Annotated in this window: 63 protein-coding genes and 1 tRNA gene (2 of these 64 only partly in view); 51 read left to right on the top strand and 13 right to left on the bottom strand. The window is 61.4% G+C overall.

Translation table 11 applies throughout. The annotated features are described in order from the left end of the window. From rplP to bfr, 22 genes are all read left to right on the top strand, one after another. Nucleotides 1–409: the 3' portion of a 50S ribosomal protein L16 gene (gene rplP / locus IF103_RS21950; RefSeq protein WP_003255479.1), read on the top strand. Its footprint begins 5 nt before the window's first position; 409 of the gene's 414 nt are visible here — the last part of the coding sequence; its start codon lies off the left edge, out of view; it ends in the stop codon at nt 407–409. Then, nucleotides 409–600 carry a 50S ribosomal protein L29 gene (gene rpmC, locus IF103_RS21945; protein WP_002555481.1) on the top strand — a complete coding sequence of 64 codons (192 nt, stop codon included), beginning with the start codon at nt 409–411 and terminating at the stop codon, nt 598–600. The genes rplP and rpmC overlap by 1 nt, the downstream gene beginning before the upstream one ends. A gap of 2 nt (nt 601–602) precedes the next feature. Next, nucleotides 603–869 (top strand): 30S ribosomal protein S17, encoded by a 267-nt coding sequence (rpsQ, locus tag IF103_RS21940; RefSeq protein WP_003255478.1) that lies wholly within the window; start codon nt 603–605, stop codon nt 867–869. 23 nt (nt 870–892) lie between these two features. After that, nucleotides 893–1,261: a 50S ribosomal protein L14 gene (gene rplN, locus IF103_RS21935; RefSeq protein ID WP_002555479.1), complete on the top strand. Its 369-nt coding sequence runs from the start codon at nt 893–895 to the stop codon at nt 1,259–1,261. A gap of 11 nt (nt 1,262–1,272) precedes the next feature. Further along, complete coding sequence (gene rplX, locus IF103_RS21930; protein WP_023382629.1) at nt 1,273–1,587, top strand: 50S ribosomal protein L24; 315 nt, start codon at nt 1,273–1,275, stop codon at nt 1,585–1,587. A gap of 20 nt (nt 1,588–1,607) precedes the next feature. Then, on the top strand, nt 1,608–2,147 hold the full coding sequence (gene rplE, locus IF103_RS21925; RefSeq protein WP_023382628.1) for a 50S ribosomal protein L5: 540 nt from the start codon (nt 1,608–1,610) through the stop codon (nt 2,145–2,147). Between the two features lie 13 nt (nt 2,148–2,160). Next, nucleotides 2,161–2,466 (top strand): 30S ribosomal protein S14, encoded by a 306-nt coding sequence (rpsN, locus tag IF103_RS21920; RefSeq protein ID WP_013970638.1) that lies wholly within the window; start codon nt 2,161–2,163, stop codon nt 2,464–2,466. 209 nt (nt 2,467–2,675) lie between these two features. Then, nucleotides 2,676–3,068, top strand: coding sequence for a 30S ribosomal protein S8 (gene rpsH / locus IF103_RS21915; RefSeq protein ID WP_023382627.1), 393 nt, complete (start codon nt 2,676–2,678; stop codon nt 3,066–3,068). Between the two features lie 12 nt (nt 3,069–3,080). Continuing rightward, a complete protein-coding gene (gene rplF, locus IF103_RS21910) occupies nt 3,081–3,614 on the top strand; it encodes a 50S ribosomal protein L6 (protein WP_009681972.1) in 534 nt (177 codons plus the stop codon). Between the two features lie 10 nt (nt 3,615–3,624). After that, on the top strand, nt 3,625–3,975 hold the full coding sequence (gene rplR, locus IF103_RS21905; protein ID WP_009397496.1) for a 50S ribosomal protein L18: 351 nt from the start codon (nt 3,625–3,627) through the stop codon (nt 3,973–3,975). Nucleotides 3,976–3,978: 3 nt separating this feature from the next. After that, nucleotides 3,979–4,479, top strand: a complete 501-nt coding sequence (gene rpsE / locus IF103_RS21900; RefSeq protein WP_023382626.1) for a 30S ribosomal protein S5 — start codon at nt 3,979–3,981, stop codon at nt 4,477–4,479. A 2-nt stretch (nt 4,480–4,481) separates the two neighbouring features. Continuing rightward, nucleotides 4,482–4,658 carry a 50S ribosomal protein L30 gene (gene rpmD, locus IF103_RS21895; RefSeq protein WP_009397493.1) on the top strand — a complete coding sequence of 59 codons (177 nt, stop codon included), beginning with the start codon at nt 4,482–4,484 and terminating at the stop codon, nt 4,656–4,658. A gap of 3 nt (nt 4,659–4,661) precedes the next feature. Then, nucleotides 4,662–5,096 carry a 50S ribosomal protein L15 gene (gene rplO / locus IF103_RS21890; RefSeq protein WP_023382625.1) on the top strand — a complete coding sequence of 145 codons (435 nt, stop codon included), beginning with the start codon at nt 4,662–4,664 and terminating at the stop codon, nt 5,094–5,096. Continuing rightward, nucleotides 5,097–6,428 carry a preprotein translocase subunit SecY gene (gene secY, locus IF103_RS21885; RefSeq protein WP_003257108.1) on the top strand — a complete coding sequence of 444 codons (1,332 nt, stop codon included), beginning with the start codon at nt 5,097–5,099 and terminating at the stop codon, nt 6,426–6,428. It begins immediately after the preceding gene. Nucleotides 6,429–6,456: 28 nt separating this feature from the next. Beyond that, nucleotides 6,457–6,573 carry a 50S ribosomal protein L36 gene (gene rpmJ / locus IF103_RS21880; RefSeq protein ID WP_002555468.1) on the top strand — a complete coding sequence of 39 codons (117 nt, stop codon included), beginning with the start codon at nt 6,457–6,459 and terminating at the stop codon, nt 6,571–6,573. Between the two features lie 131 nt (nt 6,574–6,704). Beyond that, the gene (rpsM, locus tag IF103_RS21875) at nt 6,705–7,061 is read left to right on the top strand and encodes a 30S ribosomal protein S13 (protein WP_023382624.1); all 357 of its coding nucleotides are present in this window, start codon (nt 6,705–6,707) and stop codon (nt 7,059–7,061) included. Nucleotides 7,062–7,079: 18 nt separating this feature from the next. Next, complete coding sequence (gene rpsK / locus IF103_RS21870) at nt 7,080–7,469, top strand: 30S ribosomal protein S11 (protein WP_003255454.1); 390 nt, start codon at nt 7,080–7,082, stop codon at nt 7,467–7,469. A gap of 15 nt (nt 7,470–7,484) precedes the next feature. Continuing rightward, nucleotides 7,485–8,105, top strand: a complete 621-nt coding sequence (gene rpsD, locus IF103_RS21865) for a 30S ribosomal protein S4 (RefSeq protein ID WP_023382623.1) — start codon at nt 7,485–7,487, stop codon at nt 8,103–8,105. 22 nt (nt 8,106–8,127) lie between these two features. Then, nucleotides 8,128–9,129 carry a DNA-directed RNA polymerase subunit alpha gene (locus IF103_RS21860; protein WP_003255452.1) on the top strand — a complete coding sequence of 334 codons (1,002 nt, stop codon included), beginning with the start codon at nt 8,128–8,130 and terminating at the stop codon, nt 9,127–9,129. 42 nt (nt 9,130–9,171) lie between these two features. Next, nucleotides 9,172–9,558, top strand: coding sequence for a 50S ribosomal protein L17 (rplQ, locus tag IF103_RS21855; protein WP_003255451.1), 387 nt, complete (start codon nt 9,172–9,174; stop codon nt 9,556–9,558). A gap of 172 nt (nt 9,559–9,730) precedes the next feature. Then, a complete protein-coding gene (locus tag IF103_RS21850) occupies nt 9,731–11,170 on the top strand; it encodes a catalase (RefSeq protein WP_023382622.1) in 1,440 nt (479 codons plus the stop codon). Between the two features lie 163 nt (nt 11,171–11,333). Continuing rightward, entirely contained in the window at nt 11,334–11,798 is a 465-nt protein-coding gene (bfr, locus tag IF103_RS21845) for a bacterioferritin (protein WP_023382621.1), read from the top strand. 56 nt (nt 11,799–11,854) lie between these two features. Here bfr and uvrA read toward each other — a convergent pair whose 3' ends face one another. After that, nucleotides 11,855–14,689 carry an excinuclease ABC subunit UvrA gene (gene uvrA / locus IF103_RS21840; RefSeq protein WP_023382620.1) on the bottom strand — a complete coding sequence of 945 codons (2,835 nt, stop codon included), beginning with the start codon at nt 14,687–14,689 and terminating at the stop codon, nt 11,855–11,857. A 129-nt stretch (nt 14,690–14,818) separates the two neighbouring features. On the opposite strand from uvrA, the gene IF103_RS21835 reads away from it, so the two are divergent. Further along, nucleotides 14,819–16,213 (top strand): MFS transporter, encoded by a 1,395-nt coding sequence (locus IF103_RS21835; protein ID WP_023382619.1) that lies wholly within the window; start codon nt 14,819–14,821, stop codon nt 16,211–16,213. Between the two features lie 9 nt (nt 16,214–16,222). Further along, on the top strand, nt 16,223–16,759 hold the full coding sequence (locus IF103_RS21830; RefSeq protein WP_023382618.1) for a single-stranded DNA-binding protein: 537 nt from the start codon (nt 16,223–16,225) through the stop codon (nt 16,757–16,759). Nucleotides 16,760–16,878: 119 nt separating this feature from the next. Here the strand turns inward: IF103_RS21830 and IF103_RS21825 are convergent, their stop codons facing one another. Beyond that, nucleotides 16,879–18,270, bottom strand: coding sequence for an aminotransferase-like domain-containing protein (locus IF103_RS21825; RefSeq protein ID WP_027907534.1), 1,392 nt, complete (start codon nt 18,268–18,270; stop codon nt 16,879–16,881). Between the two features lie 442 nt (nt 18,271–18,712). Between IF103_RS21825 and IF103_RS21820 the strand changes: the two genes are divergently transcribed. The 10 genes from IF103_RS21820 to IF103_RS21775 all read left to right on the top strand — a co-directional run bounded on the left by IF103_RS21820 (nt 18,713) and on the right by IF103_RS21775 (nt 30,939). Then, entirely contained in the window at nt 18,713–19,738 is a 1,026-nt protein-coding gene (locus IF103_RS21820; protein WP_023382616.1) for a TauD/TfdA family dioxygenase, read from the top strand. 30 nt (nt 19,739–19,768) lie between these two features. Continuing rightward, nucleotides 19,769–20,554 carry a sulfite exporter TauE/SafE family protein gene (locus IF103_RS21815; RefSeq protein WP_023382615.1) on the top strand — a complete coding sequence of 262 codons (786 nt, stop codon included), beginning with the start codon at nt 19,769–19,771 and terminating at the stop codon, nt 20,552–20,554. Between the two features lie 24 nt (nt 20,555–20,578). Continuing rightward, complete coding sequence (locus IF103_RS21810) at nt 20,579–21,340, top strand: SDR family NAD(P)-dependent oxidoreductase (RefSeq protein WP_104881184.1); 762 nt, start codon at nt 20,579–20,581, stop codon at nt 21,338–21,340. A 420-nt stretch (nt 21,341–21,760) separates the two neighbouring features. After that, nucleotides 21,761–24,829, top strand: coding sequence for a formate dehydrogenase-N subunit alpha (gene fdnG / locus IF103_RS21805; RefSeq protein WP_148299938.1), 3,069 nt, complete (start codon nt 21,761–21,763; stop codon nt 24,827–24,829). Then, nucleotides 24,829–25,779 carry a formate dehydrogenase subunit beta gene (fdxH, locus tag IF103_RS21800; RefSeq protein ID WP_023382611.1) on the top strand — a complete coding sequence of 317 codons (951 nt, stop codon included), beginning with the start codon at nt 24,829–24,831 and terminating at the stop codon, nt 25,777–25,779. Before fdnG ends, fdxH begins: the two co-directional genes overlap by 1 nt. Next, nucleotides 25,776–26,432, top strand: coding sequence for a formate dehydrogenase subunit gamma (locus tag IF103_RS21795; RefSeq protein WP_202675668.1), 657 nt, complete (start codon nt 25,776–25,778; stop codon nt 26,430–26,432). The genes fdxH and IF103_RS21795 overlap by 4 nt, the downstream gene beginning before the upstream one ends. A gap of 4 nt (nt 26,433–26,436) precedes the next feature. Further along, complete coding sequence (gene fdhE, locus IF103_RS21790) at nt 26,437–27,357, top strand: formate dehydrogenase accessory protein FdhE (RefSeq protein ID WP_104883238.1); 921 nt, start codon at nt 26,437–26,439, stop codon at nt 27,355–27,357. 133 nt (nt 27,358–27,490) lie between these two features. Then, nucleotides 27,491–28,918 carry an L-seryl-tRNA(Sec) selenium transferase gene (gene selA / locus IF103_RS21785; RefSeq protein WP_023382608.1) on the top strand — a complete coding sequence of 476 codons (1,428 nt, stop codon included), beginning with the start codon at nt 27,491–27,493 and terminating at the stop codon, nt 28,916–28,918. Next, entirely contained in the window at nt 28,915–30,837 is a 1,923-nt protein-coding gene (gene selB, locus IF103_RS21780; RefSeq protein WP_023382607.1) for a selenocysteine-specific translation elongation factor, read from the top strand. The genes selA and selB overlap by 4 nt, the downstream gene beginning before the upstream one ends. A 6-nt stretch (nt 30,838–30,843) precedes the next feature. Beyond that, nucleotides 30,844–30,939, top strand: a tRNA-Sec gene (locus IF103_RS21775). A gap of 87 nt (nt 30,940–31,026) precedes the next feature. On the opposite strand, the gene IF103_RS21770 is transcribed toward IF103_RS21775, so the two are convergent. Together IF103_RS21770 and IF103_RS21765 are read right to left on the bottom strand one after the other, a co-directional pair. Beyond that, entirely contained in the window at nt 31,027–32,016 is a 990-nt protein-coding gene (locus tag IF103_RS21770) for an asparaginase (protein WP_023382606.1), read from the bottom strand. Nucleotides 32,017–32,088: 72 nt separating this feature from the next. Beyond that, on the bottom strand, nt 32,089–33,531 hold the full coding sequence (locus IF103_RS21765) for an alanine/glycine:cation symporter family protein (protein ID WP_023382605.1): 1,443 nt from the start codon (nt 33,529–33,531) through the stop codon (nt 32,089–32,091). 179 nt (nt 33,532–33,710) lie between these two features. Here IF103_RS21765 and IF103_RS21760 point away from each other — a divergent pair, with 179 nt between their 5' ends. From IF103_RS21760 to IF103_RS21750, 3 genes are all read left to right on the top strand, one after another. Further along, nucleotides 33,711–34,520 carry a helix-turn-helix domain-containing protein gene (locus IF103_RS21760; protein ID WP_023382604.1) on the top strand — a complete coding sequence of 270 codons (810 nt, stop codon included), beginning with the start codon at nt 33,711–33,713 and terminating at the stop codon, nt 34,518–34,520. 309 nt (nt 34,521–34,829) lie between these two features. Next, entirely contained in the window at nt 34,830–35,714 is an 885-nt protein-coding gene (locus IF103_RS21755) for a sugar nucleotide-binding protein (protein ID WP_023382603.1), read from the top strand. Next, nucleotides 35,707–36,639: an NAD-dependent epimerase/dehydratase family protein gene (locus IF103_RS21750; RefSeq protein ID WP_202675667.1), complete on the top strand. Its 933-nt coding sequence runs from the start codon at nt 35,707–35,709 to the stop codon at nt 36,637–36,639. Before IF103_RS21755 ends, IF103_RS21750 begins: the two co-directional genes overlap by 8 nt. A gap of 105 nt (nt 36,640–36,744) precedes the next feature. Here IF103_RS21750 and IF103_RS21745 read toward each other — a convergent pair whose 3' ends face one another. The 5 genes from IF103_RS21745 to IF103_RS21725 form a co-directional block, all read right to left on the bottom strand. After that, complete coding sequence (locus tag IF103_RS21745; RefSeq protein ID WP_023382601.1) at nt 36,745–37,428, bottom strand: OmpW/AlkL family protein; 684 nt, start codon at nt 37,426–37,428, stop codon at nt 36,745–36,747. A gap of 110 nt (nt 37,429–37,538) precedes the next feature. Then, nucleotides 37,539–38,111: a DUF3299 domain-containing protein gene (locus tag IF103_RS21740; protein ID WP_049818789.1), complete on the bottom strand. Its 573-nt coding sequence runs from the start codon at nt 38,109–38,111 to the stop codon at nt 37,539–37,541. 9 nt (nt 38,112–38,120) lie between these two features. Beyond that, on the bottom strand, nt 38,121–39,386 hold the full coding sequence (locus IF103_RS21735; protein ID WP_023382599.1) for an ABC transporter permease: 1,266 nt from the start codon (nt 39,384–39,386) through the stop codon (nt 38,121–38,123). After that, nucleotides 39,386–40,096, bottom strand: coding sequence for an ABC transporter ATP-binding protein (locus IF103_RS21730; protein WP_023382598.1), 711 nt, complete (start codon nt 40,094–40,096; stop codon nt 39,386–39,388). The genes IF103_RS21735 and IF103_RS21730 overlap by 1 nt, the downstream gene beginning before the upstream one ends. Next, the gene (locus IF103_RS21725; RefSeq protein ID WP_023382597.1) at nt 40,097–40,678 is read right to left on the bottom strand and encodes a DUF2796 domain-containing protein; all 582 of its coding nucleotides are present in this window, start codon (nt 40,676–40,678) and stop codon (nt 40,097–40,099) included. A 129-nt stretch (nt 40,679–40,807) separates the two neighbouring features. Between IF103_RS21725 and IF103_RS21720 the strand changes: the two genes are divergently transcribed. Both IF103_RS21720 and IF103_RS21715 read left to right on the top strand, forming a co-directional pair. Next, nucleotides 40,808–41,170 (top strand): hypothetical protein, encoded by a 363-nt coding sequence (locus IF103_RS21720; RefSeq protein ID WP_023382596.1) that lies wholly within the window; start codon nt 40,808–40,810, stop codon nt 41,168–41,170. A gap of 96 nt (nt 41,171–41,266) precedes the next feature. Further along, nucleotides 41,267–42,811, top strand: coding sequence for a hypothetical protein (locus tag IF103_RS21715; protein ID WP_023382595.1), 1,545 nt, complete (start codon nt 41,267–41,269; stop codon nt 42,809–42,811). A 66-nt stretch (nt 42,812–42,877) separates the two neighbouring features. Here IF103_RS21715 and trxA read toward each other — a convergent pair whose 3' ends face one another. Genes trxA through IF103_RS21700 form a run of 3 tightly spaced genes read right to left on the bottom strand, consistent with a single transcriptional unit; the run spans nt 42,878 to nt 44,894 of the window. Then, on the bottom strand, nt 42,878–43,750 hold the full coding sequence (trxA, locus tag IF103_RS21710; protein WP_023382594.1) for a thioredoxin: 873 nt from the start codon (nt 43,748–43,750) through the stop codon (nt 42,878–42,880). A 31-nt stretch (nt 43,751–43,781) separates the two neighbouring features. Then, on the bottom strand, nt 43,782–44,441 hold the full coding sequence (locus IF103_RS21705; protein ID WP_027907541.1) for a class I SAM-dependent methyltransferase: 660 nt from the start codon (nt 44,439–44,441) through the stop codon (nt 43,782–43,784). Further along, nucleotides 44,442–44,894 (bottom strand): YbaY family lipoprotein, encoded by a 453-nt coding sequence (locus IF103_RS21700; protein WP_023382592.1) that lies wholly within the window; start codon nt 44,892–44,894, stop codon nt 44,442–44,444. Nucleotides 44,895–44,999: 105 nt separating this feature from the next. Between IF103_RS21700 and nrdR the strand changes: the two genes are divergently transcribed. From nrdR to IF103_RS21640, 12 genes are all read left to right on the top strand, one after another. Next, nucleotides 45,000–45,464, top strand: coding sequence for a transcriptional regulator NrdR (gene nrdR, locus IF103_RS21695; RefSeq protein ID WP_008092351.1), 465 nt, complete (start codon nt 45,000–45,002; stop codon nt 45,462–45,464). Nucleotides 45,465–45,466: 2 nt separating this feature from the next. After that, on the top strand, nt 45,467–46,597 hold the full coding sequence (gene ribD, locus IF103_RS21690; RefSeq protein WP_202675666.1) for a bifunctional diaminohydroxyphosphoribosylaminopyrimidine deaminase/5-amino-6-(5-phosphoribosylamino)uracil reductase RibD: 1,131 nt from the start codon (nt 45,467–45,469) through the stop codon (nt 46,595–46,597). Nucleotides 46,598–46,639: 42 nt separating this feature from the next. After that, on the top strand, nt 46,640–47,305 hold the full coding sequence (locus tag IF103_RS21685; protein WP_003255399.1) for a riboflavin synthase: 666 nt from the start codon (nt 46,640–46,642) through the stop codon (nt 47,303–47,305). A gap of 18 nt (nt 47,306–47,323) precedes the next feature. Then, entirely contained in the window at nt 47,324–48,415 is a 1,092-nt protein-coding gene (gene ribBA, locus IF103_RS21680; RefSeq protein ID WP_023382590.1) for a bifunctional 3,4-dihydroxy-2-butanone-4-phosphate synthase/GTP cyclohydrolase II, read from the top strand. Between the two features lie 91 nt (nt 48,416–48,506). After that, nucleotides 48,507–48,983, top strand: a complete 477-nt coding sequence (gene ribH / locus IF103_RS21675; RefSeq protein WP_008092356.1) for a 6,7-dimethyl-8-ribityllumazine synthase — start codon at nt 48,507–48,509, stop codon at nt 48,981–48,983. After that, on the top strand, nt 48,980–49,480 hold the full coding sequence (gene nusB, locus IF103_RS21670; protein ID WP_023382589.1) for a transcription antitermination factor NusB: 501 nt from the start codon (nt 48,980–48,982) through the stop codon (nt 49,478–49,480). The genes ribH and nusB overlap by 4 nt, the downstream gene beginning before the upstream one ends. An 18-nt stretch (nt 49,481–49,498) precedes the next feature. After that, complete coding sequence (thiL, locus tag IF103_RS21665) at nt 49,499–50,461, top strand: thiamine-phosphate kinase (RefSeq protein WP_023382588.1); 963 nt, start codon at nt 49,499–49,501, stop codon at nt 50,459–50,461. Next, nucleotides 50,458–50,961, top strand: coding sequence for a phosphatidylglycerophosphatase A family protein (locus IF103_RS21660; RefSeq protein ID WP_023382587.1), 504 nt, complete (start codon nt 50,458–50,460; stop codon nt 50,959–50,961). Before thiL ends, IF103_RS21660 begins: the two co-directional genes overlap by 4 nt. Nucleotides 50,962–50,975: 14 nt before the next feature. Then, on the top strand, nt 50,976–51,725 hold the full coding sequence (locus IF103_RS21655; RefSeq protein WP_023382586.1) for a substrate-binding periplasmic protein: 750 nt from the start codon (nt 50,976–50,978) through the stop codon (nt 51,723–51,725). Nucleotides 51,726–51,877: 152 nt separating this feature from the next. Continuing rightward, on the top strand, nt 51,878–52,495 hold the full coding sequence (gene ribA / locus IF103_RS21650; RefSeq protein WP_023382585.1) for a GTP cyclohydrolase II: 618 nt from the start codon (nt 51,878–51,880) through the stop codon (nt 52,493–52,495). After that, a complete protein-coding gene (locus tag IF103_RS21645; RefSeq protein WP_027907544.1) occupies nt 52,492–52,911 on the top strand; it encodes a hypothetical protein in 420 nt (139 codons plus the stop codon). The genes ribA and IF103_RS21645 overlap by 4 nt, the downstream gene beginning before the upstream one ends. Then, the gene (locus IF103_RS21640; protein WP_202675665.1) at nt 52,911–53,717 is read left to right on the top strand and encodes a cobalamin-binding protein; all 807 of its coding nucleotides are present in this window, start codon (nt 52,911–52,913) and stop codon (nt 53,715–53,717) included. The genes IF103_RS21645 and IF103_RS21640 overlap by 1 nt, the downstream gene beginning before the upstream one ends. A gap of 25 nt (nt 53,718–53,742) precedes the next feature. Here the strand turns inward: IF103_RS21640 and dxs are convergent, their stop codons facing one another. Beyond that, nucleotides 53,743–55,253 carry the 3' portion of a 1-deoxy-D-xylulose-5-phosphate synthase gene (gene dxs, locus IF103_RS21635; RefSeq protein ID WP_023382582.1) on the bottom strand. It continues 385 nt past the right edge of the window, so 1,511 of the gene's 1,896 nt are visible here — the last part of the coding sequence; the start codon falls outside the window, past its right edge — the gene reads right to left on this strand; it ends in the stop codon at nt 53,743–53,745.

Raw genomic sequence — 55,253 nt, 5'->3', positions numbered from 1 at the left:
GCAACCAAAGCGTACAAAATTCCGCAAGCAGATGACCGGCCACAACCGTGGTCTGGCACTGCGCGGTAGCAAAGTCAGCTTCGGCGAATTCGCCCTGAAGGCTGTTGCTCGCGGTCGCCTCACCGCTCGCCAGATCGAGTCCGCACGTCGTGCGCTGACCCGTCACGTAAAACGTGGCGGTAAGATCTGGATCCGTGTGTTCCCGGACAAGCCGATCTCCAAGAAACCTCTCGAGGTTCGTATGGGTAAAGGTAAGGGTTCCGTGGAATACTGGGTTGCCCAGATTCAGCCAGGCAAAGTCCTGTACGAAATCGAGGGTGTTTCTGAAGAGCTGGCGCGCGAAGCTTTCGCTCTGGCCGCTGCAAAGCTGCCTCTCGCCACCTCCTTTGTTAAGCGGACGGTGATGTGATGAAAGCGAATGAACTTCGTGAAAAATCGGCACAGCAACTGAATGAGCAACTGCTCGGCTTGCTGCGCGACCAGTTCAATCTGCGTATGCAGAAAGCAACTGGCCAGTTGGGGCAGTCGCACCTGCTCTCGCAAGTTAAGCGTGACATCGCTCGCGTGAAAACTGTGCTCAACCAGCAGGCAGGTAAGTGATCATGGCTGAAGCTGAAAAAACCGTCCGTACGCTGACTGGCCGTGTCGTCAGCGACAAAATGGACAAGACCATCACCGTTCTGATCGAGCGTCGCGTTAAGCACCCGATCTACGGTAAATACGTTAAGCGTTCGACTAAGCTGCACGCGCACGACGAAGCCAACCAGTGCAAGATCGGCGACAAGGTTTCCATCCGTGAAACCCGTCCGCTGGCCAAGACCAAGTCCTGGGCACTGGTTGAAGTCCTCGAACGCGCTGTTGAAGTCTAAGGGCTAAGGGTCGGAGAAATTTTATGATTCAGACTCAATCCATGCTCGATGTGGCCGATAACAGCGGCGCTCGTCGCGTCATGTGCATCAAGGTGCTCGGCGGTTCGCACCGTCGTTACGCCGGTATCGGTGACATCATCAAGGTAACCGTCAAGGAAGCAATTCCGCGCGGTAAGGTCAAAAAAGGCCAGGTGATGACTGCTGTTGTCGTCCGTACCCGTCACGGTGTACGTCGCGCTGACGGTTCCATCATTCGTTTCGACGGCAACGCTGCTGTTCTGCTGAACAACAAGCAAGAGCCGATCGGCACTCGCATCTTCGGGCCAGTGACCCGTGAACTTCGTACTGAGAAGTTCATGAAGATCGTCTCGCTCGCCCCTGAAGTGCTGTAAGGAGATCCGACATGCAAAAGATTCGTCGTGATGACGAGATCATCGTGATCGCCGGCAAAGACAAAGGTAAGCGCGGTAAGGTGCTGAAGGTTCTCGCTGACGACCGTCTGGTCGTTGGCGGTGTCAACCTGGTCAAGCGTCATACCAAGCCTAACCCGATGGCGGGCGTACAGGGCGGTATCGTCGAAAAAGAAGCGCCTCTGCACGCTTCCAACGTTGCCATTTTCAACAGCGAAACCAACAAGGCAGACCGCGTTGGCTTCAAAGTTGAAGACGGCAAGAAAATTCGTGTCTTCAAGTCGACCCAGAAAGCGGTTGATGCTTGAACACTGCTAGGTAGAAGACAATGGCACGACTGAAAGAGATTTACCGGAACGAAATCGCTCCCAAGCTTAAGGAAGAACTTAAGCTTTCGAACGTGATGGAAGTTCCGCGCGTAACCAAGATCACCCTGAACATGGGCCTGGGCGAAGCGATCGGTGACAAGAAAGTCATCGAGCACGCTGTTGCCGACCTGGAAAAGATCACTGGTCAAAAGCCAGTTGTGACTTTCGCTCGTAAATCCATCGCGGGCTTCAAAGTCCGTGAAGGTTGGCCGATCGGTGTCAAGGTGACCCTGCGTCGCGACAAGATGTACGAGTTCCTGGACCGCCTGCTGGCGATCTCCCTGCCTCGGGTTCGCGACTTCCGCGGCCTGAACGCCAAGTCCTTCGACGGTCGTGGCAACTACAGCATGGGCGTGAAAGAGCAGATCATCTTCCCGGAAATCGATTACGACAAGATCGATGCTCTGCGCGGTCTGGACATTACCCTGACCACCACTGCTCGTACGGATGATGAAGGCCGCGCACTGCTGCGTGCTTTCAAATTCCCGTTCCGCAACTGATTGGAGTAGGAAAATGGCCAAGAAGAGCATGAAGAACCGCGAGCTGAAGCGTCAGCTCACGGTAGCCAAGTACGCTAAGAAGCGTGCCGAGCTGAAAGCGACCATCGTCAACCTGAACGCCTCTCCAGAAGAGCGTTTCGCTGCCGTAGTCGCTCTGCAGAAACAGCCACGTGACGCCAGCGCTTCGCGCCTGCGCAACCGTTGCCGCCTGACCGGTCGTCCTCACGGTGTATACCGTAAGTTCGGCCTGGGCCGTAACATGCTGCGTCAAGCTGCAATGCGCGGCGACGTACCAGGCCTGGTCAAAGCCTCCTGGTAATCGCTGCAGGTGTGATCCCGGCGGAAGGGGAGCAATCTTCCGACCGTCGGTGACCTCGCCAACAAACAAGCCCCTATACGGGGCTTGTTTCGTTTCTGTCTTGTGTCTAGAATGACCGGCTCACCTGAGCCTGGGTTTTTTGCCCTGCCTGCTCGGGTGGTTGTGATAGCCGCAAGGCTAATAATTCTTGTATCAGGAGCATCTAGCCCATGAGTATGCAGGACCCGTTAGCGGACATGCTAACTCGCATCCGTAATGCCCAGATGGCTGAAAAGTCCGTCGTAAGCATGCCTTCCTCCACCCTGAAGGTCGCGGTTGCCAAAGTTCTGAAGGACGAAGGTTACATCGCTGGCTACCAGGTCAGTGGCGAAGCCAAGCCTTCCCTGTCGATCGAACTGAAGTACTTCGAAGGCCGTCCGGTCATCGAGGAGCTGAAGCGCTCCAGCCGTCCAGGCCTGCGCCAGTACAAGTCCGTCTCTGACCTGCCGAAAGTACGTGGCGGTCTGGGCGTGTCTATCGTCTCCACCAACAAAGGTGTGATGACTGATCGCGCTGCGCGCGCTGCCGGTGTCGGCGGCGAAGTTCTGTGCACAGTGTTCTAAGGGGAGATAGGCATGTCTCGCGTCGCTAAGAACCCCGTTAAGCTGCCAGCTGGTGTCGAAGTCAAATTCGCCGGCCAACAGCTTTCGGTTAAGGGTGCCAAAGGCACTCTCGAACTGAATGTTCACTCGTCTGTTGAAGTTACCGAAGAGTCTGGCGAGCTGCGTTTCGTCGCTCGCAATGGTGACCAGCAAGCTCGCGCCATGGCCGGTACTACCCGTGCTCTGGTCAACAACATGGTCCAAGGCGTAAGCCAAGGCTTCGAGCGTAAGCTCCAGCTGGTCGGTGTTGGTTACAAGGCACAGGCTAAAGGCACCGTTCTGAACCTGGCTCTGGGCTTCTCGCACCCAGTGGACTACGAACTGCCAGCCGGTATCACCGCTGAAACCCCAAGCCAGACCGACATCCTGATCAAGGGTATCGATAAGCAGCTGGTGGGTCAGGTGGCCGCTGAAATCCGCGACTTCCGTCCGCCAGAGCCTTACAAAGGCAAGGGTGTGCGTTACGCGGACGAAGTAGTCCGTCGTAAAGAAGCCAAGAAGAAGTAGGGCCTAGCAAATGACCGACAAAAAAGTTACTCGACTGCGTCGCGCTCGCAAAGCACGCCTGAAAATGCACGAACTCGAAGTCGTGCGTCTCTGCGTGTTCCGCTCCTCGCAGCACATCTATGCCCAGGTCATTTCGGCCGACGGCAGCAAGGTTCTGGCAAGCGCCTCGACCTTGGACAAAGAACTGCGTGATGGCGCCACCGGCAACATCGACGCGGCCACTAAGGTTGGCAAGCTGGTAGCTGAGCGTGCGAAAGCCGCCGGTGTATCTCAAGTTGCCTTTGACCGTTCCGGCTTCAAGTACCACGGCCGCGTCAAAGCGCTGGCTGATGCTGCTCGTGAAGGCGGGCTGGAGTTCTAAGTTATGGCAAATAACGATCAAAAGCGCGACGAAGGCTACATCGAGAAGCTGGTTCAAGTTAACCGCGTAGCTAAAACCGTTAAAGGCGGCCGTATCTTCACCTTCACCGCGCTGACCGTGGTTGGTGATGGCAAGGGTCGTGTTGGTTTCGGCCGTGGCAAATCGCGCGAAGTACCTGCCGCGATCCAGAAAGCCATGGAAGCTGCTCGTCGCAACATGATTCAGGTTGACCTGAAAGGCACCACCCTGCAGTACGCCACCAAGGCCGCCCACGGCGCCTCGAAGGTTTACATGCAGCCTGCCTCGGAAGGTACCGGTATCATCGCCGGCGGCGCCATGCGTGCCGTCCTGGAAGTTGCTGGCGTTCAGAACGTCCTGGCCAAGTGCTACGGTTCGACCAACCCAGTGAACGTGGTTTACGCCACCTTCAAGGGTCTGAAAGCCATGCAATCTCCTGAGTCCATTGCTGCCAAGCGCGGCAAGAGCGTTGAGGAGATCATCTGATCATGGCAACCGTAAAAGTAACGCTGATCAAAAGCACCGCCGGCCGTCTGCCTAACCACAAACTGTGCGTTAAAGGCCTGGGTCTGCGTCGCATCGGTCACACTGTAGAAGTCCAGGATACTCCCGAGAACCGCGGGATGATCAACAAGGCTTACTACATGCTGCGCGTCGAGGGTTAATCGATGAAACTCAATGATCTGAGTCCAGCGCCGGGTTCCCGTCGCGAAAAGCATCGTCCGGGTCGTGGTATCGGTAGCGGTCTGGGTAAGACTGGCGGCCGTGGCCACAAAGGTCAGACTTCCCGTTCGGGTGGTTCGATCGCTCCGGGCTTCGAAGGCGGTCAACAGCCGCTGCACCGTCGCCTGCCGAAGTTCGGCTTCGTTTCCCTGAAAGCCATGGACCGCGCAGAAGTGCGTCTGTCCGAGCTGGCCAAGGTGGAAGGCGACGTGGTCTCCGTGCAATCCCTGAAGGATGCCAACGTGATCGGCCAGAACGTCCAGCGTGTGAAAATCATGCTGTCTGGCGAAGTCACTCGCGCAGTCACCATCAAGGGTATCGCAGCCACCAAGGGTGCGCGTGCGGCTATCGAAGCAGCTGGCGGCAAGTTCGAGGAATAAATGGCTAAGCAAGGTGCTCTCTCTTCGCTCGGTAAGGGCGGGATGTCGGAACTCTGGGCTCGTCTGCGCTTTCTGTTCATGGCGATCATCGTCTATCGGATAGGTGCGCATATCCCGGTTCCTGGCATCAATCCAGACCGTCTGGCGGATCTGTTTCGGCAGAATGAGGGGACCATTCTTAGCTTGTTCAACATGTTTTCCGGTGGCGCGCTCGAGCGCATGAGCATCTTTGCACTGGGGATCATGCCGTATATCTCGGCATCGATCATCATGCAGCTGATGACTGCGGTCAGCCCGCAACTGGAGCAGTTGAAGAAGGAAGGTGAAGCTGGCCGTCGCAAGATCAGCCAGTACACCCGCTACGGCACCGTTATCCTGGCACTGGTTCAAGCCATTGGCATGTCCATTGGCCTGGCCAACCAGGGCGTGGCGTTTTCTGTAGGCCTGGGCTTCCATGTCGTTGCCGTCTCCACGTTCGTGGCTGGCGCGATGTTCATGATGTGGCTGGGCGAGCAGATCACCGAGCGCGGTGTGGGCAACGGTATCTCGATGTTGATCTTCGCAGGTATCGTTGCCGGTCTTCCGAGAGCAATCGGGCAGTCTTTCGAGTCTGCACGCACAGGCGATATCAACATCTTCGCCCTGGTCGCTATCGGTTTGCTGGCAGTAGCGATTATCGGTTTCGTGGTGTTCATCGAGCGTGGTCAGCGTCGTATCGCCGTTCACTACGCCAAGCGTCAGCAGGGCCGTAAGGTCTTCGCTGCGCAGACCAGCCACTTGCCGTTGAAAGTGAACATGGCAGGGGTTATCCCGGCCATCTTCGCGAGCAGCATTCTGCTGTTCCCGGCTTCGCTGGGTGCCTGGTTCGGTCAGTCCGAAGGTATGGGCTGGCTGCAGGACATCTCGCAGTCGATCGCTCCTGGTCAGCCGTTGAACATTCTGCTGTTTAGTGCAGGGATCATTTTCTTCTGCTTCTTCTACACAGCGCTGATGTTCAACCCGAAAGACGTAGCGGAAAACCTGAAGAAGTCCGGTGCCTTTATTCCGGGTATCCGTCCTGGTGAGCAGTCGGCACGCTACATTGATGGCGTTCTGACTCGTCTGACCATGTTCGGTGCTCTTTACATGATGGCCGTCTGCCTTCTGCCCCAGTTCCTGGTGGTGGCAGCAAATGTGCCGTTCTACCTTGGCGGGACCTCGTTGCTGATTGTGGTAGTGGTTGTGATGGACTTCATGTCCCAAGTACAATCGCACCTCGTTTCGCACCAGTACGAATCCCTGATGAAGAAAGCCAACCTGAAAGGCTACGGTGGCAGCGGTCTGCTGCGCTGATACGCCCCTAAGGTTCGAGGAGTCGGTAATGAAAGTTCGTGCATCGGTGAAAAAGCTGTGCCGCAACTGCAAAATCATTCGTCGCGAAGGCGTCGTACGAGTGATCTGCAGCGCGGAACCGCGTCACAAACAGCGCCAAGGCTGAGTGTGATCTGCGCTTCAAACCCAGCAGCTAGTGTGCTGCTGGGTTGATTATTCGTTTCTACAGCGATATTATCTCGCGCCCTATTTCTTGGCTTCCGGGGCGTAGGTAGCTGTCAATTGGAGTCCCACTGAATGGCCCGTATTGCAGGCGTCAACATTCCAGATAACAAGCATACTGTTATCTCGCTGACCTACATCTATGGTGTCGGTCGCACTACTGCACAGAAGATCTGTGCAGACGCTGGTGTCAACCCAGCCGCTAAGATCAAGGATCTGAGCGACGAGCAAATCGAAATCCTGCGTGGCGAAGTCGCGAAGTTCACCACTGAAGGTGACCTGCGTCGTGACATCAACATGAAGATCAAACGCTTGATGGACCTGGGTTGCTACCGCGGCCTGCGTCATCGTAAAGGTCTGCCGGTTCGCGGTCAGCGCACCAAGACCAACGCACGCACCCGTAAGGGCCCGCGTAAGCCGATCCGCAAGTAATCGCCCAGGAATATAGACATGGCAAAACCTGCTGCTCGTCCTCGTAAGAAAGTCAAAAAGACAGTGGTTGATGGCATCGCCCACATCCATGCGTCTTTCAACAACACCATCGTGACCATCACCGACCGTCAGGGCAACGCGTTGTCCTGGGCTACCTCCGGTGGTTCGGGTTTCCGTGGTTCGCGCAAATCCACCCCGTTCGCAGCTCAGATCGCTGCTGAACGTGCTGGTCAAGCTGCGCTGGAATATGGTCTGAAGAACCTCGACGTTAACGTCAAGGGTCCAGGTCCAGGTCGTGAGTCCGCCGTTCGTGCACTGAACAGCTGCGGCTACAAGATCGCCAGCATCACCGACGTGACGCCTATCCCGCACAACGGGTGCCGTCCGCCGAAGAAGCGTCGCGTGTAATCAGGAGACAGATAAATGGCACGTTACATTGGTCCAAAATGCAAACTGTCTCGCCGTGAAGGCACTGACCTGTTCCTGAAGAGCGGCGTTCGCGCTCTGGAATCGAAGTGCAACATCGAAGCAGCCCCAGGTATCCACGGCCAGCGCCGTGGCCGTCAGTCCGACTACGGTACCCAGCTGCGCGAGAAACAAAAAGTCCGTCGTATCTACGGTGTTCTGGAGCGTCAGTTCCGCGGTTACTACCAAGCTGCTGCCTCGAAAAAAGGCGCAACTGGTGAGAACCTGCTGCAACTGCTCGAGTGCCGTCTGGATAACGTCGTCTACCGTATGGGCTTCGGCTCGACTCGTTCCGAGTCCCGTCAGCTGGTTTCGCACAAAGCGATCAGCGTCAACGGTAAGACTGTAAACATTCCATCCTACCAAGTTCGTCCGGGTGACGTGGTCGCGGTTCGCGAGAAGTCGTCGAACCAGCTGCGCATTGTTCAAGCCCTTGAACTGTGCGCCCAGCGTGGCCGCGTTGAGTGGGTAGACGTAGATGCTGCTAAAAAGTCGGGCGTTTTCAAGAACGTTCCTGCTCGCAGCGACCTGTCTGCCGACATCAACGAAAACCTGATTGTCGAGCTCTACTCCAAGTAAGGGCTAGAAAATAGGTGCATCCATGCAGATTTCGGTAAATGAGTTCCTGACTCCCCGTCACATTGACGTGCAGGTAGTCAGTCCAACCCGCGCCAAGATTACGCTCGAGCCTCTCGAGCGTGGTTTCGGCCATACCCTGGGCAACGCGCTGCGCCGCATCCTGTTGTCCTCCATGCCTGGCTGTGCAGTAGTCGAGGCCGAGATCGATGGCGTACTCCACGAGTACTCCGCGATCGAAGGTGTACAGGAAGACGTAATTGAAATCCTGTTGAACCTGAAAGGTCTGGCTATCAAGCTGCACGGTCGTGACGAAGTTACGCTGACCTTGTCGAAAAAGGGTTCGGGGGTGGTTACCGCTGCCGATATTCAGCTGGATCACGATGTCGAGATCGTCAACCCCGATCACGTAATCGCGAACCTGGCGTCCAACGGCGCCCTGAACATGAAGCTCACTGTAGCTCGTGGTCGCGGTTACGAGCCGGCCGACTCTCGTCAAACTGACGAAGACGAAAGCCGCAGCATTGGCCGTCTCCAGCTGGACGCTTCGTTCAGCCCGGTGCGTCGTATCGCCTACGTGGTCGAGAACGCCCGTGTTGAACAGCGTACCAACCTGGACAAGCTGGTCATTGATCTGGAAACCAACGGCACCCTGGATCCTGAAGAGGCTATCCGCCGCGCTGCGACCATCCTGCAACAGCAGCTGGCCGCGTTCGTCGACCTCAAAGGTGACAGCGAGCCTGTCGTAGTCGAGCAGGAAGACGAGATCGATCCCATCCTGCTGCGTCCGGTTGACGACCTGGAACTGACTGTACGTTCGGCCAACTGCCTCAAGGCGGAGAACATCTACTACATCGGCGACCTGATTCAGCGTACCGAAGTAGAGCTGTTGAAGACTCCTAACCTGGGCAAGAAGTCCCTGACTGAAATCAAGGACGTACTGGCCTCTCGTGGTCTGTCTCTCGGCATGCGCCTCGACAACTGGCCGCCTGCAAGTCTTAAGAAAGACGACAAGGCGACCGCCTGATCGTCGTAATCACCGAACGTAGTGTTTGGTAAGGAATGAATCATGCGTCATCGTAAAAGTGGACGTCACCTGAGCCGTACCAGCTCTCACCGCAAAGCTATGTTCCAGAACATGGCTGTGTCGCTGATCGAGCACGAGCTGATCAAAACCACCCTGCCGAAAGCCAAGGAACTGCGCCGCGTTGCCGAGCCGCTGATCACCCTGGCCAAGGAAGACAGCGTTGCTAACCGTCGTCTGGCCTTCGACCGTACCCGTTCGAAGTCCGCTGTTGGCAAACTGTTCAACGACCTGGGCAAGCGTTACGCCACCCGTCAGGGCGGCTACCTGCGCATCCTGAAGTGCGGTTTCCGCGCTGGCGACAACGCCCCTATGGCGTACGTCGAGCTGGTTGATCGTCCGGTCGGCGGTGCTGTAGAAGCTGCTGAGTAAGACGTTCTGTCTGCTACAAAGAACCGGGCCTAGTGCCCGGTTTTTTGTCTTTACATGTATTGTAATTATCTATTGATGTTAGTCATTCAATGAATTTGTTCTTGTGACCTCGTTCGCCAATACTCTCCTCAAGCCGTTTGGTCGGCACATCAAGACCCCATAAGGAGAGCCCATGAGCAAGATTCTCACCACCGCCAGCGGTGCACCCGTAGCCGATAACCAGAATTCCCGTTCTGCAGGCCCGCGCGGCCCGCTGCTGCTCGATGATTTCCACCTGGTGGAGAAACTCGCCCATTTCAACCGTGAGAACATCCCCGAGCGTCGTGTACACGCCAAGGGCTCGGGTGCTTACGGTACCTTCACGGTCACCCGCGACATCACCCATTACACCCATGCAAAACTGTTCTCGGAGGTCGGCAAGCAAACGGAGACCTTCCTGCGCTTCTCTACTGTTGGGGGTGAGCGTGGCTCGGCCGACACCGAGCGCGACCCGCGCGGTTTTGCCGTCAAGTTCTATACCGAAGAAGGCAACTGGGACATCGTTGGCAACAACACGCCGGTATTCTTCATCCGCGATCCGTTGAAGTTCCCTGACTTTATCCACACCCAGAAGCGCCATCCGCAGACCAACCTGAAAAATGCCCAGATGATGTGGGATTTCTGGTCGCACTCGCCCGAAGCGCTGCACCAGGTCACCATTCTGTTCTCTGACCGCGGAATTCCGGATGGCTATCGCCACATGCACGGGTTCGGCAGCCACACCTACAGCCTGGTCAATGCCCAAGGTGAGCGCACCTGGGTCAAATGGCACTTCAAGACCCAGCAGGGCATCAAGAATCTGGAACCTTCCGAAGCCGCGCGTTTGGCAGGTACTGATCCGGATTACGCGCAGCGTGACCTGTTCGAGGCCATTGCACGCGGCGATTACCCGCGCTGGACTGTCTGCATCCAGGTGATGAGCGAAGCCGAGGCAGCCGGACGTGGCGAGAATCCGTTCGATGTCACGAAAACCTGGTCGCAGAAAGATTTTCCGCTGATCGAGGTGGGCGTTCTGGAGCTCAACCGTAACCCGTTGAACTACTTTGCCGAAGTCGAGCAAGCCACGTTCGGCCCGAGCAACATGGTGCCTGGCGTTGGCCTCTCGCCCGACCGCATGCTGCAAGGCCGCGTGTTCGCCTATGCAGACGCCCACCGCTACCGCGTCGGGACCAACCATCAGCAGTTGCCGGTTAACGCGCCGCGCTGTCCGATGCACAGCTACCAGCGCGATGGCTCGATGGCTAACGGTAGCTATGGCAGTGCGCCGAACTATGAGCCGAACAGCTACGCGGACGCGCCCAAGCAGTCGGCACGTCACGCCGAGCCCGCGTTGCCCTTGAGTGGTGCCGCGGATCGTTACGATCACCGTGAGGACAATGACTACTACAGTCATGCCGGTGCGTTGTTCCGCTTGATGAGTGAGCAGCAAAAGGCACTTCTTTTCCGCAACATCGCCGGCGCCATGGCCGGTGTCAGCGAAGAGGTGGTTCAGCGGCAGCTGCAGCACTTCTTCAAGGCTGACCCGGCCTACGCAGAAGGGATAGCCAACGCGTTGGGCGTAAACCTCGCCTAAGTCGAAGTGATAAGGAGAACCGCCCTCAATTGGGCGGTTTTTCAATGAATATCACTACTGTTTAGCCGATTTTTTACTTCTAATTGCGCGTTTTTCAGTGACCGCGCGCGAAAGCTGGTTCACACTATGTGGCATAGACGTTTTCACATGGAGAAACAGGGCGATGCAAGGTCACCCGGATGTTATCAACTACCTCGTTACATTGCTGAAGGGCGAACTGGCGGCGCGCGACCAGTACTTCATCCACTCGCGTATGTACGAAGACTGGGGCCTGTCCAAGCTCTACGAGCGAATCAACCATGAGATGGAAGAAGAGACGCAGCACGCCGATGCCCTGATGCGTCGAATTCTCATGCTCGAAGGTACGCCAGACATGCGCGCGGATGACCTCGAAGTGGGTACAACCGTGCCGGAGATGATCGAAGCGGATCTGAAGCTCGAGTACAAGGTACGGGCTGCACTGTGCAAAGGCATCGAGCTTTGCGAGCTGCACAAGGATTACGTCAGCCGCGATATCCTGCGTGCGCAGTTGGCCGACACCGAGGAAGATCACACCTACTGGCTGGAGAAGCAGCAGGGCCTGATCAAGGCGATAGGCCTGGAGAACTACCTGCAGTCGCAGATGTAACGCCGGCCACCCTGATACCCAAAGCCCCTGGCAATCAACTGCCAGGGGCTTTTTGTTTATGCCCGGTCCCGCTCCAGCAACGGTTTGAGGTAATGCCCGGTATAGGACTGTTTGGTGTTGCTCAGTTCTTCCGGTGTACCACAGGCGATGATCTGGCCACCCTTGGAGCCACCCTCAGGCCCCAGATCCACCAGCCAGTCCGCTGTCTTGATCACGTCCAGGTTGTGCTCGATCACCACTACGGTGTTGCCGTGGTCGCGCAGGCGATGCAGTACGTCCAGCAGCTGCTGGATGTCGGCGAAGTGCAGGCCGGTGGTCGGCTCATCGAGGATATACAGCGTTTTGCCCGTGTCGCGCTTGGACAGCTCGCGCGACAGCTTCACCCGTTGCGCCTCACCACCGGACAACGTGGTCGCCGACTGCCCCAGCTTGATGTACGAAAGCCCGACATCCATCAGGGTCTGAAGCTTGCGCGCCAGCGCGGGGACGGCGTCGAAGAACTCGCGGGCATCCTCGATGGTCATTTCCAGTACTTCGTGGATGTTCTTGCCCTTGTACTTGATCTCAAGCGTCTCACGGTTATAGCGCTTGCTCTTGCAGACATCGCACGGAACGTAGATATCCGGCAGGAAGTGCATTTCGACCTTGATCAGGCCATCGCCCTGGCACGCTTCGCAACGGCCACCTTTGACGTTGAACGAGAAGCGCCCCGGTCCGTAACCGCGGGATCGCGATTCCGGCACGCCCGCGAACAGCTCGCGGATCGGAGTGAAGATGCCGGTATAGGTGGCTGGGTTCGAGCGTGGTGTACGGCCAATCGGGCTCTGGTCGATATCGACCACTTTATCCAGGTGCTGCAGGCCATCGATGCTGGTGTGGGCGGCAGCCTCCAGGCTGCTTGCGCCATTGAGGGCGGTGGCGGCCAGGGGGAACAGGGTGTTGTTGATCAGGGTCGACTTGCCCGAGCCGGAGACACCGGTCACGCAGGTCAGCAGACCGATCGGCACCTCCAGATCGACGTTCTGCAGGTTATTGCCTCGCGCACCCTTGAGCTTGAGTTGCAGCTTCTTGTTGCGCGGCGTGCGTTTGGCCGGCACCACGATCTTCTTGCGACCGGACAGGTACTTACCGGTGAGCGAGTCAGGGTGAGCCATCACTTCCTGTGGTGTACCCTCGGCGACGATCCGGCCGCCATGCACGCCCGCCCCGGGGCCGATGTCGACGACATAGTCGGCCAGGCGAATGGCATCCTCGTCGTGTTCGACGACGATCACCGTATTGCCCAGGTCCCGCAGGTGGTTGAGGGTGGCCAGCAAGCGATCGTTGTCGCGTTGATGAAGTCCGATGGACGGTTCATCGAGGATGTACATCACCCCCACCAAGCCTGCGCCGATCTGGCTTGCCAGGCGGATACGCTGGGCTTCGCCGCCGGACAAGGTCTCGGCGCTGCGGTCCAGTGTCAGGTAGTCGAGGCCGACGTTGACCAGAAACTGCAGGCGTTCACAGATTTCCTTGAGGATTTTCGCGGCGATTTCACCGCGCCGACCGGTCAGGGTCAATGCGCCGAAGTAATCGCTGGCTTCGCCGATCGGCAGGTTGGTCACTGCTGGTAGGGTCTTCTCCCCGACCCAAACATGGCGGGCTTCACGGCGCAAACGCGTACCACGGCAGTCCGGGCAGGGCTGCGTGCCGAGGAATTTGGCCAGTTCTTCGCGCACGGTGGCCGACTCGGTCTCACGGTAGCGCCGCTCCAGGTTCGGCACGATGCCCTCGAACGGGTGCGAACGCTTGACGATGTCCCCGCGGTCGTTGAGGTACTTGAAGTCGACGCTCTGCTTGCCACTGCCCTGAAGAATGACCTTCTGGTGTTCCGCAGAGAGCTGCTCGAAAGGCGCTTCGAGGCTGAAGCCATAGTGCGCGGCCAGCGAGCCGAGCATCTGGAAGTAATAGACGTTGCGCCGGTCCCAGCCGCGGATCGCCCCTTCGGCCAGCGTCAGCTCGGCATTGACAAGGCGCTTGGTGTCGAAGAACTGCTTTACGCCCAGACCGTCGCACGTCGGGCAGGCGCCAGCGGGATTGTTGAAGGAGAACAGCTTCGGTTCCAGCTCGCTGATCGCATGACCGCAGATAGGGCAGGCGAAGCGTGCGGAGAAGATCATCTCTTCGCCGGCCTCGTCGTCCATCGGCGCCACCAGGGCAATGCCGTCCGCCAGTTTCAGGGCTGTCTCGAACGACTCGGCCAGGCGCTGCTGCAAATCGGCACGCACTTTGAAACGGTCTACCACTACATCGATGCTGTGCTTCTTCTGCTTGTCCAGCTTGGGCAGTTCGTCGAGCTCGTAGAGCTTGCCATTGACCCGTGCACGGACGAAGCCCTGGGCGCGAAGTTCGTCGAACACAGCCAGGTGCTCGCCCTTGCGCTCGCGGATCACCGGGGCCAGCAGCATGAGTTTGCTGCCCTCGGGTTGGGCAAGCACCAGGTCGACCATTTGGCTGATGGTCTGCGCTTCCAGCGGAATGTCGTGGTCAGGGCAACGCGGCGTACCGACACGGGCATAGAGCAGGCGCAGGTAGTCGTAGATCTCGGTAATGGTGCCGACGGTCGAGCGTGGGTTGTGCGACGTCGATTTCTGTTCGATGGAAATGGCCGGCGACAGCCCCTCGATGGTGTCGACGTCGGGTTTTTCCATCATCGACAGGAACTGTCGGGCATAGGCCGAGAGCGACTCGACGTAGCGGCGCTGGCCTTCGGCGTACAGGGTGTCGAACGCCAGGGATGACTTACCGGAGCCGGACAGGCCGGTGATCACGATCAGCTTGTCCCGGGGCAGGGTCAGGTCGATGTTCTTCAGGTTGTGGGTACGTGCCCCACGAATCAGGATCTTGTCCACTGCGGCCTCGCTCTGCGGGCATAAACAAGGAAGTATACGGCGCGCTGCCAGTACGCGGCAAAGCGTCGCGTAGATGCCGTCAAGCTGTCGGACTGGTAGAATCGCCGCCGGTTCATACGAGGTTAAACCATGCACGACACCCACAACGAACGCATGAGTGGCAGCGAAACCCGCGCCGCAGGCGGCCTGGCTCTGGTCTTTGCCTTTCGTATGCTGGGCATGTTCATGGTCTTGCCCGTGCTGGCCACCTACGGCATGGACCTTGCCGGCGCTACCCCCGCGCTGATTGGCCTGGCCATCGGTGCCTATGGATTGACCCAAGCGGTGCTGCAGATCCCGTTCGGGGTGATTTCCGACCGCATCGGCCGTCGCCCGGTGATCTACCTGGGCTTGGTCATCTTCGCCCTGGGCAGTGTGCTGGCGGCCCAGGCCGACTCGATCTGGGGCGTGATCGCCGGTCGCATCCTGCAAGGCGCAGGGGCGATTTCCGCAGCGGTCATGGCGTTGCTGTCAGACCTGACACGCGAGCAGCACCGTACCAAGGCCATGGCCATGATCGGCATGAGCATCGGCCTGTCGTTCGCTGTAGCCATGGTCGTCGGCCCCTTGCTGACACGTGCCTTCGGCTTGTCAGGATTATTCCTCGCCACCGCAGCGTTGGCGCTGGTCGGTATCGCGCTGATCGCCTTCCTGGTGCCTAATACCCACAGCACCTTGCAGCACCGAGAGTCAGGTGTGGCGCGCCAGGCCCTCGGCCCGACCCTGCGCCATCCGGACCTTCTGCGCCTGGACGCGGGCATTTTCATCCTTCATGCCATCCTCATGGCCAGCTTCGTGGCGCTGCCGTTGGCGTTCGTCGAGCGTGGCGGGCTGCCCAAGGAAGAGCACTGGTGGGTGTACCTGACCGCGTTGTTCATCTCATTTTTTGCAATGGTCCCGTTCATCATCTACGGCGAAAAGAAGCGCAAGATGAAGCGCGTTTTGGTTGGTGCGGTCGCTGTGCTGCTGCTAGTCGAGGTGTTCTTCTGGGAATGGGCTGACAACTTGCGCGGACTGGTGATCGGCACCGTGGTATTCTTTACCGCATTCAACTTGCTGGAGGCGTCGTTGCCTTCGTTGGTGAGCAAGGTGTCGCCCGCTGGCGGCAAAGGGACGGCGATGGGGGTATATTCCACCAGCCAGTTCCTCGGCGCTGCTCTGGGAGGAATCATCGGTGGCTGGTTGTTCCAGCACGGTGGGCTGAGCATGGTGTTCCTCGGTTGTGCAGGGCTCTGCGCCATTTGGTTGGTCGTTGCCTTGCGTATGAACGAGCCGCCCTATGTGACCAGCCTGCGCATGCCGCTGTCGCCCGAGGCCGTCCGTGAAGCCGGACTGACCGAGCGCCTGATGGCCGTGCCGGGTGTAACCGACGCCGTGGTGGTGGCAGACGAGGCCGCCATCTATATCAAACTGGATACGAAAATTTTGGACCGTGCGACCCTGGAGCGTCTGGTGAATCCAGCCTCTTCGGCGTGCGAAGCCTAGGAGAACGTTATGGCCCGTGGGGTTAACAAAGTCATTCTGGTCGGCACCTGCGGTCAGGATCCCGAAGTCCGCTACCTGCCCAACGGTAACGCCGTGACCAACCTGAGCCTGGCTACCAGTGAGCAGTGGACCGACAAGCAGTCCGGTCAGAAGGTCGAGCGTACCGAGTGGCACCGTGTGTCGCTGTTCGGCAAGGTTGCCGAAATTGCTGGTGAATACCTGCGCAAGGGTTCCCAAGTCTACATCGAGGGCAAGCTGCAGACTCGCGAGTGGGAAAAAGACGGCATCAAGCGCTACACCACCGAAATCATCGTCGACATGCAGGGCACCATGCAGCTGCTCGGCGGCCGTCCGCAGAACCAGCAACAGGGCGGCGACCCCTACAACCAGGGTGGCGGCAACTACGGTGGCCAGCAGCAGTACAACCAGGCACCGCGCCAGCAGGCCCCACGTCCGCAACAGGCACCACAGCGTCCCGCGCCGCAGCAGCCAGCTCCACAGCCAGCCGCCGACTTCGATAGCTTCGACGACGATATTCCGTTCTAAGGAATTGCTGCAGCGTTGAGCTGATCGTAAAACCCCCGCGATGCGGGGGTTTTTTATAGGTGTGGTGTTTTGTATTGAAGCAACCCGGGCCGCGCATGAACGCCCTGAACCGTGAAGGTTCAGTAGAACAGCCGCGGCTCCGGCGAATCCAGCAGGCTGGCCAGCTTGGTCAAGGCGAAGCTCAGTTCCTGGCGGCTGGGTGTCATCAAGGCGATGCGCACGCCGCAGGTGGCGGAGGTCCGCTCTGGCAGGAACTGGCTGCCACTGACAACCGTCACCCCATTGTTGCGCGCCAGGTTGGCGAACTCGTCGCTGGTCCAGGGCTCGGGCAATTCCAGCCAGATGTGGAAGCTGTTGGGCTGGCTGCGAATGTTGTACTGGCCGAGGATTTCCCGTGCCATCTGCTGTCGCGCCGCGGCTTCGCTCTGCTGGACCTGGATCAACTGATCGGCCTTGCCGCTGTTGATCAGGTTGCTGGCCAGCTGGGCCATCAGTGGCGAAGGCATCCAGACGCTGCTGCGCACCATCGACGACAGCCGCGACAGCGTCTGCGGCGGGGCATACAGGTAGCCGATGCGCAGCGCCGGCAGCACGCTCTTGGACAGGCTGGTCAGGTACACCGAACGCTCGGGCGCATAGGCGGCCAGTGGTTCGTACTCGGGGTTCGGTTCAAGAAACCCGTAGATGTCGTCATCGATGATGAACAGGTCGAATTCACGCGCGATCTGAGCGATAGCTTCGCGTCGCTCGCGGGGCATGATCGAGTTGGTCGGGTTCTGGTGGGTCGCCACGCAAACCAGCAGGGCAGGGCGATGCTCGCGACAGGCCGCACGAAGCGCCTCCGGAATGAGACCGTGCTCGTCCATTGCCACACCGCGCAGACGGCGACCCATGCTGTGCGCAAGCGAAATGATGCCGGGGTAGCAGAACGACTCGCACAGAATCACATCGTCGCTTTTCGACAGGCTGCTGATGGCTACCAGCAGGCCATGCTGCGCGCCAGAGGTCAGCACCACCTGCTGCCAGCGGGCCTCGGGCAACCAGCGCTGGATCCAGGCGGCACCCGCTTGCTTGTGCGTCGCATGGCCACCTTCGGTGACGTAGTCCAGCACTTGCGCAAGATCGGGGGCGTCGGCCAGCGCATTGATCGCGCCGCGCAGCCAGTCGGCCATGTGCGCGTCGTTGGGTTTGATGATCGAGAGGTCGACCTGGCTGCTGTCGCCTTTCTGCGCTGCAGGCACCGTCTGTAGCGCAGGCGTGGGTGTCGCGGACTGTCGCTGCAACACGAAGGTGCCACGGCCGACCTCGCCAACCACCAGGCCGCGCTTGGCAGCTTCGTCGTAAGCCCGGCCGATGGTGCCAGGGGTCACGCTCAACGCCTCGGCCAGGTCCTTGAGTGTTGGCAAGCGATCGCCAGCTGCAAGACGACCGCTGCCGATGTCCTGTTCGAGGGCGTCGGCGATCATCAGGTAGACCGGTTGCGACAGGTCGCTGTAGTGAGGAACCCACATAGAAATGGCACCAGAATCTGCGAGAACGCGGAAGCCTAGCACGAATGGTCTTATAGAGGTAATTGCAATTTCCTACGGGTTAATTACCTCTATTGCATCGGTTCTGCTCTGTGATCGGTCGATACGAAGGCGCGTTCTCGCCGGTCCAAGGCGGGTGGTAGGGTGCCGGCTCTTCGCCAGCCCATGTTGAAATCTTTTGAAATCAATGGCTTGATTGAGTCGGTGCAATTTTGTGCGTAATCATTGTAAAAATTTAATTGAATCGAGTCATTTTCCGTTATTACAATGATTGAGTCGATGCAATGTGCCTGCGCCGCTCGGACGTACGCCCTGTCATCGTATTGTTGTGAACGGCTTCAAAAAATAACGACGTCTGCCGCCTCTGCCCGGCTTAGCACGACAACGAATGGCCCCAAGCTAGTTCAATGGAATATCACTCGAAATGGAAAGCGCACACCTGCAACAAGCAGCCGAAACTCAGGCCTCACTGGAGATTCGCTTGCCCTGGGTCGTCTCCAGTGCCTGGCAAACCTTGCTGAACAACACGCCGCTCGACTTCGAGACCAGCAAAGACCTTTATCCACAACTCAAGGACCAGGCGCAGGAAGTGCTGGGCAAGGCGCTGTGTCAGCAGATTCATCACTTCGTCGAAAACCCTGACCTGACCTCCCTGATCGTGCGCAACTGCCCCCGTGACCGCGATGTGCCGCCAACGCCGTATTCCGGCGTACTCAGCCCGCGCAGCACGCCGGTTGCCTGCCTGGTCAGCTTGACCATGCAGAGCCTGATGGGCATCCACCCGATCGTTTACGAAGGCGAGAACGACGGCCGGCTGTTCCGCCATGTCATCCCGGCGCGTAGTTCCTCCAGTCACAAGAGCTCGCATGGCTCCCGACTGCGTTTTTCCTATCACGTCGACAACCCTGACCTGCCATTGTCCTCCGAGCCCATCGGCGAGGCGTCCTGCTGCCCAGAGTACCTGTCGTTCTTCGGTATGCGCTGTGACCCGCGCATCAGCACCACCCTGGTCAACCTCGATGCCGTGATCGCAGCCCTGCCAATGGCCACGGTGCGAGAACTGTGCCTGCCGCAGTTCGAGATTCGCCGTCCGGACTCCTTCACGGGTAACCGCCGTCGCACGGCCGAGCTGCCGGTGCTGGTACGCGGTCAATCCGGCGAGTGGTTGTGCCGCTTCGACAGCGAGAATACCCATGGCCTGAACCTGCGTGCCGAACAAGCGTTGGCCAGTTTGCGCAGTCTGTTGGAAACCCGCCGCTTCGATGAGCCGCACCTGTTACTGCCAGGCGACTTCATGATCTTCAAGAACCAGCGCGTGCTGCATGCCCGTGATGGCTTCGAGCCACAGAACGACGGCGCCGACCGCTGGTTGTTGCGACTGTTCGCGGTCAATGACCTGAACCGGGTTCGCCTGGCCCGGGCCGACCACCTCTACGAAGTTCTCTCGTAACCCTCTCCACCACTCGACGGACACACTGCTATGGAACTGTTAGGCGCCTTCTGGGCGGAACATTGGCTGTTGGCGATTTTGCTGCTGGGCGCAATCGCCTTCATCGCTGGCTTCGTGGATAGCATCGCTGGGGGCGGTGGGCTGTTTCTGGTCCCAGGGTTTCTGCTGGTCGGCATGCCGCCCCAGGTCGCCCTGGGCCAGGAGAAGCTGGTGAGTACGCTGGGAACCCTGGCGGCCATCAGAAACTTCCTGGCCAACAGCAAGATGGTCTGGCAGGTGGCGTTGGTCGGTGTACCGTTCTCGCTGCTCGGTGCTTATCTAGGGGCCCACCTGATCGTGTCGATCTCCCAGGAGACCGTGGGCAAGATCATCCTCGCACTGATCCCTTTCGGCATCCTGATCTTCCTTACCCCTAAAGATCGACCTGTCGAAGAACGCGAGCTGTCGACGCGCATGCTCTACACGGTGGTGCCACTGACCTGCCTGGTGATCGGCTTCTACGACGGCTTCTTCGGACCAGGTACCGGCAGCATGTTCATCATCGCGTTCCATTACCTGTTGCGCATGGACCTGGTATCCAGCTCGGCCAACTCCAAGACCTTCAACTTTGCCTCCAACATCGGTGCACTGGTGGCTTTCGTGATGGCGGGCAAGGTGGTCTATCTCCTGGCCGTGCCCCTGGTGGCCTGCAACATCCTCGGCAACCACATGGGCAGCGCCCTGGCCATCCGTAAAGGCAACGAGGTGGTACGCAAGGCCCTCGTGTTCTCGATGCTGTGCCTGTTCACCAGCCTGGGCGTGAAATACCTGGCCTGACCCCCTGACTTCTGGAGATCCCTGATGAAAACAGCATTCGTAACCGGCGCATCCTCTGGGTTTGGCCGTGCCATCTGCCAAACCCTGGTCAAGAAGGGCTACCGCGTCATCGGTGGCGCCCGGCGCACCGACAAACTGCAGGAGCTGGAAGCGGAACTGGGCGACAATTTCATCCCGCTGACGTTGGATGTCACCGATGCCCGGTCGATTGCTTCTGCGGTAGAACAGATCAACGAGGCGGCGCCCAGCATCGATGTGCTGGTCAATAACGCCGGGCTGGCGCTGGGCATCGAGCGTGCCCAGGTCAGCAGTGCCGAGAACTGGCAGCGCATGATCGACACCAATGTCACCGGGTTGGCCATGGTTACCCATGCCGTGCTGCCGCAGATGGTGAAGGCCGACAGCGGTATGATCATCAACATCGGCTCGATTGCGGGTACTTATCCCTACCCCGGTGGCAACGTGTACGGTGCCAGCAAGGCTTTCGTCCGCCAGTTCAGCTTGAACCTGCGCGCCGATCTGGCAGGCACCCGCGTGCGCGTCAGCAACATCGAACCTGGGCTGTGTTCGGGTACCGACTTCTCGGTGGTGCGCCTGAACGGTGACTTGGCCGCGGTGGAGGCGCTGTATCGCGACGTGCAGGCAATTCTGCCCGAAGACATTGCTGCCACCGTTGCCTGGATCGCCGAGCAACCGGCCCATGTGAACATCAATACCGTAGAAATGATGCCGGTTGCGCAGAGCAGTGCGGCGCTGAACGTGGTGCGCAACCTGCCAGAGTGCTGAAAAGCCTGCATCCCACCTCCATGGTGCTTGCCACCGGATCGTCAGCGCCCATCAGAACGAGCGCCGCCCGCGCGGCGCTTCGCTCCCTTTTTCTCAGCCAATTTCGTCTGTGGCGTACGGCGGTAACGTGCAGATCGCACTGGCATAACTGGCCCGAAACGAACGTAGGAGCGAGCCTTGCTCGCGATGCGATGCGATGCGATGCGATGCGATGCGATGCGATGCGCGGGCGGTCGGCGCTCGATCTCATGTGCACTGAATAGCCCAAGACATACCCAACGACTCCCCCCATGACCCACGTCATCGCACTTCCATGAATCTTGTCTAGTCTTAACGGTTGGCGGCATCTATTTGCCACCACCGTGACTACCAGAGGCGCCGGCCAAGTCCCGCGCGCTCACACCTGATCAGGAGTACACGATGGACCTCAACCGTCGGCAGTTCTTCAAGGTCGCCGCCGTCGGCCTTGGAGGCTCGAGCCTGGCGGCGTTGGGCATGGCCCCGACGCCAGCCTTCGCCGAGCAGGTGCGCCACTTCAAGCTGGCGCACACCCACGAGACGCGTAACACCTGCCCCTACTGTTCGGTCGGCTGCGGCCTGATCATGTACAGCCAGGGTGATGCGGGCAAGAACGTCAAACAGAACATCATCCATATCGAAGGCGACGCCGATCACCCGGTCAACCGCGGCACCCTATGCCCGAAAGGCGCTGGCCTGCTGGACTTCATCCACAGCGCCAGTCGCCTGCAGTACCCTGAGGTGCGCAAGCCGGGCAGCAAGGAGTGGGTACGGGTCAGTTGGGATGATGCGCTCGACCGCATCGCCGACCTGATGAAGCAGGACCGCGACGCCAACTTCATCGAGAAAAACGCCCAGGGTCAGACGGTCAACCGTTGGCTCACCACTGGTTTTCTCGCTGCATCCGCCGCCTCCAGCGAGGCTGGCTACCTGACCCACAAGGTCATCCGCGCAACAGGCATGCTGGGGTTCGATAACCAGGCGCGTGTCTGACATGGCCCGACGGTGGCAAGTCTTGCCCCGACGTACGGCCGTGGCGCCATGACCAACCATTGGTCAGATATCGCCAACGCGAATCTGGTCCTGGTGATGGGTGGCAACGCAGCAGAAGCGCATCCGTGCGGCTTCAAGTGGGTGACCGAGGCCAAGGCGCACAACAAGGCGCGGCTGATCGTGGTCGACCCGCGGTTTACCCGTACCGCCTCGGTGGCGGACTACTACGCGCCGATACGCACCGGCAGTGATATCGCCTTCATGGGCGGGCTGATCAATTACCTGCTGAGCAACGACAAGATCCAGCACGAATACGTGCGCAACTACACCGACGTGTCGTTCATCGTCAAAGAAAACTATGGTTTCGAGGACGGGCTGTTCAGCGGCTACGATGCGGCCAAGCGTGTGTATGCCGACAAATCCGGCTGGGGATACGAGCTGGGTGAAGATGGCTTCGCCAAGGTCGACCCGACGCTCCAGCACCCGCGATGCGTCTATCAACTGATGAAGCAGCACTACAGCCGCTACACACCGGAAGTGGCGAGCATGACCTGTGGCATGCCGCAGGACGCCATGATGAAAATCTGGGAGGAGATCGCCACCTGCTCGGTACCGGGCAAGACCATGACGATCCTCTACGCGCTGGGCTGGACGCAACACTCGATCGGTGCGCAGATCATCCGCAGCGCCGCGATGGTGCAGTTGCTGCTGGGCAACGTTGGCATGCCGGGGGGCGGGGTCAATGCCCTGCGCGGGCATTCCAACATCCAGGGTCTGACCGACCTTGGCCTGCTGTCGAACTCGCTGCCGGGTTACCTGACCTTGCCTGGTGACGCCGAGCAGGACTACGCCGCCTACATCGACAAGCGCGCCTCCAAACCGTTGCGCCCCGGCCAGCTGTCATACTGGCAGAACTACGGCAAGTTCCATGTCAGCTTGATGAAGGCCTGGTTCGGCGCCAATGCAACTGCGCAGAACAATTGGGGCTACGACTGGCTACCCAAGCTCGACGTACCAGCCTACGACGTGCTGCGCATGTTCGAGATGATGGGGCAGGGCAAGGTCAACGGCTACATGTGCCAGGGCTTCAACCCTATTGCCGCGTTGCCGGACAAGAACCGCGTCACTGCGGCCTTGGCCAAGCTCAAGTGGCTGGTGATCATGGACCCGCTGGCCACCGAAACCTCGGAGTTCTGGCGCAACGCCGGGCCGTTCAACGATGTCGACACGGCCAACATCCAGACCGAAGTCATCCGCCTGCCCACCACCTGTTTCGCCGAGGAAGATGGTTCGCTGGTCAACAGCAGTCGTTGGTTGCAGTGGCACTGGAAAGGCGCCGATGGCCCGGGCGAAACACGCACCGATGTGCACATCATGAGCGAACTGTTCCTGCGCCTGCGCAAGCGGTATCAGGCCCAAGGCGGTGCTTTCCCGGACGCGCTGATGAGCATCAACTGGCCGTACAAGGTCCCCGAAGAGCCATCCCCGGAGGAACTGGCCAAGGAGATGAACGGCTGGGCAGTGACCGACCTCACCGACCCGACCGGAGCGCAGCTCAAGGCCGGCCAGCAGCTGTCGGGCTTCGGTCAGCTCAAGGATGACGGCAGCACCGCCTCCGGCTGCTGGATCTTCTCCGGCTGCTGGACCGAGCAGGGCAACCAGATGGCCCGCCGCGACAACAGCGACCCCTATGGCATGCACCAGGTACAGAACTGGGCATGGGCCTGGCCCGCCAACCGTCGCATCCTCTACAACCGGGCCTCCAGCGACCCACAAGGCAAACCGTGGGACCCGGAGAAGAAGCGCCTGGTGTGGTGGAACGGCAAGGCCTGGACAGGCACCGACGTGCCCGACTTCAAGGTCGACTCGCCACCGGAGGCGGGGATGAATCCGTTCATCATGAACCCTGAGGGCGTGGCGCGGTTCTTCGCCATCGACAAGATGGCCGAGGGGCCGTTCCCCGAGCACTACGAGCCGTTCGAAACGCCGATTGGCATCAACCCGCTGCATCCGCAGAACCAGAAGGCCACGAGCAACCCGGCCGGACGGATCTTCGATTCGGTGTGGGACACCTTGGGCAAGCACGACGAGTTCCCTTACGCGGCAACGACCTACCGGCTGACCGAGCACTTCCACTTCTGGAGCAAGCATTGCCGACTCAACGCCATTGCCCAGCCCGAGCAGTTCGTCGAGATCGGCGAGGTGTTGGCCAATGAGAAGGGCATCAAGGCGGGCGACCGGGTGCGGGTGTCGAGCAAGCGCGGGCATATCGAAGCGGTAGCGGTGGTGACCAAGCGGATTCGCCCGCTCAAGGTCAACAACCAGACCGTGCACCAGATCGGCATCCCGTTGCACTGGGGCTTCACCGGGGCTACTCGGCACGGCTACCTGACCAACACGCTGGTGCCGTTCCTCGGTGACGGCAATACCCAGACGCCGGAGTCCAAGTCGTTCCTCGTCAAAGTGGAGAAAATCTGATGGCCAGCCAAGACATCATCGCTCGCTCGGCCACCACCACTGTACCGCCTTCGGTACGCCAGCAGCAGGAAGTGGCCAAGCTGATCGACACCACCAAGTGCATCGGCTGCAAGGCCTGCCAGGTGGCGTGTTCGGAGTGGAACGAGTTGCGTGACGAGGTCGGCCACAACCATGGTACCTACGACAATCCTCAGGACCTGACCGCTGAAACCTGGACCCTGATGCGCTTCACCGAGCACGAGCGCGATGACGGTAACCTGGAGTGGCTGATCCGCAAGGACGGCTGCATGCATTGCGCAGACCCAGGTTGCCTGAAGGCGTGTCCGAGTCCGGGGGCGATCATCAAGCATGCCAACGGCATCGTCGACTTCAACCAGGACCATTGCATCGGTTGCGGCTACTGCATCACCGGCTGCCCGTTCAACATTCCGCGGATCTCGCAGAAAGACCACAAGGCATACAAGTGCACCTTGTGTTCCGACCGCGTGACCGTGGGCCTGGAACCGGCCTGCGTGAAGACGTGCCCAACCGGGGCGATTGTGTTCGGGACCAAGGACGAGATGAAGGTTCATGCCGCCGAGCGTATCGTCGATCTCAAGTCGCGAGGCTACGACAACGCCGGGTTGTACGACCCCGATGGTGTCGGTGGCACTCACGTCATGTACGTGTTGCACCATGCCGACACGCCCAAGCTTTACGCCGGCCTGCCGGACCAGCCGGTGATCAGCCCGCTGGTCGGGTTGTGGAAGGGCTTCGCCAAGCCGCTGGCGCTGCTGGCCATGGGCGCGGCGGTGCTGGCTGGATTCTTCCACTATGTGCGGGTCGGCCCGCAGCGTGTCGAGGAGGATGAACACCCCGCACCGCCGGGTGATGGCGTGCATCAGGTGGACCCGTCGGTCCATGTCTATGATCCTAAACAGCCCGGCGGGCAGGGGGAGCAGCGGCCATGAACGACAACAAGCCTATCCTGCGCTACAACGCCAACGAGCGGAGCAATCACTGGGTCGTGGCGATCCTGTTCGTGCTCGCTGGACTGTCGGGGCTGGCGCTGTTCCACCCAGCGCTGTTCTGGCTGAGTCACCTGTTCGGTGGCGGCCCATGGACGCGCATCCTGCATCCGTTCATCGGGGTAGCGATGTTCGTGTTCTTCCTGGGCCTGGTGCTGCGCTTCTGGCGTGCCAACTTCATCACCGCCAATGACCGCCTGTGGTTGCGCCGCATCGACCGGGTGATGCTCAACAAGGAGGAGGGCGTACCGCCGATCGGCAAGTACAACGCGGGCCAGAAGCTGCTGTTCTGGACCCTGTTGCTGTGCATGCTGGTGTTGCTGGTCAGTGGCGTGGTGATCTGGCGAGCGTACTTCAGCCATTACTTCGACATCGGCGCCATTCGTCTTGCCTCCTTGCTACATGCCTTGGCAGCCTTCGTGCTGATTCTCAGCATCATCGTGCACATCTATGCCGGGATCTGGATCAAGGGCTCGGTAGGCGCCATGTTGCATGGTTGGGTGAGCCGCGCCTGGGCGCGCAAACACCACGCGTTGTGGTACCGCGAAGTGACTGGCGACAAGACGCCGACCCCTCACGGACGTAAAGAAGGATGACCGTTTGAGCACGATACTCGAGCCAGGGCAGATCGAAGCCTCGGCAGTGATGCCGCCGTTTCTGCATCTGCCCCCCGCCAACCTGTTCGAGCTGCGCGCCACGCGCCTCGAACAATTATCCACAGGGCATGCCTTGGGTGACTATTTGCGGCTGGTCGCCCGGCTGTGCCGCATTCAGCAACAGCTTGTGGATAACCCGCCCAGCGGTTTGCCGGTGGCAGAAGACCGTCAGCGCTTGTGTATGAGTCATGGGTTGCCGCCGCTGGCCGCAGATAGCCTGGTTCGCGAAGGCCCGTGGCTGGGATGGCTGCAGGCGTTGCTCGATCACTTCGACAGTGAAGCTGATGGCCCGCTGGTCGATGCCTTGCAGGCCCTGCGTGGCAGCGACGATGGCCAGCGCAAGGGCTGGGGCATCGCCCTGCTCGCTGGCCAGTACGACGCAGTGCCGGCGGCGCTGGTCCCCTTCATTGGCGCGGCTTTGCAAGCGGCCTGGTCGAGCTGGTTGCTGGCGTTGCCCGCGCCCGAACTCCAGCCCACCGCTAGCCTGGCCCAGTGCCCGGCTTGCGGTTCGCCGGCCATGGCCGGCGTAGTGCGCAATCGCGGCAAGCACAATGGGTTGCGTTACCTGGTATGTTCATTGTGCGCCTGTGAATGGCATGTGGTGCGGGTCAAGTGTGTGTACTGCGAGTCGAGCAAAGGCTTGCGGTACACCTATCTGGAGGATGACCGCCATGCGCCGGGCAAGGCGCCGCTGCGTGCCGAATGCTGCCCGGGGTGCGAAAGCTACCTGAAGCAGAATTACCTGGAAAACGATGCAGCGGCCGAGCCGCTGGCCGACGACCTGGCCAGCCTGGCGCTGGATATCCGCCTGGACGAGGAGGGCTTTCATCGCCTGGCACCTAACCTGATGCTCGCGCCCGGATAGTGGGGAGTGTCTACACTGCAATACCGAGTCGCCTGATTCGCGGGTAGGCCCGCTTTCGCAGCGGGATCTGCGCGAGCGGGTTTACCCGCGAAGAGGCCAGCACAGACAACGGATCAGTCCAAGGTAGTACCGCATGTCATCCAGCGTAGCCAGCGACACCCCACGCCTGCCTTCCATCGACACCCTCCTGCGCCACCCGGCCAGTCTTGCGCTGATCGACCGCCACGGTCGCGATGCCGTGCTCGCCACCCTGCGCCAGCTGCTAGACGATCTGCGCGAGCCGGCTCGCGCCGGCCAACTCTGCGCCGCCGAGCTGGCCGCTGAAGTGCTAGTGGGCCGCGCGGGCGAGCGCCTGGCCATCCAACAGCGCAGCCACGTGCGCCGCGTCTTCAACCTCACTGGCACGGTGCTCCACACCAATCTCGGCAGGGCACTGTTGCCGGAAGAGGCCATTGAGGCCATGCAGACCGCTGCCCGCTATCCGCTGAACCTGGAATTCGACCTGGCCACCGGCAAGCGCGGTGACCGTGACGACTTGATCGAAGGCCTGATCCGCGAGCTGACTGGTGCCGAAGCCGTCACCGTGGTCAACAACAATGCCGCCGCCGTGCTGCTGGCGCTCAATAGCCTGGGCGCGCGCAAGGAAGGCGTCATCTCGCGCGGGGAACTGATCGAGATCGGCGGCGCCTTTCGCATTCCCGACATCATGGCCCGTGCCGGTGTACGCCTCCATGAAGTCGGCACCACCAATCGCACCCATCCCCGCGACTACGAAGCGGCCATCGGCCCGCGCACCGGTCTGTTGATGCGCGTGCACTGCAGTAACTACAGCATCCAGGGTTTCACCACCCAGGTGGCCACCGCAGAACTGGCGCGCATTGCTCACCAACATCAGCTGCCACTGCTTGAAGACCTGGGCAGCGGCAGTCTGCTCGACCTGACGCGCTGGGGCCTGCCGGCCGAACCCACGGTTCGCCAAGCGCTCGCCGATGGTGCCGACATCGTGACCTTTAGTGGCGACAAACTGCTCGGCGGCCCTCAGGCGGGCATCATTGTCGGGCGCAAGGCGCTGATTGCCAGAATCAAGAAAAACCCGCTCAAGCGAGCCTTGCGGGTCGACAAGATCACCCTCGCTGCACTCGAAGCGGTGCTGGCGCTGTATCGCAACCCCGACCGCCTGGCCGAGCGCCTGCCCAGCCTGCGTCTGCTGACCCGCAGCCAAGCCCAGATCCAGGCCCAGGCCGAGCGTCTGGCACCGGCACTCACGGCCCGCCTGGGTGAGCAGTGGCGGGTCAGCGTGGAGCCGGCGCTGGGCATGATCGGCAGTGGCAGCCAACCCGTGGCGCGTTTGCCCAGTGCTGCGTTGTGCCTGCGTCCGCAGGTGTCGAAGAAGTTGCGCGGGCGCAGCCTGCATGTGCTGGAGCGTGCCCTGCGAAGCCTGCCCGTGCCGGTGCTGGGGCGCATCGACGACGATGCACTGTGGCTCGACCTGCGCCAGCTCGATGACGAAGCCCAATGGCTGGCGCAACTCCCTGCCTTGCAGTTGGGGCCTGTGCAGTGATCGTAGGAACCGCTGGCCACATCGACCATGGCAAGACTGCGCTGTTGCAGGCACTGACGGGCCAAGCGGGTGACCATCGCCAGGAAGAGCGTGCCCGTGGCATGACCATCGACCTCGGTTATCGCTACGCATCCCTCGCCGAAGGGGCGCCGTTGACCGGCTTTATCGATGTGCCCGGCCACGAGCGATTTATCCACAACATGCTGGCCGGGGCGCATGGCATCGACCTGGTGCTGCTGGTGGTGGCCGCCGATGACGGAGTCATGCCACAGACCCGTGAGCACTTGGCGATCATCGAACTGCTGGGCATTCCCCAGGCGCTGGTGGCGATCAGCAAATGTGACCGGGTGGAACCCGTGCGTTTGCTGGAGGTGCAGGCGCAGGTCACCGAGTTACTCGCGCCAGGGCCTTACGCCGGCGCACCGCAGTTTCCGCTGTCAAGCATCACCGGTGAAGGCATCGGATCCCTGCGTGAGGCCTTGCTGGCGGCCGAAAGGCGTGTGCAGCAACGTAGTGCCCGCGGGGGCTTTCGCCTGGCCGTAGACCGTGCCTTTGCCGTCACCGGTGCAGGTGTGGTGGTCACGGGGACGGCGTTGGCCGGGCAGGTGAGTGCAGGCGACACGTTGTGCCTGGGCAAGGCAGGCAAGCCGGTGCGGGTGCGTGGCCTGCATGCGCAGAATCAGGCGGCACTGGTGGCCGAAGCGGGGCAACGGGTGGCGTTGAACATCACCGCCGAACGCCTGACCGTCGAGCAGGTGCATCGGGGCGATTGGCTGGTGCCTGAATGGCTGCATGCTCCGAGCATGCGGGTCGATATTGAACTGACCCTGTTGGCGGGAGAAACCCGCACTTTCGAACATTTCAGTGCCGTGCACGTACACCTGGGCACCCAGGACGTCACTGCCCGTGTCGCGCTGCTGGAGGGCGAGCGATTGTCGGCGGGCCAGCGCATGTTTGCCCAGTTGCTGCTCAACGCCCCGTTACAAGCCGTCCACGGCGACCGTTTGGTGCTGCGCGACCAGCGTGCCCAGCGCACCTTGGGCGGCGGCAAGGTCCTCGATCCGTTCGCACCCAGTCGCCAGCGACGCAGTGATGAGCGCCTGCGTCAGTTGCAAGTGCTGCGCGATGCCGAGGGGCTGGAGCATGCTCTGACGACGTTGCTGGAAAACGCACCTGGCGGAGTGGATCCGCAGCGCCTTGAGCGCCAGTTCAACCGTCTGCGAGAAACCTGGCAACTTCCAGCCAATGTGTGGGTGGTCGCTACCCGGCAAGGCCAGTTGTTGTTCGATAAAGGCCAATGGCAACGACTCAGGATCCGTGTGCTGGAGCAACTGGCGGCATTCCACGAGCAAGAGCCCGACCAGCTTGGTCCCGACCGCGATCGCTTGCGTCGCTTTGCTGCCTTGCCGCTTGAGCGGCCGGCATTCGTCAGCCTGCTGGATGAGTTGCTGAATGAAGGCGCGATTGCCAGCAGCGGTGCTTGGCTTCACCTGCCTGGTCACAAGGTTCAACTGAGCGATGCCGACAGCGCGTTGTGGTCGCGTCTGCAGCCTCGCTTGCTGGAGGGGCAGTTCGACCCGCCGTGGGTGAGGACCTTGGCCAGCGAGGAAAAATGTCCCGAAGCGGATGTGCGTCTGCTGTTACGCAAGTTGGCGCGGTTGGGCTTGGTGCACCAGGTGGTGCGCGACCTTTTTTACCCTGAAGCGACCCTGCAGTGCATGGCAGAGCTGTTGCTTGCGCAGGCCAATGAAACCCCGATAGTGCAGGTTGCGGCGTTTCGCGATATGTTGGGCATCGGTCGCAAGCGCAGTGTGCAGATTCTCGAGTACTTCGACCGCATCGGTCTGACCCGCAGGGTCGCCGATCAGCGTCACATCCGTGCCGACAGCGCCCTGGCACAGCAGCAGGGCAGGCCCTGAGTTCAAGGAAGGCAATCGCGCCCGGTGGCGCGGCCGGGCTTCAAACCCGGTTGGGGACGGCAGCCGTTCCCGGGCAGGTTCGACTCCCGCTGCCTTCCGCCAATTTTTTTGCACGTGGGAATGGCGTGTGGGCTGTTGGAAGCTTGGCGCAAGGTGGCCGCGCCCATGGGGTCGAGCGCAACGCCCAAGTCAGGCCCGCTCCCCACACAGATCCAACGCAAACCACCGCTCGGCCGCATCCGCATCCAACCCTGCTCCCAGCAGTGCAAACAGCTTGCCCAACGCCGCCTCACGGGTCATGCCGCCACCGCTGACCAACCCCGCACCTCGCAGCTTGTTACCTGCCGCATAGGTGTCGAACACCACCGAACCCTCAGGGCACTGGCTGATCGCAACGATCATCACGCCACGCTGGCGTGCCGCCTGCAGCACCTCCAGCAATGCGTGGTCATCCGAAGGGCCGGTGCCACTGCCGTAGCACTCCAGCAGCAAGCCTTGCACGCCGCTGTCGAGCAGGGCGCGCAGGTGATCGGCCTGCAGGCCGGGGAACACGGGCATCACCGCAAGGTTCACCAGCTTGCGCGGCTGGCGGTAATCCAGCGCGGCAGGCACGCTACCGACACGTTCGCCCTCGCGATGGCGAGGCAGGACGGCAAATGCGTCGAATGCTTCGCTGCGCAGCTTCGAGGCGCGGCAGCCGTGCAGTAGCTGGCCGTGGAAATACAGCTGCACGCCCTCTTCAAGGCCTGCCTCGAACTGACGCAGCGCGCCGCTGAGGTTGTCCCAGGCATCGCTGCCCGGTGCGCCCGCCGGCAACATCGAGCCTGTCAGCAGCACCGGCACTGGCAGGCCCAGCAGCAGGAACGACAACACGGCGGCGCTGTAGGCCAACGTATCGGTGCCATGCAGCAGCAACACGCCGTCGTGGCCGCCAACCTCGACAGCCTCGACAATGGCATCACGCATTGCCAGCCAGTTGGCTTGCTGCATGTTGGCGCTGTCGAGCAGCGGGTTCATTTCCATCAGCGACCACTGCACCTGCGGCGCGTCGGCCTGCTGGGCAAAGTGTTCGCGCATCCGCGCCTCGAAACCACCGGCCGGGGCCAGGCCTTCTGGGGTTTCGAGCATGCCGATGGTGCCTCCGGTGTAGAGGACGAGGAGATTCTTGACTGCACGCATGGAAAGCATCCGTAGCGGTGAGCGGAGAAAGAACAGCCGCCCACGGAAGGGGCGGCTGGGTACGGCAGGATATCAGCGCTGAGGTTGAGCGTGACCGGTGATCTTGTCAGCGGCTGTTTCAACCTGAGGATTGGCAGGCCAGGCATCGCGGTCCAGGTCCAGGTCGGTGAACTTGGACGAGTCGAATACCGGTTGCTTCACGCCGGCCTTGCGCTGGGCGTCGTAGTCGCGCATCACACGCAGTCCGACCTTGAACAGCAGGGCCAGGGCGATCAGGTTGACGAACGCCAGGCAGGTCATGGTGATGTCGGCGAAGGCGAACACGGTCGACAGGTTCTGCACCGAACCCCATACGATCAGCGCCAGGACCAGTGCGCGGTAGCCCATCAGCACAGCACGATTGCGGCTCAGGAACTGCAGGCTGTTCTCGCCCAGGTAGTAGTTGTAGAGGATGCAGGTGAACACGAACAGCGACAGCGCGACGCTGACGAACAGACGACCCCAGTCACCGACCACGGCAGCCAGGGAGTTCTGGGTCAGGACAATACCGTCACCCTCGAAACCAGGGGTGTAGAAGCCCGACAACAGAATCAGCAGTGCGGTGCAGGTGCAGATGACGAAGGTGTCGAGGAACACGCTGAACGCCTGGACCACGCCTTGGGCGCCTGGGTGCTTCACAGCGGCGACCGCAGCGACGTTAGGCGCGCTGCCCAGGCCGGCTTCGTTGGCGAACACGCCACGCTTCACGCCCATGACGATGGCACTGCCGAGCAGGCCGCCGAACGCTGGGTCAAGGCCGAAGGCGCTCTTGAAGATGGTTTCCAGCATGGCGGGTACGTGCTCGATCTGGCTGCCGATCACGTACAGGGTTACGCCGATGTAGGCCAGGGTCTTGACCGGAACCAGCAGGTCGGACACAGCTGCGATGCGCTTGATGCCGCCGAGGAACACGATGGCCAGCAGCACGGCCAGGGCAATACCGGTGTGCTGTGGGTCGAAGCCGAAGGCGTTTTGCAGCGAGTGGGTCACGGTGTACGACTGCAGCCCGTTGAAGGCGAAGCCATAGGTGACCAGCAGCAGGACCGAGAACACCACGGCCATGCTCTTGAGCTTCAGACCATGCTGGATGTAGTAGGCTGGGCCGCCACGGTACAGGCCATCGCCATCGGCGCGCTTGTAGACCTGGGCCAGGGTACATTCGAAGAAGCTGCTGGACATGCCCACCAGTGCGGTAACCCACATCCAGAACACGGCACCTGGGCCGCCCAGGGTCACGGCGATGCCGACGCCTGCGATGTTACCGGCACCGACACGGCCGGCGAGGCTCAGCATCAAGGCCTGGAACGAGCTCAGTTGGCCTGCCTGGCCGCGAAGGGATTCCTTGAAGACACTGAACATATGGCCGAAATGGCGGAACTGCACGAACCGCGAGCGGATGGTGAAGTAGCTGCCGAGTCCGACGATCAGCACGATGAGGAGTTTCCCCGAAAGGAAATCGTTGAGTGCTTCGAGCATTGGAAAATGACCTCGATTCTTATTGTTCGTGTGAATAGAACAGCGGGCGGCAGGCGCACCGCTATGCGTTGGGGCGCATGTTTGGCTATGACAAGAGTCGTTACAATTTCGCGGGTTGCTCTGAGTTGATGCGACTTGATGCTAAAATGGCGCCATTCGCGTCATCTTGGATTCCGCACATGAGCGATCATTTCGCTACCAATCTGAAACTGGCTTGCAGCCACTACCGCTCTATTTCCGAAGTTTGCCGGCAGTTGTCGATCAACCGCGCTCAGTTCAACAAGTACCTGAGTGGGCAGAGCCGTCCGACGGCCTACAACCTCAAGCGCATCGGCGATTTCTTCGGCGTCGAGGATTACGAGCTGAACCTGCCACCCGAACAGTTCGCGCGGTTGATAGGCGCCCGGGTTTCCACCGTGGCCGACCAGGCCAGCGACCCGATCAGTGAATTGTTCCGGCCGCTGCATGCACACGCTGGCAACCTGTCGCGCTATTGCGGGTACTACTTTGAATATTCCAACTGCATGTCGGTGCCCGGCACGATCCTGGTCTCGCTGGTGCATTTGCGGGAGGAGCGCGGCCAGTTTCTGTTCGAGCGTCAGGAGCGTCAGGAGCGATCCACTGCGACCGACCTGCATGCCGAAGTACGCTGCCGTTATCTGGGGGCGGCATTCCAGCTGCAGGACCGCGTGTTCCTGATCGACTACGAGTCGCTGACCCTCAACGAAATGAGCCAGACCATTCTCATCCCCAGTTTCAAGAGCCGCATCACCCGCCTCAATGGGCTCAAGACCGGCGTCTCTAGCGGCGACCGGCGCAACCCGGCCTGCACCCGTGTGGTCTGGGAATACCTGGGGGAGGAAATCAACCGCATCAATGCCTACCGGCAGGTCAAACTGTACCGGCCGGACGATCCGCGCATCGATGATGATGTGCGTGAGCGGTTGAGCGTGGGGCCGCTGAAGAACAGTTTGTTCGAGATTGAGTGATGCTCAGCCTCTTTCGTGCCTTATCTGCAACGCGAAGTGCTGTAGACCGTGTTTCGCAATAACGTCCTGTCATTGTTCTTTTCTTTGTATGTAGGGCTTGGCGGGAGTTTTTGGGAAAACACTGACGATTGAGCCAGGTTTTTTTCGCGTCTGATGCAGGGCCGAGCTCGTTCCGCGTGCCGGGCATTTCTCGTGTAGGGGTGTGATTGGGTTGAATAAGTTACGCCGTGCCTAGAGTTGGACTTCCCCGCCCGGAAACCGCAAAATGACTCCTTTCCTCAAATCAACCTGTTCGGATCTGCTGACTCTATGCGTATGCGCCTGATGCTGTTGGGTGGTGGCAATGCCCTCGGGCAAGCGCTGATTCGTCTCGGGGCCGAGGAGGACATCGCATTCCTGGCGCCGCGTCCGCCTGAAGACGGCTGGACCCCTGCCAGTCTCACCCAGTTGCTGGACGATCATCGCCCCGACGCCCTGGTCAACCTGGCCTATTACTTCGACTGGTTCCAGGCCGAGTCGGTCAGCGAACAGCGTCTGGCCCTGCAGGAGCGGGCGGTGGAGCGGCTGGCGGAACTGTGCCAGCACCACCAGATCACCTTGGTGCAACCGTCTAGCTACCGGGTTTTCGACGGCTCGCGGGCCACGGCCTACAGCGAAAAGGACGAGCCGCTGCCGCTCGGCCTGCGTGGCCAGGCGCTGTGGCGGATCGAGCAGAGCGTGCGGGCAGCGTGCCCTCACCATGTGCTGCTGCGGTTCGGCTGGCTGCTGGACGAGAGCATCGACGGCACCCTGGGGCGCTTCCTGACCCGCGCCGAGCAGCCACAGGAATTGCTGCTGGCGGACGATCGCCGTGGTAACCCAACGCCTGTCGACGATGCGGCCCGGGTCATTCTCTCGGTGCTCAAGCAGCTCGACTGCAACGCGCCGCTGTGGGGCACCTACCACTACGCTGGTAACGAGGCGACTACGCCGCTGGCGCTGGGCCAGGCCATCCTCGGCGAGGCCGGGCAGTACCGCAAGCTGGCCGTGCAGGCACCCACCCCGCAGGCACACGCTGCGCGCCCGGATGCCAGCGAGGAACCCCAGCATGCGGTGCTGGCCTGTAAGAAAATCCTTCACACCTTCGGCATCAAGCCGCGTGCCTGGCGCGCCGGTTTGCCGCCCCTTCTGGACCGATTCTACCGACATGGCTGATGCCCCCATCCTCATCACCGGCGGCGCCGGCTTCATTGGCTCCCATCTGTGTGATGCTTTGCTAGGCAAAGGCTACGCCGTACGTATCCTCGACGACCTGTCCACAGGCAAGCGGGACAACCTGCAGCTGGGCCACCCAAAGCTCGAACTGATCGAAGGCGACGTGGCAGACGCCGAGCTGGTCAACCGCGCCGTTGCCGACTGTGCTGGCGTGGTGCACCTGGCGGCGGTGGCTTCGGTGCAGGCGTCGGTCGAAGACCCGGTGAAAACCCACCAGAGCAACTTCATTGGCACCCTCAATGTATGCGAGGCGATGCGTGTGCAAGGTGTGCGTCGTGTGCTGTTCGCTTCCAGTGCGGCGGTTTATGGCAACAACGGCGAGGGCGAGTCGATCGCCGAAGACACGCCCAAGGCGCCGCTGACGCCCTACGCCGTGGATAAACTGGCCAGTGAGCAGTACCTGGACTTCTACCGTCGTCAGCATGGCCTGGAGCCAGTGGTGTTCCGCTTCTTCAATATTTTCGGGCCACGGCAGGATCCGTCCTCGCCCTACTCCGGTGTGATCAGCATTTTCTGCGAACGAGCGACCCAGGGCCTGCCGATCACTGTGTTCGGTGATGGTGAGCAGACTCGCGATTTTCTCTATGTGGCGGACCTGGTACAGGTCATGGTGCAGGCACTGGAAAAGCCGCAAGCGGAAGAGGGGGCTGTGAATATCGGCCTGAACCAGGCGACTTCGCTGAACCAGCTGTTGAAGGCGCTGGAGACGGTGGTGGGCAGCTTGCCGGCTATCAGCTACGGGCCGGCGCGGTCGGGTGACATTCGCCATTCTCGGGCGGATAACCAGCGGTTGCTGGCGCGGTTCCAATTCCCACGGCCGACCTCGATGGTCGAGGGCTTGGCCCAGCTTCTGGGTAAAGGCTGAGATAATCCAAGGGTTATCGCCCGTCACCTGCAGAAAGCCGGTTTGCCGGCAATAAGCCCACAGCACAGCGGGGGCGCAAGGCCCCCGCCAGTATCGCGACCTGAATCAGAACTTGTAGCCGAGACCGACCATGTACACCCAAGGGTCTACATCCACGTCGACCTTGGTCTTGCCAACGCCCAGGGCGTTGGGGCCATCGACGGTCGCCTTGGTGTCGAGGTCGATGTACCAGACCGAGGCGTTGAACAGCAGGTTATCGGTCAGCATGTAGTCCATGCCCAACTGGCCGGCCAGGCCCACCGAATCCTGCAGCTTCAGGTTGCTGAAGCCCTGCTGTTTGCGTGCACCGCTGAGGTCTTCGTCGAAGAACATGGTGTAGTTGATACCGATACCGGCGTACGGCTGGAACTTCGAAGTAGGCGCCATCGGGTAGTACTGCAACGACAGGGTCGGTGGCAGGTGCTTGATGTCGGCCAGTTTGCCGTCCAGGCCCGGGCCAAGGCCTTTGACGGCCACGGTGTGGTTGAACGGGGTGGCGGCCAGCAGCTCGACGCCGATGTGGTCGGTGAGCATGTAGGCGAAGGTCAGGCCCAACTGGGTGTCGCTGTCCAGGGTAGCCTTGGTGCCCGAAACCTTTGCGCCATCGAGCTTGAGTGCGCCGCTGTCTTCGTTCGGATCTACCGTGGCGGCACCGGCGCGGATGATGAAATCACCCGCCTGGTGGGCGTTGGCAACAGGGGCTGCGAGCGCCAAGGCAACGAGTGCGGCGCCGAGCAAGGACTTGTTCATGGAAGCTCCCAAAGGACGTGAAAATTTTGTGAAGTCCAATGGTACGAAGACGCATAAACAGAAAGTTTGACCCAGCTCAACGAAGCGTGTGTACGACTTCGAAACAGTTCTCACTTCAGCTCATAAGCGTAGATTTTCTCGGCTTCCATCTGGTATCCGGCATCGGCCAGCTCGCTGCTGGAGGCTCTAACTTGCATCTTTCCCTCGATCCAGTAGGGCTGGTAGAGGTCTTCGACGCGTACGCCCATCTCACTGAAAATATGCACGATCTGGTTCGAGGGCGGAGGCGGCACGTGTATGCAGGCGCCGTAGTAAGGCACCAGCAGGAATTCGGTGGTGCGGCCTTCTTCGCTGACTTCCAGCGGCACGATATAGCCGGGCAGTTTGATCAACTGGCCGTCCAGTTTCTTGACCACGGGAGCATTGGGCGCTTGCTGGCGCGCTGCCGGGGCAGATTCGGCGGACAGTGCATCGCTGAGCTGCGACATGTCGTGCAGCGGGGCGAGTTGTGGCGGGATGACCGGTGCGCCCTCGGGGATGAGCGCGGGCCAATCCAGCTCGCGAGGTTCCGAGGCCCAGGCAGGCGATGCCAGCCAGAGCAGCACAACCAGTAGAAGTTGTGCTGCTCTGGCCGGCCTGTTCGCGGGTTTACCCGCGAAGAAGGCGGTGAGGTTCCTGGTCATGGTAGGCACTCAGAGGTGAATCGACAGACCGTCGGCGAGCGACTGCCGGTAGGCGCGCCAGGCGGGCACACTGCCCATCAGCAGCGCGGCAACGAGGATGATAGCCAGCAACGTCCACTCATGCGCACTTGGCCAGGCCAGCGGCAGGTAGAGGCCGTAGTTGGCCTGCACATAACCCTGGGCCAGGGCTATACCGGCATAGAGCAGACCAAGCCCAGCAGCGATGCCCGCCACGGCGAGGGCGAATGCTTCGAGCACCAGCAAGCCGGCAATGTGCCAAGGGCGCGCGCCAACCGAGCGCAGAATCGCCATCTCCCGGCGCCGTTCGTTGAGGCTGGTGAGAATGGCGGTGAGCATGCCAATCAGCCCGGTCAGCACGACGAACAGCGACACCACGAACAAGGCCTGCTCGGCCGTGCCCATGAGGCTCCACAGCTCTTGCAGCGCCACCCCAGGCAGAATCGCCAGTAGCGGCTCATTGCGGTACTCGTTGATTTCGCGTTGCAGGCTGAAGGTGGCGATCTTGTTGTTCAGGCCCAGCATGAAGGCGGTGATTGCGGTGGGCTGCAGGTCCATACCACGTGCCTGCTCGGCGCTGATGCGTCCGGCGCCCCTGGCAGGGACACCGTTGTGCCAGTCGATGTGGATAGCTTCCATGCCGCCGAGGCTGATGTGCAGCGTTCGGTCCACGGGAGTGCCGGTGCGTTTGAGCACACCCACCACAGTGAAGGGCTTGTCGTCATGCTTGACCAGGCTGATCGCGGCCACCCCGTGGGCCAGCACCAGCTTGTCACCCAGCTTGTACTGCAGGGCCTCGGCGACTTCGGCTCCGAGCACCACTTCGAACGGGTCGTCGGCGAACGCCCGACCCTGGCTCAGTTCCAGATGTTGGCGGCGGCCATATTGGTAGTGGCTGAAGTAGTCGCCGGTGGTGCCCATCACCCGGTAGCCTCGGTGCGAGTCGCCCAGTGAGATGGGGATGGCCCATTTCACCCGAGGGTCCTTGGCGTAGTGCTCGAAGCTGTCCCAGCGAATGTTGTTGGTGGCGTTGCCAATGCGGAACACCGAATACAGCAACAGGTTCACCGAGCCCGAACGGGCACCGACGATCAGGTCGGTGCCGCTTATGGTGCTGGCGAAACTGGCGCGGGCTTCGGTGCGCACTCGTTCGACGGCCAGTAACAGGCACACTGACAGGGCAATGGCAAAGGCCGTCAGGAAGGCGGTGAAACGACGGTTGGCCAGGCTGGCCAGAGCAAGGCGAAGCAGGTACATCAGGCCTCCCGGGGCTTGGCGGCGCGGTTGAGTTCGGTCAGCGACAGGTGTCGGTCGAACAGGGGGGCCAGGCTTTGGTCGTGGCTGACGAACAGCAGGCTGGAACCCGCTGCCCGACATTCGTCGAACAGCAGGCGAATGAACGCCTCACGGGTATCGGCGTCAAGCGCCGAAGTGGGTTCGTCGGCGATCACCAGTTCAGGTTGGCCGATCAATGCCCGGGCTGCGGCGACCCGTTGTTGCTGGCCAATCGACAGGCTGCCCGCGCGGCGAGCGAGCAAGGCCGGGTCGTCCAGGCCCAGGTGGGCCAGCAGTGAGGCGGCGGCTTGGCTCACGCTACCGTGGCGCTCCATCGCACGTTTGGCGCGGCTTTGCGAGAAGCGACAAGGCAGTTCGACGTTTTCGCGCACCGAGAGAAACGGCAGCAGGTTGAACTGCTGGAAGATGTAACCGGTGTGGTCGACCCGGAACCGATCGCGGGCCCCTTGGCCCAGGCCGGAGAGGTCTTGCCCGAGTAGGCGGATGCTGCCTTGGCCGGGTTGGTTGACGCCACCCAGCAGCCCCAGCAGGGTGGTCTTGCCACTGCCGCTGGGGCCTTTGAGGAACAACGCCTCGCCGGTATCCAGGCGCAATGCCGGGATATCCAGCAAGGGCGGCTGCCCTGGCCAGGCGAACACCAGGTCATGCAGTTCGATCAGCGCCTGGCTCATTCAGAATGCAACCACGGCCTTGGCGGGAGTGGTTTCCAGGCCTTTCTGGCCATCAGGGCCGATCAGTTGCACGCTGATCTTCTGGGTTTGCGGGAAGGCCTTGAACAAAGGGCTCAGGTCAATCTGGGAAAGCTTGTCGGGGTTCGCGCAGCTCAGTTGATAGTGGGCGTTGACGTCGGCGTGCTGGTGCGCGTGTTCATGGGCATCGCCCTCGTCATCGGCATGGGCGGCATCGCCGAACAGCGGGCTCTCCAGTTCCTGCGCTTCTTCCTTGCAGCCGGCGGCTTGCGCCAGGCCGAACAGCTTCAGGGGCTGTTCGAGCTGCTGGCGAGCGGCGGCGACTTTGGCTTTGTCGGCGTCGGTGTTGGCGGTGTGCTCGAAGCCGACCAGGTTCATCGCCGGGCTGTCCAGTTCCAGCTCAAGGGTGTTGCCGTCGAGCACGGCGTTGAGCTTGGCCACCCCATGCTCGTGGGCGCCGAGGGTGCCGTGGGCGTGATCGTGGTCATGATCATGGTCATCGTGGGCATGGACCACGGCCAGGGGCAGCAGGGCGAAGGGCAGGGCAAGCAGCAGGCGACGCATGGACGACTCCGGGAGCGGGTTGAAATTTAAGTTATGTTATAACAAGTTCTCTGCGAGTCGCCAGCCTGCGTGGCGCAGGTTTCATGTTGCGGTAGCATGGGGCATTGACTTGGGTTCAAGGAATGCATCATGAGAATTCGCGGACAGATCGGCGACTGGCCGGTGGACCTGACTATCGAGTTGGATCCGGCAGAATGGGCGCAGTTGGGGGGGCAGGTCGAGGCGCAGGTACAGGGCACAGCCTCGCCTGCGCCGACAATGTCGACACCGCGTCAGGATGACGGCCAGTGGGCTGTGGCGCTTGATGTATTGCGCCAGGCTGGGCAGATGTCCGGGCCTGATTTGTTGGAGAGCCTCACGGGGTTGGCCGGCAGTGCCGCAGCAGGCAAGAAGCTGCTGGTGCGGTTGAGGCACTCTGCTCAGGTACGCGTGTTGGCGGGAGAAGATGCGCCACTGTACTGTTGGCAGGAAGATGCAAGCGAGCAGCTTTGAGCACTATCCGGTCTGATATCAACTGACATTATTACCAGTTTATGTTGAGTGTCCGAAGGTGTCGAATGGGTAGGTCTTCGAACAGGAGGGCCTGCCATGGACACCGGAATCGACGAAGCGGGACAACATTACGACTTGCGCGGTTGGCGCATGCACTTTGTTTTCAATGTTGAAAAACTAAACGCCCTCCTGCTGCGCTACTACGAGAGTCGGCCTGACAGTGCCAACAATGACGCCCTGGATTTTGTCCATCAGCGCCCCAGTGGCTGGCTGAGGATATGCTGTGTGTTGGGCAGTCCACTGCTGGAGTTTCCAACCGGCAATGGTGATTCGATCAATGTGACAAGGCGTTTTGTGTCCTACACCAGCTACGAGTTTCAGAGAGCGTCGGGGGCGAATCAGGCTGAGCTGTTTGAGGTCGTTGCCGGCAGCCGGAATGAGCGCATGGCGCTGTTTCAGACCTTCAAGCTGGACCAGTGCGTCGGGACCTATAAATACAACGATAACGCCGTCTTTACGCTGACGGAGGGTTCCGACTTTTCTGTCGGATTATTGGGAGGGCAAGGGCGCGACACAGAGGCGGGCCTGCCATTCAAGATTCGTTTCGCCAACCTTCCTGCGGGTGAAAAAAATGTTGTGCTGCCCAAGACCGCGGATGTTAGCTACGGGCGATGGTTGATGCAGGATCTACGTTTCCATCTGCGAAGCGTTGAAGGCCAGCTTGTAATGTATATCGCCAGTTCTGATGAGGCCAACGGGTCATTTCCTGGCAGTAGGAACACCGGGCGCGACGAAGTATCGGTTACGGACGAGAGTCTATTAGGTCAGTGCTACCTGGATGTCAGAAACATTCCCGAGGCAGGTTACTACGGGCTAGATTTCGAGCACTTTGCCCAAATACTATTCCCTCGTGGATATGTGAAGTTTGCCGGGATGATTTGGGGGGCTCCGGGCAATACGGTTGCTGAAGCCAGATTGGTTGACTTGCAGGTCAAGGGTGCTGATGCATTCGCGACAGAGAATGCCGCTTATTCTTCGCATGTGAATCCTTTGGTCCGTATCGTCCCTGCGGGGAGTGTCGGCCAGCGATTGGTGCTAAACACAGTCAACCTTGGCACACCGGTCTGGCAGTTTGCTTCGGAAACTATAGGGCAGCTTGTTCCTGACGGCCGCACGTGCACTTACGTCCCGCAGGGCGATGGCGATGTGATCTACGGGGAAAGTCCGCTCACCCGTAAGGATGCAGCGTTGCATACTTCGTTGAAAAGAAATCCCGTTGATATTGTCCGAATTATAACGGGCTTCACGCTACTTCCCTATTACTCGACCATTGTCGTGCTCAATGCCAAACCGACTCATTACTTCAAGCTCGCCATTGTCGGCGGCAAACTGCAGATGACGTTCTGTTATGAGCCGTGGGGGGGCGGAGAAACCGTGGTAGCGCCGGAACTTACCGACTGGAAAGTGCTGGCAGGGGACGGGAAAGTGTCGGACGGCATTTTCACGCCTGGCGTCATCAACAGGTTTAGCGTGGTACAGGCAATTCACCGTGATCCGATCTACATGCAGTTCGCGGTGATCATCATTCCCGTGCCGATGCTGACAGCCGCTGAATTCGTGGCCATGCGCAATGGTGGCTGATGTCAAAAAAGTGAAGGGCAGGTAGCTGCTGCGCTATCTGCCCCTGCCTTTCGGGTGCGGTGCAGGTCAGAACATCGCCGCCGACAACTTGCGACGATAAACGCCAACCAATGGATGGTCACTCCCCAGCAACTCGAACACCTGAAGCATCGCCTTCTGCGGCAACCCGTTCTCGTAACCACGGTTGCGCTGGAACAGCTTCAACAGCCCGTCCAGGGCGGCTTCGTACTGCTGACGTGCCAGTTGCTGAATGCTCAGCTGGTAGGCGGCTTCGTCATCCTGCGGGTTCTGCGCCAGTCGGCTCTTGAGCTCGGCGACTTCTGGCAGGCTGGTCGCTTGGCGCAGGAAGGTCAGCTGGGCCTTGGCGCCGGCCAGTGCGGCCTTGTGCTCGTCGGTCTTGACCGCGTCAAGCACCACTTCGGCTTCGCCCAACTCGCCGCGCTCGGCCAGGCAGCGGGCATAGAGGATCAGCGCTTGGGCATTGCTGTTGTCTTCACCCAGCAGTTGCTTGAGCTGCGCTTCGGCTTCGGCGAAGCGGCTCTCGGCAAACAGCGCCTTGGCCAGTTCCAGCGGGGAAGCCGTCGGTGCGGCGGGCATTTGCACGTGCGGTTCGAGCATGGCGCGGATCGCGGATTCTGGCTGGGCACCGGCAAAGCCGTCGACCGGCTGGCCGTCCTTGAACAGCACCACGGTCGGCAAACTGCGGATGCCGAACTGGGCAACGATCTGCTGTTCGACATCGCAGTTGATCTTGGCCAGCAGCAGCTCGCCCTGGTAACCCTCGGCGATCTTCGCCAGCAACGGCATCAGTGCCTTGCAGGGCGCGCACCATTCAGCCCAGAAATCGACCAGCACCGGCTTGTGGAAGGAATTTTCGATGACCAGTTGCTGGAAGGTGGCATCGGTGGCATCGAAGATATACGGCGTTTCCTGGCTCATCGTAACTCTCGCAAATCGGTCAATGGGCTCACTATAAAGGCTCGCGACTGGCGTGGTACAGGCTGACCCTGCGGAATTCGTGCGGCTCGGCCAGGTCTGGCAGTGTCAGGGCTTCGAGTACGCCCAACTGGCGATACAGCGGGTGGCTGAAGTCGCGCACGCGCGAGTCGGCCACCAGCGCCTGTCGGCCCCGCCCCAGAAAGGCGTCCAGCAGAGGCAAGTTGGCGCGGTCGTAGAGCACGTCGGCGACCAGAATCAGGTCGAAGCGGTCGTCTTCGCCGAAGAAATCGCTGCTGTAGCCCAGCTCGACGCCATTGAGTGCGGCATTGGCGCGGCAAGCGTCCAGTGCCAATGGGTCGAGGTCGCAGGCGACCACTTCCAGGGCGCCGGCACGGGCGGCAGCGATCCCGGCAATGCCTGAACCTGCGCCGAAGTCCAGCACGCGCTTGCCTGCCACCCACTCAGGCCGCTCGGCCAGGTAGCGGGCCATGGCCAGGCCGCTGGCCCAGCAGAAGCTCCAATAGGGCGGGTCTTCGAGGATCCGCCGGGTTTCCTCGCTGCTGAAGGCGCGGTCCATGTTCTGCTCGTCGATCAGCCAGAGCTTGAGCTCGCAACCCGGCAGTTCGCTGACGATCAGGCGCGCTTCGCCGATCAGGCCGCTCAGGGCCTGTTGCAGGTGTTGCGGCGCCATCTACGGCGCCTTCTTGAAACGCAGTGGGCCGGTGGCCTGGGTTTGCGCCTGGGTGATGCGCACCGGCGGCAGGTGCAGGATCAGTTGCCCGGACTGACTGGCTCGACCGCGCAGCTCGACCCGCGCGCCGGTGGGAAAGACTTCGGGGTTGAAGCGCAGTTGATAAGGCAGGGCCTGGCCGGTGCCTGTCAGGGTGCTGCTGGCCAACAACTGTTGTGGACGGTCACGTTCGTCGATCACCAGTAAGGCCAGTTCGACGTCGGCGCCGGCAGGAATGTCCAGCAAGGTGCCGCTCAATTCACGCTGGTAGGCCGGCAACGGACCCAGTGGTTCGGCCTTTTTCGTCACCTTGGCCGGTGTGGGCGCGGGGGGCTGTTCGGTCTTGGGCCGTTCGCTGCTGCAGGCGGCGAGCAGGGCGGCGCAGCACAGCACGGCGAGCGCTCGAAGATGCATGGGGTCGTCCTTCACGGGCAGAATTGAATGGATGTTAACCCCTTTGGCTTGTCTTGCCAGTGCAATGCGCTACCATGGCCCTCCCTTTTTTTGTTGCCTGCCACCATGCACTGTCCCTTTTGCGGTGCCAACGACACCAAGGTCATCGACTCGCGCCTGGTCGCCGAGGGCGAACAGGTGCGTCGCCGGCGCGAATGCGTCGCTTGCGGCGAGCGTTTCACCACCTTCGAAACCGCCGAACTCGTGCTGCCTCGGCTGATCAAGCAGGATGGCACGCGCCAGCCCTTCGATGAAGAGAAGCTGCGGGCCGGCATGCAGCGCGCGCTGGAAAAGCGTCCGGTCAGCGTCGAGCGCCTGGAAGCTGCGCTGGCGCACATCAAGAGCCGTTTGCGCGCCACCGGCGAGCGTGAGGTCAAGTCACTGGTCGTGGGTGAGTTGGTGATGGCCGAGCTGCGCAAGCTCGACGAAGTCGCCTACATCCGTTTCGCCTCGGTCTACCGGCGGTTCCAGGATCTCGACGAATTCCGCGAAGAAATCGACCGACTGGCCCGCGAGCCAGCTAAAGAGTAAGCATGCCCAGCCAGACCGCGATCCTCGACGCCCATTACATGGCCCGTGCCCTGGAACTGGCCCGCAAGGGCGCCTACACCACGCACCCCAACCCACGGGTGGGCTGCGTCATCGTGCGTGACGGCGAGGTGGTGGGTGAGGGCTGGCATGTGCGCGCCGGCGAACCGCATGCCGAGGTGCATGCCCTGCGCCAGGCTGGCGAACGTGCCCGTGGTGCCTGTGCCTATGTGACCCTCGAACCCTGCAGCCACCATGGCCGCACCCCGCCGTGCGCCGAGGCCTTGGTCAAGGCAGGCGTCGCCCGGGTGGTGGCGGCCATGCAGGACCCGAACCCGCAAGTGGCTGGACAAGGCCTGCGCCGTCTGGCCGAGGCGGGTATCGAGGTCGCCAGCGGTGTGCTTGAAGGCGAAGCGCGGGCGCTCAACCCCGGTTTTCTCAAGCGCATGGAACATGGGCTCCCGTTCGTCAGGGTCAAGCTGGCTATGAGCCTGGATGGTCGCACCGCCATGGCCAGTGGCGAGAGCCAATGGATCACTGGCCCGGCCGCCCGCTCGGCGGTACAGCGCCTGCGCGCCCGCTCCAGCGTGGTGTTGACCAGCGCCGCCAGTGTGCTGGCCGACAATGCCCGCATGACCGTGCGCGGCGACGAGCTGGGACTGGATGCCGAAACCACCGCCCTGGCCCTGAGCCGGCCACCCCTGCGTGTACTCATCGATGGCCGCCTGCGCCTGCCGCTGAGCGCTCCATTCTTCCAGGCCGGCCCCGCGCTGGTGGTGACCGCTGTCGCTGAAGACCCGCGTTATGCCGCTGCCGGCCATGAGCTGCTGTGCCTGCCAGGCGAGAATGGCCAGGTCGACCTGCCCGAACTGCTGCGCACCTTGGCTGCCCGCGGCGTCAATGAGATCCTGCTGGAGGCGGGCGCCGGCCTGGTTGGCGCCTTCGCCCGGCAACGACTGATCGACGAGTACCAATTGTTTGTCGCCGGTACCTTCCTCGGCTCCCAGGCCCGCCCTCTGCTGGACTGGCCATTGGCGAAAATGAGCGAGGCGCCACGACTGAAGATCACTGAAATGCGTGCTGTGGGCGATGACTGGCGGGTCACGGCCATCCCCTTGCCGCCGCCCGGCGTATAATGCCGGGCTTGCCCTGCGCAACCCGTTCCTGAGGAAGACCCCATGTTCACCGGTATCATCGAATCCATCGGCACCATCCGCAGCTTGACCCCGAAAGGCGGCGACGTGCGCGTCTACGTCGAGACCGGCAAGCTCGACCTGGGTGACGTCAAGCTCGGTGACAGCATTGCCGTCAACGGCGTGTGCCTGACCGCCGTCGAGCTTCCGGGCGACGGTTTCTGGGCCGACGTCAGCGTCGAGACGCTCAAGCGCACCGCGTTCATCGACCTCAAGAGCGGCAGCAAGGTCAACCTGGAGAAAGCCCTGACCCCGACCACCCGCCTAGGCGGGCACCTGGTCAGTGGCCACGTCGACGGCGTCGGCGAGATCATTTCGCGCAGCGATAACGCCCGCGCTATCCAGTTCCGCGTGCGTGCACCGAAGGAGCTGGCCAAGTACATCGCCCACAAGGGTTCGATCACCGTCGACGGCACCAGCCTGACGGTCAACGAGGTCAATGGCGCCGAATTCGAGCTGACCATCGTCCCGCACACCCTGTCCGAAACCATCATGGCCGACTACCGTGCAGGTCGTCGGGTCAACCTTGAGGTCGACCTGCTGGCCCGTTACCTGGAGCGTCTGCTGCTGGGTGACAAGGCTGCCGAGCCGAGCAAGGGCAGTGGCATTACCGAAAGCTTCCTGGCCGCCAACGGCTTCTTGAAATCCTGATTGAGAAGGGGGTGCCGAGTGGCGCTCAACAGCATCGAAGAACTGGTAGAAGACATCCGCCAGGGCAAAATGGTCATCCTCATGGACGACGAAGACCGTGAGAACGAAGGCGACATCATCATGGCCGCCGAGTGCTGCCAACCCGAGCACATCAACTTCATGGCCAAGCACGCCCGTGGCCTGATCTGCATGCCGATGACCCGCGAGCGCTGCGAAACGCTCAAGCTGCCGCTGATGGCGCCGCGCAACGGCTCGGGCTTCGGCACCAAGTTCACCGTGTCGATCGAGGCCGCCGAAGGTGTCACCACCGGCATCTCCGCCGCCGACCGCGCGCGTACCGTGCAGGCTGCCGCCGCCAAGGACGCCAAGGCCGAAGACATCGTCAGCCCTGGCCACATCTTCCCGCTGATGGCCCAGCCGGGCGGCACCCTGGCCCGTGCTGGCCACACTGAAGCGGCCTGCGACCTGGCGCGCATGGCCGGTTTCGAGCCTAGCGGTGTGATCTGCGAAGTGATGAACGACGACGGCACCATGTCGCGTCGCGCCGAGCTGGAAGTGTTCGCCGCCGAGCACGGCCTGAAGATCGGCACCATCGCCGACCTGATCCACTACCGCATGATCCATGAACGCACCGTGCAGCGTGTGTCCGAGCAGCCAATCGAGAGCGAGCTGGGCCAGTTCAACCTGGTCACCTACCGCGACGCGGTGGAAGGTGACGTGCACATGGCCCTGACCCTGGGCAAGATCTGCGCCGAAGAGCCGACCCTGGTGCGGGTCCACAACATGGATCCGCTGCGCGACCTGCTGATGGTCAAGCAGCCGGGCCGCTGGAGCCTGCGTGCGGCCATGGCCGCGGTGGCCGAGGCGGGCAGTGGCGTGGTGCTGCTGCTGGGCCACCCGCTGGACGGCGATGTGCTGCTGGCCCACATCCGCGAAAGTGCAGGCGATGTGCCGGCCAAGGCGCCGACCACCTACAGCACCGTGGGTGCCGGTTCGCAGATCCTGCGCGATCTGGGCGTGCGCAAGATGCGCCTGATGAGTTCGCCGATGAAGTTCAATGCGATATCCGGATTCGATCTGGAAGTTGTAGAATACGTGCCCTCCGAGTGACTTGAAGCGGCATTGACGCCCTTCTGCTCGAGTCCAAACCCTCCCGAGGCCGCCTGCGCGCGGCCTCGCTCTTGAAGATGAGAACATCGGAATGACCCTGAAGACCATCGAAGGTACCTTCATCGCCCCCAAAGGTCGCTATGCTTTGGTGGTTGGCCGCTTCAACAGCTTCGTCGTCGAAAGCCTGGTAAGCGGTGCAGTCGATGCCCTGGTTCGCCATGGCGTCAGCGAAAGCGACATCACCATCATCCGTGCCCCGGGCGCGTTCGAAATCCCGCTGGTGGCTCAGAAAGTTGCCCAGCAAGGGGAATACGACGCGATCATCGCCCTGGGCGCAGTGATCCGTGGCGGTACCCCGCACTTCGAATACGTGGCGGGCGAATGCACCAAGGGCCTGGCCCAGGTGTCCATGGAGTTCGGTGTACCGGTCGCCTTCGGCGTCCTGACCGTCGATTCCATCGAGCAAGCCATCGAGCGTTCCGGCACCAAGGCCGGTAACAAAGGTGCTGAAGCTGCCCTGTCCGCACTGGAAATGGTCAGCCTGCTGGCGCAGTTGGAGGCCAAGTGATTAGCGACGAAAGCGATCGTTTCAACCCGCGCGATCCAAAACCTGCGGATGCCGGCAAGCCATCGAAGAGCGCCAAGCGCCGCGAAGCCCGCAAGCTCGCGACCCAGGCCCTGTATCAGTGGCACATGGCTCAGCATTCGCTGAACGAGATCGAGGCACAGTTCCGGGTCGATAACGATTTCTCCGATGTCGACGGCGCCTACTTCCGCGAAATCCTGCACGGGGTTCCGGCGATCAAGGGCGAGATCGACAACGCCCTGGCACCTTGCCTGGACCTGGCACTGGAAGAGCTCGACCCGGTCGAGCTGGCCGTGCTGCGCCTGTCCACCTGGGAGTTCATCAAGCGCGTCGACGTACCGTACCGCGTGGTGATCAACGAAGGCGTGGAACTGGCCAAGGTCTTTGGCGCCACTGACGGCCACAAGTTCGTCAACGGCGTGCTGGACAAGCTCGCTCCGATCCTGCGTGAAGCAGAAGTCAAGGCGAACAAGCGCTGATCCTGGCGCTGTCGGGCCATGGGTGAGTTCGAGCTGATCAACCGCTTCTTCGCTGCTGCGTCCTGTGCGCAAGGCGGCGAAGGTGTGGTGTTGGGCATTGGCGACGACTGCGCACTGCTTAGCCTTTTCCCAGGCGAGCAAATGGCGGTGTCCACCGACACGCTGGTCGCCGGGGTGCATTTTCCCGCTGTCTGCGATCCTTGCCTGCTCGGCCAGCGTTCGCTGGCGGTGGCAGCCAGCGACCTGGCAGCCATGGGGGCAAAGCCGATCGGCTTCACCCTTGCCCTGACCTTGCCCGATGTAGGCCCTGATTGGCTCGCGGCGTTTGCCGAAGGCCTCAGCCGCATGGCCCACCGTTGCGGCATGAGCCTGATCGGCGGCGATACCACACGAGGCCCCTTGAGCATCACCGTGACCGTGTTTGGTAGTGTGCCTGCTGGCCAGGCCCTGCGCCGCAGTGGCGCAAGGCCGGGTGATGTGCTGTGCGTCGGCGCAGCGTTGGGTAACGCTGCAGGTGCCTTGCCGCTGGTACTGGGCGAGCGTGTGGCGCCGGTCGAGCTGGCAGCGCCGTTGCTGGGCCATTACTGGTCGCCGATGCCGCAGCTCGAACTGGGGCAGTTGCTGCGGGGGCACGCGACGGCGGCATTGGACATTTCCGATGGCCTGCTCGCCGATTGCGGGCATATCGCCAAGGCCTCCGGTGTCGCGATCGAGGTGAACCTGGAGCAGGTCCCCATGTCTTCTGCTTTGCAGGCCTTCCTTGGCCAGGATGCAGCGCGGCGAGCGGCGCTCACCGGTGGCGACGACTATGTGCTGGCGTTCACCTTGCCGCCCGAGGCGCTTTCATCCCTGCAGGGCCGTGTAGCGGTGCACGTCATCGGCCGGGTGCTCGAGGGCGAAGGCGTGACGCTGCGTGATCCGCAGGGCCGAGACATCACCCCCGTGCAGCGGGGTTATCAACATTTTAGGGAGACACCGTGACCGACCACCCCAACCAGGTGCCAGCGGAGTTCGTTCCGCCATCGGTCTGGCGCAACCCGTGGCACTTCATCGCCTTCGGCTTCGGTTCCGGCACGCTGCCCAAGGCACCGGGTACCTGGGGTTCGCTGGTGGCCTTGCCGTTCATTCCGTTGTGGCAAATGCTACCGGACTGGGGCTACTGGCTGCTGCTGGGCATTACCATGCTGTTTGGCTTCTGGCTGTGCGGCAAAGTCGCCAATGACTTGCGTGTGCATGACCATGAGGGCATTGTTTGGGATGAGATGGTCGGCATGTGGATCACCCTGTGGCTGGTGCCTGAAGGATGGCAGTGGCTGCTGGCGGGGTTCTTGATGTTCCGCTTCTTCGACATCCTCAAGCCGTGGCCGATCCGCTGGATCGACCGTCATGTGCACGGCGGTGTGGGGATCATGCTCGACGATATCCTGGCTGGCGTATTCGCCTGGCTGGGCATGCAGGTTCTGGTGTGGGTGGTGGCCTGACAGGGAGTACGCGAATGGCCATTAGGACGATGCTGCTGGCAATGATGCTGACTCTCGCCACGTGGGCGGGCAACGCGGTGGCCGAACAATTGCCCAGGCAGATCCGGCTGGTGAGCGAGCAGTGGCTCGACTACACCAATGCCGACGGCACCGGGGTGGCATGGGATGTACTGCGCAAGGTGTTCGAGCCCGCCGGCATTAAGGTCCAGGTGCAAAGTGCGCCCTACAGCCGGGCGGTTGGGCTGGTCAAGCGCGGCGCAGCCGACGCCTGGGTCGGCTCCTACAAGCAGGAGAACGACGACAACCTGTACCCGAGCTGGCATTTTGATATGGACCATATCTATGCCCTTGGCTTGACCAGCAAGCCCACGCCGACGCTGGACACCGTCGGCCAGTATCGCCTGGCCTGGGTCCGTGGCTACGACTACGGCAACTACCTGCCAAATGTGCGCAGATTCCGCGAGATCCAGCGGCGCGAAGGCATTTTGCCCATGCTCGAGCACGACCGTGTGGATTTCTACATCGATGCCCTGACCGAAGTGGACTATGTGCTGGAGCAGGCGCCGCAGCCTGAGCGCTTCCGCCGTACCCATGTGGCCGAACTGCCGCTGTACCTGGCCTTTGGCCGCAGCGATGAGGCCAAGGCGCTGATCAGGGTATTCGACAGGCGAATGGCGGAGCTGGTGCGAAGTGGCGAACTCAAGCCCATCTTCGAGCACTGGAAGCAGCCGTATCCATTCACCCCGGACAGCAAGCCGCAATAGCGCGGCTGTCGCCACTGGAGAGCGACCCGCCCGTGAGCATTTCAAGCATCGAACTTTTCGATCTTAAGCCACGATATTCAGCCAGCGCACAGCCGCCAACCTGCTGATACAATCGGCTCACGTGAAATTTCAAACTTATCCAGGAGCACAACGTGCCCGTCGTCTTTGTTGCCGCCTCGAAACTCCCGACTCCTTTTGCAATCTTCACCATGCATGGCTTCCTCGATGAAGCCACTGGCCGAGAGCACGTCGTGCTCAGCCTGGGTGACATTGCCGATGGCGAGCCGGTGCTGGGGCGCCTGCACTCCGAGTGCCTGACCGGTGATGCCCTGTTCAGCCAGCGCTGTGATTGCGGCTCGCAACTGGAGGCCGCACTTCAAGCTATCGCCCGTGAGGGGCGCGGGGTGCTGCTGTACCTGCGCCAGGAAGGCCGTGGCATTGGCCTGCTCAACAAGATCCGCGCCTATGAGCTGCAAGATGGCGGCGCCGATACCGTTGAGGCCAACGAGCGTCTGGGCTTCGCCGCCGACCAGCGCGACTACGGTATCTGTCTGCCGATGCTTGAGCACTTGGGCGTGAAATCGCTGCGTCTGATGACCAACAACCCGCGCAAGGTCAAGGCGTTGACCGACATGAACATCAAGGTCGCCGAGCGCGTGCCGCTGCACACCGGCCACAACCCGCACAACCGTCTTTACCTGGCGACCAAGGCCGATAAACTCGGCCACATGATGGGCAACAAGCACCAGGGTGAGGTGCCTCAGGCGTGACACGTGGCGAGGTGAAGCGGCGTCTGGCGTTGGCCTGGTGGCAATACCTGGCGGTGGGCCTCGTGCCGCTGCCGGTCATGGCCTGGGCCTTCGGCGGCGGCGATGCGTTGATCCCGGTACTGGCGATGCCGCTGTTCATCGCCGGTGCTGCTTCCATGTTCCTGAGCCTACCGCGCTTTGGCGCCTACAAGCGCGCCCTGATCGCCACTTCCAAGGCGCTGGGCACGGCTGAAGAGCCTGCGGCCTGGATCGAGCTGGCCCGTGTGCGACGGTGGGCCATGCTGTACGCCTGTTTTCCTGCCTGGGTCGCGGCGCTGTCGGTACTGGTGGGCCTGGAAGCCGTGCCGCAGGTGCTCCTGGCGCTGTCGACCGTGGTGCTGCTTTACCTCTACCGTATTCCGCGTCAGTTGGGCTGATGCGCATTTTCCTCTGCCTGTTGGTACTGCTGGCGTGCAGTGCCCGGGCGCAGGAACCGCTGCGGGTGATCAGCCTGGCACCCTCGATGACCGACATCATGCTCGAACTGCAGGCCGATGACCTGCTGGTTGGCGTACTGGATGGCGGCGAGCGGCCAGCGGGTCTACGTGCCTTGCCCTCGGTGGGGCGCCAGGGGCAACTGGACATGGAGCGTTTGCTCAGCCTCAGGCCCGACCTGGTGCTGGTATGGCCCTCAGGCGTGTCGCCAGCCCAACAAGCCCAGCTCAAGCGATTGGGCATCGAGACCTTCAGTGCCGAACCCCACAGCCTTGACCAGCTTATCGAGCAGATCGAGGCGATAGCCGAACGTATTGGCCGTGGCGAGCAAGGGCTGCGATATGGGGCGCTGCTTCGTGATCGTTTACAGCAGTTGCGCCAGCGCTACCGGCGCGAGCAACCGGTAAGCGTGTTCTACCAGGTGTGGGACACGCCGCTCTATACAGTGGGTGCAACGCAGATCATCAGTGACGCATTGGCCGTATGCGGGGCCCGGAACGTGTTCGACGATATTAACCTGCCTGCTCCGCAGATAAGCGTGGAAGCGGTGCTTCAACGTGATCCTCAGGTGATTCTGGCCGGCGATTGGGCACAATTGGCCCGTTGGAAAGCCTGGCCGCGACTGCGTGCCGTGGCGGGGAAGCGCTTGCTGGTAGTGCCGGACAAGGGCCTGGAGCGGCCCAGCGGGCAGATGATCGACGCCACCAAGCGTCTGTGTGCACTGCTGGAGGCCCGAGCGCCAGATTGAAACCTGGCGCTCGGAGCGACGCGCTTTACAGGCCGAGCTTGTTCATCCGCGCTTTGACCGACGCTGCGATGCCGGCAGCATCCAAGCCGCACTCGGCCAGCATTTGGGCGGGCTTGGCGTGCTCGACATAGAGGTCGGGCAGGCCAAGGTGCAGCAGCGGCTTCACCACGCCCTCGCGAGCGAGGAACTCGCCCACGGCAGCACCGGCCCCGCCCATGATGGCGTTTTCCTCAATGGTCACCAGCAGTTCATGGCTGTCAGCCAGCGTGCGGACCAAGGCTTCGTCCAGGGGTTTGACGAAGCGCATGTCGACCACAGTCGCGTTGATCTGCTCGGCCACTTGCAGGGCTTCGGCCAACTGCACGCCGAATACCAGCAGTGCGACGTTCTCGCCCTGGCGGCGAACCACGCCCTTACCAATTTCCAGGGGCTCGAGATCGCCGCTGATCGGTGCGTTCGGTCCTGTGCCACGCGGGTAGCGCACGGCAGCCGGGCCGTTGTAGTGATGGCCTGTGCTGAGCATCTTGCGCAGCTCGTTCTCGTCGCTTGGGGTCATCACCACGATGCCGGGGATGCAGCGCAGGTACGAAAGGTCGTAGCTGCCTGCGTGGGTGGGGCCGTCTTCGCCGACCAGGCCGGCGCGGTCGATGGCGAACAGTACGTCGAGGTTCTGCACGGCGACATCGTGAATCAACTGGTCGTAGGCGCGCTGCAGGAAGGTCGAGTAGATGGCAACGACCGGTTTGGCGCCTTCGCAGGCCATGCCCGCCGCCAGGGTGACGGCATGCTGCTCGGCGATGGCTACGTCGAAGTAGCGCTCCGGGTAGCGTTCGCTGAAGGCGACCAGGTCCGAGCCTTCCTTCATCGCTGGGGTGATGCCTACCAGGCGATTGTCGGCGGCGGCCATGTCGCACAGCCACTGGCCGAACACCGCGGAGTATTTCGGGCCGCTGGCTTTCTTCGGTGCGGCCGGCTTGTCGGCCGGTTCCAGCTTGGTGATGGCGTGGTAGCCGATCGGGTCGGCTTCGGCAGGGGCGAAGCCTTTGCCTTTCTTGGTCACCACGTGCAGGAACTGTGGACCCTTGAGGTCGCGCATGTTGCGCAGGGTGGCGATCATGGTCGGCAGGTCATGGCCGTCGATCGGGCCGATGTAGTTCCAGCCCAATTCCTCGAAGAGGGTGCCGGGGGCAAGCATGCCCTTGGCGTATTCCTCGGTGCGGCGGGCGATTTCCCAGGCGCCTGGGAGGCGCGACAGCACCTTCTTGCTGCCTTCGCGCATGCTCGAATAGGTGCGGCTGGAGAGGATCTTGGCCAGGTAGTTGGACAGGCCGCCGACATTGCGCGAGATCGACATGTCGTTGTCGTTGAGGATCACCAGCATGTCGGCGTCGACTTCCTGGGCGTGGTTCAACGCTTCGAAGGCCATGCCGGCAGTCAGTGCGCCGTCGCCGATCACCGCGATCGACTTGCGTGGGTCGTTCTGCAGGCGTGCGGCAATGGCCATGCCTAGGGCGGCGCTGATCGAGGTGCTGGAGT

It is taken from the genome of Pseudomonas sp. SK2 (genome assembly GCF_016772395.1).
Classification (GTDB): Bacteria; Pseudomonadota; Gammaproteobacteria; order Pseudomonadales; family Pseudomonadaceae; genus Aquipseudomonas; species Aquipseudomonas taiwanensis.
Note: the sequence above shows the minus strand (reverse complement) of the source record. Positions and strands in the feature narration are given on the sequence as shown.

Coding starts and splice junctions, on each gene's coding strand:
- IF103_RS21730 (WP_023382598.1), bottom strand. CDS start 40,096: ATGAGCCAGGCGCTGATCGAACTGCATGACCTGGTGTTCGCCTGGCCA.
- IF103_RS21750 (WP_202675667.1), top strand. CDS start 35,707: ATGGCTGATGCCCCCATCCTCATCACCGGCGGCGCCGGCTTCATTGGC.
- bfr (WP_023382621.1), top strand. CDS start 11,334: ATGCAAGGTCACCCGGATGTTATCAACTACCTCGTTACATTGCTGAAG.
- thiL (WP_023382588.1), top strand. CDS start 49,499: ATGGGTGAGTTCGAGCTGATCAACCGCTTCTTCGCTGCTGCGTCCTGT.
- rplR (WP_009397496.1), top strand. CDS start 3,625: ATGACCGACAAAAAAGTTACTCGACTGCGTCGCGCTCGCAAAGCACGC.
- rpsM (WP_023382624.1), top strand. CDS start 6,705: ATGGCCCGTATTGCAGGCGTCAACATTCCAGATAACAAGCATACTGTT.
- IF103_RS21685 (WP_003255399.1), top strand. CDS start 46,640: ATGTTCACCGGTATCATCGAATCCATCGGCACCATCCGCAGCTTGACC.
- nrdR (WP_008092351.1), top strand. CDS start 45,000: ATGCACTGTCCCTTTTGCGGTGCCAACGACACCAAGGTCATCGACTCG.
- IF103_RS21810 (WP_104881184.1), top strand. CDS start 20,579: ATGAAAACAGCATTCGTAACCGGCGCATCCTCTGGGTTTGGCCGTGCC.
- IF103_RS21765 (WP_023382605.1), bottom strand. CDS start 33,531: ATGCTCGAAGCACTCAACGATTTCCTTTCGGGGAAACTCCTCATCGTG.
- rplN (WP_002555479.1), top strand. CDS start 893: ATGATTCAGACTCAATCCATGCTCGATGTGGCCGATAACAGCGGCGCT.
- ribD (WP_202675666.1), top strand. CDS start 45,467: ATGCCCAGCCAGACCGCGATCCTCGACGCCCATTACATGGCCCGTGCC.
- rpsD (WP_023382623.1), top strand. CDS start 7,485: ATGGCACGTTACATTGGTCCAAAATGCAAACTGTCTCGCCGTGAAGGC.
- IF103_RS21795 (WP_202675668.1), top strand. CDS start 25,776: ATGAACGACAACAAGCCTATCCTGCGCTACAACGCCAACGAGCGGAGC.
- rplX (WP_023382629.1), top strand. CDS start 1,273: ATGCAAAAGATTCGTCGTGATGACGAGATCATCGTGATCGCCGGCAAA.
- trxA (WP_023382594.1), bottom strand. CDS start 43,750: ATGAGCCAGGAAACGCCGTATATCTTCGATGCCACCGATGCCACCTTC.
- rpsQ (WP_003255478.1), top strand. CDS start 603: ATGGCTGAAGCTGAAAAAACCGTCCGTACGCTGACTGGCCGTGTCGTC.
- IF103_RS21720 (WP_023382596.1), top strand. CDS start 40,808: ATGAGAATTCGCGGACAGATCGGCGACTGGCCGGTGGACCTGACTATC.
- rplO (WP_023382625.1), top strand. CDS start 4,662: ATGAAACTCAATGATCTGAGTCCAGCGCCGGGTTCCCGTCGCGAAAAG.
- IF103_RS21820 (WP_023382616.1), top strand. CDS start 18,713: ATGGAAAGCGCACACCTGCAACAAGCAGCCGAAACTCAGGCCTCACTG.
- IF103_RS21715 (WP_023382595.1), top strand. CDS start 41,267: ATGGACACCGGAATCGACGAAGCGGGACAACATTACGACTTGCGCGGT.
- IF103_RS21835 (WP_023382619.1), top strand. CDS start 14,819: ATGCACGACACCCACAACGAACGCATGAGTGGCAGCGAAACCCGCGCC.
- IF103_RS21760 (WP_023382604.1), top strand. CDS start 33,711: ATGAGCGATCATTTCGCTACCAATCTGAAACTGGCTTGCAGCCACTAC.
- IF103_RS21825 (WP_027907534.1), bottom strand. CDS start 18,270: ATGTGGGTTCCTCACTACAGCGACCTGTCGCAACCGGTCTACCTGATG.
- IF103_RS21755 (WP_023382603.1), top strand. CDS start 34,830: ATGCGTATGCGCCTGATGCTGTTGGGTGGTGGCAATGCCCTCGGGCAA.
- IF103_RS21740 (WP_049818789.1), bottom strand. CDS start 38,111: ATGACCAGGAACCTCACCGCCTTCTTCGCGGGTAAACCCGCGAACAGG.
- IF103_RS21850 (WP_023382622.1), top strand. CDS start 9,731: ATGAGCAAGATTCTCACCACCGCCAGCGGTGCACCCGTAGCCGATAAC.
- selA (WP_023382608.1), top strand. CDS start 27,491: ATGTCATCCAGCGTAGCCAGCGACACCCCACGCCTGCCTTCCATCGAC.
- IF103_RS21655 (WP_023382586.1), top strand. CDS start 50,976: ATGGCCATTAGGACGATGCTGCTGGCAATGATGCTGACTCTCGCCACG.
- IF103_RS21735 (WP_023382599.1), bottom strand. CDS start 39,386: ATGTACCTGCTTCGCCTTGCTCTGGCCAGCCTGGCCAACCGTCGTTTC.
- IF103_RS21815 (WP_023382615.1), top strand. CDS start 19,769: ATGGAACTGTTAGGCGCCTTCTGGGCGGAACATTGGCTGTTGGCGATT.
- IF103_RS21745 (WP_023382601.1), bottom strand. CDS start 37,428: ATGAACAAGTCCTTGCTCGGCGCCGCACTCGTTGCCTTGGCGCTCGCA.
- rpmC (WP_002555481.1), top strand. CDS start 409: ATGAAAGCGAATGAACTTCGTGAAAAATCGGCACAGCAACTGAATGAG.
- IF103_RS21700 (WP_023382592.1), bottom strand. CDS start 44,894: ATGCATCTTCGAGCGCTCGCCGTGCTGTGCTGCGCCGCCCTGCTCGCC.
- IF103_RS21770 (WP_023382606.1), bottom strand. CDS start 32,016: ATGCGTGCAGTCAAGAATCTCCTCGTCCTCTACACCGGAGGCACCATC.
- rplF (WP_009681972.1), top strand. CDS start 3,081: ATGTCTCGCGTCGCTAAGAACCCCGTTAAGCTGCCAGCTGGTGTCGAA.
- rplE (WP_023382628.1), top strand. CDS start 1,608: ATGGCACGACTGAAAGAGATTTACCGGAACGAAATCGCTCCCAAGCTT.
- secY (WP_003257108.1), top strand. CDS start 5,097: ATGGCTAAGCAAGGTGCTCTCTCTTCGCTCGGTAAGGGCGGGATGTCG.
- rpsE (WP_023382626.1), top strand. CDS start 3,979: ATGGCAAATAACGATCAAAAGCGCGACGAAGGCTACATCGAGAAGCTG.
- rpsN (WP_013970638.1), top strand. CDS start 2,161: ATGGCCAAGAAGAGCATGAAGAACCGCGAGCTGAAGCGTCAGCTCACG.
- IF103_RS21640 (WP_202675665.1), top strand. CDS start 52,911: ATGCGCATTTTCCTCTGCCTGTTGGTACTGCTGGCGTGCAGTGCCCGG.
- rpsH (WP_023382627.1), top strand. CDS start 2,676: ATGAGTATGCAGGACCCGTTAGCGGACATGCTAACTCGCATCCGTAAT.
- ribH (WP_008092356.1), top strand. CDS start 48,507: ATGACCCTGAAGACCATCGAAGGTACCTTCATCGCCCCCAAAGGTCGC.
- rpsK (WP_003255454.1), top strand. CDS start 7,080: ATGGCAAAACCTGCTGCTCGTCCTCGTAAGAAAGTCAAAAAGACAGTG.
- rpmD (WP_009397493.1), top strand. CDS start 4,482: ATGGCAACCGTAAAAGTAACGCTGATCAAAAGCACCGCCGGCCGTCTG.
- IF103_RS21830 (WP_023382618.1), top strand. CDS start 16,223: ATGGCCCGTGGGGTTAACAAAGTCATTCTGGTCGGCACCTGCGGTCAG.
- rpmJ (WP_002555468.1), top strand. CDS start 6,457: ATGAAAGTTCGTGCATCGGTGAAAAAGCTGTGCCGCAACTGCAAAATC.
- IF103_RS21725 (WP_023382597.1), bottom strand. CDS start 40,678: ATGCGTCGCCTGCTGCTTGCCCTGCCCTTCGCCCTGCTGCCCCTGGCC.
- IF103_RS21705 (WP_027907541.1), bottom strand. CDS start 44,441: ATGGCGCCGCAACACCTGCAACAGGCCCTGAGCGGCCTGATCGGCGAA.
- rplQ (WP_003255451.1), top strand. CDS start 9,172: ATGCGTCATCGTAAAAGTGGACGTCACCTGAGCCGTACCAGCTCTCAC.
- IF103_RS21860 (WP_003255452.1), top strand. CDS start 8,128: ATGCAGATTTCGGTAAATGAGTTCCTGACTCCCCGTCACATTGACGTG.
- fdxH (WP_023382611.1), top strand. CDS start 24,829: ATGGCCAGCCAAGACATCATCGCTCGCTCGGCCACCACCACTGTACCG.